Origin of the sequence: Bosea vestrisii, assembly GCF_030144325.1 — a bacterium.
GTDB classification, from domain to species: domain Bacteria; phylum Pseudomonadota; class Alphaproteobacteria; order Rhizobiales; family Beijerinckiaceae; genus Allobosea; species Allobosea vestrisii_A.
In genome coordinates this window covers 3,705,599-3,761,878 of the sequence record NZ_CP126307.1, presented here as the reverse complement: position 1 = coordinate 3,761,878, position 56,280 = coordinate 3,705,599, and the positions used below count along the sequence as shown (strand labels likewise).

At 68.8% G+C, this 56,280-nt stretch carries 52 protein-coding genes and 1 riboswitch (2 of these 53 only partly in view); of the genes, 33 read left to right on the top strand and 19 right to left on the bottom strand.

The features are described 5' to 3' along the window. The 3 genes from QO058_RS18590 to QO058_RS18580 form a co-directional block, all read right to left on the bottom strand. On the bottom strand, positions 1-245 hold the start of the coding sequence (locus tag QO058_RS18590; RefSeq protein ID WP_284167753.1) for an amino acid ABC transporter ATP-binding protein. Its footprint begins 487 nt before the window's first position; the window shows 245 of its 732 coding nt (coding positions 1-245); its start codon is at positions 243-245; its stop codon lies beyond the left edge, outside the window. Continuing rightward, positions 242-892, bottom strand: coding sequence for an amino acid ABC transporter permease (locus QO058_RS18585; protein WP_284167752.1), 651 nt, complete (start codon positions 890-892; stop codon positions 242-244). The genes QO058_RS18590 and QO058_RS18585 overlap by 4 nt, the downstream gene beginning before the upstream one ends. Positions 893-1,009: 117 nt before the next feature. Next, positions 1,010-1,765, bottom strand: a complete 756-nt coding sequence (locus tag QO058_RS18580; protein WP_284167751.1) for an ABC transporter substrate-binding protein — start codon at positions 1,763-1,765, stop codon at positions 1,010-1,012. Positions 1,766-1,901: 136 nt separating this feature from the next. Here QO058_RS18580 and QO058_RS18575 point away from each other — a divergent pair, with 136 nt between their 5' ends. The 4 genes from QO058_RS18575 to QO058_RS18560 all read left to right on the top strand — a co-directional run bounded on the left by QO058_RS18575 (position 1,902) and on the right by QO058_RS18560 (position 4,813). After that, a complete protein-coding gene (locus QO058_RS18575; RefSeq protein WP_284167750.1) occupies positions 1,902-2,489 on the top strand; it encodes a helix-turn-helix domain-containing protein in 588 nt (195 codons plus the stop codon). A gap of 319 nt (positions 2,490-2,808) precedes the next feature. Further along, positions 2,809-3,750 (top strand): alpha/beta fold hydrolase, encoded by a 942-nt coding sequence (locus QO058_RS18570; protein WP_284167749.1) that lies wholly within the window; start codon positions 2,809-2,811, stop codon positions 3,748-3,750. Between the two features lie 14 nt (positions 3,751-3,764). Beyond that, a complete protein-coding gene (locus tag QO058_RS18565) occupies positions 3,765-4,154 on the top strand; it encodes a c-type cytochrome (protein ID WP_284167748.1) in 390 nt (129 codons plus the stop codon). A gap of 194 nt (positions 4,155-4,348) precedes the next feature. After that, positions 4,349-4,813, top strand: a complete 465-nt coding sequence (locus QO058_RS18560) for an NUDIX hydrolase (RefSeq protein ID WP_284167747.1) — start codon at positions 4,349-4,351, stop codon at positions 4,811-4,813. 9 nt (positions 4,814-4,822) lie between these two features. Here the strand turns inward: QO058_RS18560 and QO058_RS18555 are convergent, their stop codons facing one another. Next, positions 4,823-5,560 carry a 2OG-Fe(II) oxygenase gene (locus QO058_RS18555; RefSeq protein ID WP_284167746.1) on the bottom strand — a complete coding sequence of 246 codons (738 nt, stop codon included), beginning with the start codon at positions 5,558-5,560 and terminating at the stop codon, positions 4,823-4,825. A 181-nt stretch (positions 5,561-5,741) separates the two neighbouring features. On the opposite strand from QO058_RS18555, the gene QO058_RS18550 reads away from it, so the two are divergent. After that, the gene (locus tag QO058_RS18550; RefSeq protein WP_284167745.1) at positions 5,742-6,026 is read left to right on the top strand and encodes a heavy-metal-associated domain-containing protein; all 285 of its coding nucleotides are present in this window, start codon (positions 5,742-5,744) and stop codon (positions 6,024-6,026) included. Position 6,027: 1 nt separating this feature from the next. Beyond that, positions 6,028-6,420: a Cu(I)-responsive transcriptional regulator gene (cueR, locus tag QO058_RS18545; protein ID WP_284167744.1), complete on the top strand. Its 393-nt coding sequence runs from the start codon at positions 6,028-6,030 to the stop codon at positions 6,418-6,420. A 105-nt stretch (positions 6,421-6,525) separates the two neighbouring features. Here cueR and QO058_RS18540 read toward each other — a convergent pair whose 3' ends face one another. Then, positions 6,526-6,807: a hypothetical protein gene (locus tag QO058_RS18540; protein ID WP_091834565.1), complete on the bottom strand. Its 282-nt coding sequence runs from the start codon at positions 6,805-6,807 to the stop codon at positions 6,526-6,528. 231 nt (positions 6,808-7,038) lie between these two features. On the opposite strand from QO058_RS18540, the gene QO058_RS18535 reads away from it, so the two are divergent. The 4 genes from QO058_RS18535 (at position 7,039) to QO058_RS18520 (ending at position 11,159) form a co-directional block, all read left to right on the top strand. After that, a complete protein-coding gene (locus QO058_RS18535; RefSeq protein ID WP_284167743.1) occupies positions 7,039-8,445 on the top strand; it encodes a cytochrome P450 in 1,407 nt (468 codons plus the stop codon). An 87-nt stretch (positions 8,446-8,532) separates the two neighbouring features. Beyond that, positions 8,533-8,811: a hypothetical protein gene (locus QO058_RS18530; protein ID WP_284167742.1), complete on the top strand. Its 279-nt coding sequence runs from the start codon at positions 8,533-8,535 to the stop codon at positions 8,809-8,811. Next, a complete protein-coding gene (locus tag QO058_RS18525; RefSeq protein ID WP_284167741.1) occupies positions 8,811-9,266 on the top strand; it encodes a glycine zipper domain-containing protein in 456 nt (151 codons plus the stop codon). The genes QO058_RS18530 and QO058_RS18525 overlap by 1 nt, the downstream gene beginning before the upstream one ends. A gap of 159 nt (positions 9,267-9,425) precedes the next feature. Continuing rightward, positions 9,426-11,159, top strand: a complete 1,734-nt coding sequence (locus QO058_RS18520) for a hypothetical protein (protein ID WP_284167740.1) — start codon at positions 9,426-9,428, stop codon at positions 11,157-11,159. Positions 11,160-11,167: 8 nt separating this feature from the next. Here the strand turns inward: QO058_RS18520 and QO058_RS18515 are convergent, their stop codons facing one another. Next, positions 11,168-11,752 carry a hypothetical protein gene (locus QO058_RS18515; RefSeq protein WP_284167739.1) on the bottom strand — a complete coding sequence of 195 codons (585 nt, stop codon included), beginning with the start codon at positions 11,750-11,752 and terminating at the stop codon, positions 11,168-11,170. 203 nt (positions 11,753-11,955) lie between these two features. Between QO058_RS18515 and QO058_RS18510 the strand changes: the two genes are divergently transcribed. The 5 genes from QO058_RS18510 (at position 11,956) to QO058_RS18490 (ending at position 25,364) form a co-directional block, all read left to right on the top strand. Further along, positions 11,956-14,328 (top strand): hypothetical protein, encoded by a 2,373-nt coding sequence (locus QO058_RS18510; RefSeq protein ID WP_284167738.1) that lies wholly within the window; start codon positions 11,956-11,958, stop codon positions 14,326-14,328. Next, positions 14,325-17,810, top strand: a complete 3,486-nt coding sequence (locus tag QO058_RS18505) for an acetate and sugar kinases/Hsc70/actin family protein (protein WP_284167737.1) — start codon at positions 14,325-14,327, stop codon at positions 17,808-17,810. Before QO058_RS18510 ends, QO058_RS18505 begins: the two co-directional genes overlap by 4 nt. 176 nt (positions 17,811-17,986) lie before the next feature. Further along, entirely contained in the window at positions 17,987-19,474 is a 1,488-nt protein-coding gene (locus QO058_RS18500) for a hypothetical protein (RefSeq protein ID WP_284167736.1), read from the top strand. Then, positions 19,471-22,128 carry a penicillin-binding transpeptidase domain-containing protein gene (locus QO058_RS18495; RefSeq protein WP_284167734.1) on the top strand — a complete coding sequence of 886 codons (2,658 nt, stop codon included), beginning with the start codon at positions 19,471-19,473 and terminating at the stop codon, positions 22,126-22,128. The genes QO058_RS18500 and QO058_RS18495 overlap by 4 nt, the downstream gene beginning before the upstream one ends. Positions 22,129-22,328: 200 nt before the next feature. Continuing rightward, the gene (locus QO058_RS18490) at positions 22,329-25,364 is read left to right on the top strand and encodes a hypothetical protein (RefSeq protein ID WP_284167733.1); all 3,036 of its coding nucleotides are present in this window, start codon (positions 22,329-22,331) and stop codon (positions 25,362-25,364) included. Between the two features lie 130 nt (positions 25,365-25,494). On the opposite strand, the gene QO058_RS18485 is transcribed toward QO058_RS18490, so the two are convergent. The 5 genes from QO058_RS18485 to QO058_RS18465 all read right to left on the bottom strand — a co-directional run bounded on the left by QO058_RS18485 (position 25,495) and on the right by QO058_RS18465 (position 30,996). After that, a complete protein-coding gene (locus QO058_RS18485; protein WP_284167732.1) occupies positions 25,495-26,991 on the bottom strand; it encodes a hypothetical protein in 1,497 nt (498 codons plus the stop codon). Positions 26,992-27,060: 69 nt separating this feature from the next. Beyond that, complete coding sequence (locus tag QO058_RS18480; protein WP_284167731.1) at positions 27,061-27,618, bottom strand: hypothetical protein; 558 nt, start codon at positions 27,616-27,618, stop codon at positions 27,061-27,063. Next, on the bottom strand, positions 27,615-29,177 hold the full coding sequence (locus QO058_RS18475; RefSeq protein ID WP_284167730.1) for a hypothetical protein: 1,563 nt from the start codon (positions 29,175-29,177) through the stop codon (positions 27,615-27,617). Before QO058_RS18475 ends, QO058_RS18480 begins: the two co-directional genes overlap by 4 nt. Before the next feature lie 184 nt (positions 29,178-29,361). Continuing rightward, positions 29,362-30,312, bottom strand: a complete 951-nt coding sequence (locus tag QO058_RS18470) for a hypothetical protein (RefSeq protein WP_284167729.1) — start codon at positions 30,310-30,312, stop codon at positions 29,362-29,364. A 48-nt stretch (positions 30,313-30,360) separates the two neighbouring features. Further along, positions 30,361-30,996 (bottom strand): OmpA family protein, encoded by a 636-nt coding sequence (locus QO058_RS18465; protein ID WP_284167728.1) that lies wholly within the window; start codon positions 30,994-30,996, stop codon positions 30,361-30,363. Positions 30,997-31,291: 295 nt separating this feature from the next. Here QO058_RS18465 and QO058_RS18460 point away from each other — a divergent pair, with 295 nt between their 5' ends. Beyond that, complete coding sequence (locus QO058_RS18460; RefSeq protein ID WP_284167727.1) at positions 31,292-32,278, top strand: hypothetical protein; 987 nt, start codon at positions 31,292-31,294, stop codon at positions 32,276-32,278. Between the two features lie 32 nt (positions 32,279-32,310). Here the strand turns inward: QO058_RS18460 and QO058_RS18455 are convergent, their stop codons facing one another. Beyond that, entirely contained in the window at positions 32,311-33,225 is a 915-nt protein-coding gene (locus tag QO058_RS18455; protein WP_284167726.1) for a LysR family transcriptional regulator, read from the bottom strand. Positions 33,226-33,348: 123 nt separating this feature from the next. On the opposite strand from QO058_RS18455, the gene QO058_RS18450 reads away from it, so the two are divergent. Next, a complete protein-coding gene (locus QO058_RS18450; RefSeq protein ID WP_284167725.1) occupies positions 33,349-34,314 on the top strand; it encodes an alpha/beta fold hydrolase in 966 nt (321 codons plus the stop codon). A gap of 7 nt (positions 34,315-34,321) precedes the next feature. Here QO058_RS18450 and QO058_RS18445 read toward each other — a convergent pair whose 3' ends face one another. Together QO058_RS18445 and cobD are read right to left on the bottom strand one after the other, a co-directional pair. Further along, a complete protein-coding gene (locus tag QO058_RS18445; RefSeq protein WP_284167724.1) occupies positions 34,322-35,293 on the bottom strand; it encodes a D-2-hydroxyacid dehydrogenase in 972 nt (323 codons plus the stop codon). Between the two features lie 105 nt (positions 35,294-35,398). Continuing rightward, positions 35,399-36,403: a threonine-phosphate decarboxylase CobD gene (cobD, locus tag QO058_RS18440; RefSeq protein WP_284167723.1), complete on the bottom strand. Its 1,005-nt coding sequence runs from the start codon at positions 36,401-36,403 to the stop codon at positions 35,399-35,401. Here cobD and cbiB point away from each other — a divergent pair. Next, positions 36,402-37,382 carry an adenosylcobinamide-phosphate synthase CbiB gene (cbiB, locus tag QO058_RS18435; protein ID WP_284167722.1) on the top strand — a complete coding sequence of 327 codons (981 nt, stop codon included), beginning with the start codon at positions 36,402-36,404 and terminating at the stop codon, positions 37,380-37,382. The two genes, cobD and cbiB, sit on opposite strands and share 2 nt — an antisense overlap. Here the strand turns inward: cbiB and cobO are convergent. Both cobO and cobU read right to left on the bottom strand, forming a co-directional pair. Continuing rightward, positions 37,379-37,990 carry a cob(I)yrinic acid a,c-diamide adenosyltransferase gene (gene cobO / locus QO058_RS18430; RefSeq protein ID WP_284167721.1) on the bottom strand — a complete coding sequence of 204 codons (612 nt, stop codon included), beginning with the start codon at positions 37,988-37,990 and terminating at the stop codon, positions 37,379-37,381. The genes cbiB and cobO overlap by 4 nt on opposite strands. A 12-nt stretch (positions 37,991-38,002) precedes the next feature. Beyond that, entirely contained in the window at positions 38,003-38,515 is a 513-nt protein-coding gene (gene cobU / locus QO058_RS18425) for a bifunctional adenosylcobinamide kinase/adenosylcobinamide-phosphate guanylyltransferase (RefSeq protein ID WP_284167720.1), read from the bottom strand. Positions 38,516-38,601: 86 nt separating this feature from the next. Further along, positions 38,602-38,783, top strand: a riboswitch (cobalamin riboswitch). A gap of 35 nt (positions 38,784-38,818) precedes the next feature. Between cobU and QO058_RS18420 the strand changes: the two genes are divergently transcribed. The 9 genes from QO058_RS18420 (at position 38,819) to cobJ (ending at position 48,397) form a co-directional block, all read left to right on the top strand. Then, positions 38,819-38,992, top strand: coding sequence for a CbtB domain-containing protein (locus tag QO058_RS18420; RefSeq protein WP_284167719.1), 174 nt, complete (start codon positions 38,819-38,821; stop codon positions 38,990-38,992). A 10-nt stretch (positions 38,993-39,002) separates the two neighbouring features. Further along, entirely contained in the window at positions 39,003-39,758 is a 756-nt protein-coding gene (locus QO058_RS18415) for a CbtA family protein (protein ID WP_284167718.1), read from the top strand. Between the two features lie 49 nt (positions 39,759-39,807). Then, entirely contained in the window at positions 39,808-40,233 is a 426-nt protein-coding gene (locus tag QO058_RS18410) for a DUF1636 domain-containing protein (RefSeq protein WP_284167717.1), read from the top strand. Further along, positions 40,230-41,279, top strand: coding sequence for a cobalamin biosynthesis protein CobW (gene cobW / locus QO058_RS18405; RefSeq protein WP_284167716.1), 1,050 nt, complete (start codon positions 40,230-40,232; stop codon positions 41,277-41,279). The genes QO058_RS18410 and cobW overlap by 4 nt, the downstream gene beginning before the upstream one ends. Before the next feature lie 363 nt (positions 41,280-41,642). Continuing rightward, a complete protein-coding gene (gene cobN, locus QO058_RS18400) occupies positions 41,643-44,930 on the top strand; it encodes a cobaltochelatase subunit CobN (RefSeq protein WP_432211952.1) in 3,288 nt (1,095 codons plus the stop codon). Next, positions 44,927-46,210 carry a precorrin-3B synthase gene (gene cobG / locus QO058_RS18395; protein WP_284167714.1) on the top strand — a complete coding sequence of 428 codons (1,284 nt, stop codon included), beginning with the start codon at positions 44,927-44,929 and terminating at the stop codon, positions 46,208-46,210. The genes cobN and cobG overlap by 4 nt, the downstream gene beginning before the upstream one ends. 17 nt (positions 46,211-46,227) lie before the next feature. Next, the gene (locus tag QO058_RS18390) at positions 46,228-46,860 is read left to right on the top strand and encodes a precorrin-8X methylmutase (protein WP_284167713.1); all 633 of its coding nucleotides are present in this window, start codon (positions 46,228-46,230) and stop codon (positions 46,858-46,860) included. Positions 46,861-46,865: 5 nt separating this feature from the next. After that, positions 46,866-47,609, top strand: a complete 744-nt coding sequence (locus tag QO058_RS18385) for a precorrin-2 C(20)-methyltransferase (protein ID WP_284167712.1) — start codon at positions 46,866-46,868, stop codon at positions 47,607-47,609. Further along, on the top strand, positions 47,606-48,397 hold the full coding sequence (gene cobJ, locus QO058_RS18380; protein WP_284167711.1) for a precorrin-3B C(17)-methyltransferase: 792 nt from the start codon (positions 47,606-47,608) through the stop codon (positions 48,395-48,397). Before QO058_RS18385 ends, cobJ begins: the two co-directional genes overlap by 4 nt. On the opposite strand, the gene QO058_RS18375 is transcribed toward cobJ, so the two are convergent. After that, positions 48,340-49,101 carry a cobalt-precorrin-6A reductase gene (locus tag QO058_RS18375; protein ID WP_284167710.1) on the bottom strand — a complete coding sequence of 254 codons (762 nt, stop codon included), beginning with the start codon at positions 49,099-49,101 and terminating at the stop codon, positions 48,340-48,342. The two genes, cobJ and QO058_RS18375, sit on opposite strands and share 58 nt — an antisense overlap. Between QO058_RS18375 and cbiE the strand changes: the two genes are divergently transcribed. From cbiE to bluB, 5 genes are read left to right on the top strand one after another with little or no spacing between them, the layout of a single operon-like run. Continuing rightward, complete coding sequence (cbiE, locus tag QO058_RS18370; RefSeq protein WP_284167709.1) at positions 49,100-50,350, top strand: precorrin-6y C5,15-methyltransferase (decarboxylating) subunit CbiE; 1,251 nt, start codon at positions 49,100-49,102, stop codon at positions 50,348-50,350. The genes QO058_RS18375 and cbiE overlap by 2 nt on opposite strands. Then, a complete protein-coding gene (locus QO058_RS18365) occupies positions 50,347-50,733 on the top strand; it encodes a cobalamin biosynthesis protein (protein ID WP_284167708.1) in 387 nt (128 codons plus the stop codon). The genes cbiE and QO058_RS18365 overlap by 4 nt, the downstream gene beginning before the upstream one ends. Further along, a complete protein-coding gene (cobM, locus tag QO058_RS18360; protein WP_284167707.1) occupies positions 50,730-51,497 on the top strand; it encodes a precorrin-4 C(11)-methyltransferase in 768 nt (255 codons plus the stop codon). The genes QO058_RS18365 and cobM overlap by 4 nt, the downstream gene beginning before the upstream one ends. After that, positions 51,494-52,819 carry a cobyrinate a,c-diamide synthase gene (locus QO058_RS18355; protein ID WP_284167706.1) on the top strand — a complete coding sequence of 442 codons (1,326 nt, stop codon included), beginning with the start codon at positions 51,494-51,496 and terminating at the stop codon, positions 52,817-52,819. The genes cobM and QO058_RS18355 overlap by 4 nt, the downstream gene beginning before the upstream one ends. Further along, entirely contained in the window at positions 52,816-53,448 is a 633-nt protein-coding gene (bluB, locus tag QO058_RS18350; protein WP_284167705.1) for a 5,6-dimethylbenzimidazole synthase, read from the top strand. Before QO058_RS18355 ends, bluB begins: the two co-directional genes overlap by 4 nt. Here bluB and QO058_RS18345 read toward each other — a convergent pair. Continuing rightward, on the bottom strand, positions 53,445-54,641 hold the full coding sequence (locus QO058_RS18345; protein WP_284167704.1) for an MFS transporter: 1,197 nt from the start codon (positions 54,639-54,641) through the stop codon (positions 53,445-53,447). The two genes, bluB and QO058_RS18345, sit on opposite strands and share 4 nt — an antisense overlap. Before the next feature lie 145 nt (positions 54,642-54,786). Between QO058_RS18345 and QO058_RS18340 the strand changes: the two genes are divergently transcribed. After that, positions 54,787-55,713, top strand: a complete 927-nt coding sequence (locus QO058_RS18340; protein WP_284167703.1) for a LysR family transcriptional regulator — start codon at positions 54,787-54,789, stop codon at positions 55,711-55,713. Here the strand turns inward: QO058_RS18340 and QO058_RS18335 are convergent. Continuing rightward, on the bottom strand, positions 55,697-56,280 hold the 3' portion of the coding sequence (locus QO058_RS18335) for a 3-oxoacid CoA-transferase subunit B (RefSeq protein WP_284167702.1). It continues 70 nt past the right edge of the window; the window shows 584 of its 654 coding nt (coding positions 71-654); its start codon lies beyond the right edge, outside the window — the gene reads right to left on this strand; the stop codon is at positions 55,697-55,699. The two genes, QO058_RS18340 and QO058_RS18335, sit on opposite strands and share 17 nt — an antisense overlap.

The following is a 56,280-nucleotide window of genomic DNA, read 5'->3' as shown; positions in this document are numbered from 1 at the left end:
ACCATCGCCATCGCCGTGCGAATGCCGACGATCGAGCGATCGGCACGGTCGACCCTCGCCCCGTCGATCAGGATCGAGCCGCCATCATAGGCTTCGAGCCCGTTGATGCAGCGCAGGATGGTCGACTTGCCGGAGCCGGAGGGGCCGATCAGGCAGACGACCTCGCCGCGCTGGACACTTCCGGTGATGCCCTTCAGCACCTGATGGGCGCCGAAGCTCTTGGTGACTCCGGAGAGCTCGATCATCGCTTGGCTCCCTTGCCGAAGCGGCGTTCGAGCCAGCCGACGAAGGCGATGAGCGGCAGGCTCATCGAGAGATAGAGCAGCGCCACCAGCGTGTAGACCGTCATGTTCTTGAAGGTCGACGAGGCGAGCAACGAACCCTGCAAGGTCAATTCGGCCACGGTGATGGTCGAGGCCTGCGAAGAATCCTTCAGCATCATGATCATGATGTTGCCGTAGGGCGGCAGCACGATCTTGACCGCCTGGGGCAGGATCACCCGGCGCATCATCATGCCCCAGCCCATGCCGATAGACTGGGCCGCCTCGATCTGGCCATGGTCGACCGCCTCGATGCCGGCGCGGAAATTCTCGGACTGATAGGCCGAATAGGCAATGCCGAGGCCGATGATCGAGGCCTGCAACGCCGAGAGCGCCACCCCGAATTCGGGAAAGACGAAGTAGATGTAGAAGAGCTGCACCAGGATCGGGATGCCGCGCAGTGTATTGACGACCGCCTTTGCGAGGAAGACGAGCCAGCTGATGCCCGAGACGCGCATCAGCGCCCAGACCAGGCCGAGCGCAGTCGACAACGCCAGCGAGCCGAGCGTCACCAGGATCGTGAATTTCAGCCCCTGAAGCAGCAGGGGCAGGAACTGGGCGGCATCACGCAAAAAGCTTGCATCGGAGCTCGGCGTCACGGGAAGGTCGCGGCGATGGATCGGCCTTGGCCCATCAGCCGGATCACGCTGGACCCGGCCGGGGCATAGGCCTACAGCTCTCGAGCTCGCTTATTCCAGGCCCCATTTGGCGAGGATCTTGTCGAGCGTGCCGTCGGACTTGACCTTGGCGAGGCCGGCATTGACCTTCTTCAGCAGCTCGCCGTCGCTCTTGCGCACGCCGATGCCGACCGAGCCGGTGATGATGGGCTTGTAGGACTTGACCAGCCGGACGTTCGGGAACTGCCCCTGCTTCAGCGTGTAGGCCATGATCGGCGCATCGGCAAAGGCGGCCTGGACGCGGCCGGCATTGACGTCGGCGAGGATGTCCGGCGAGGTCTTGTAGAGCTTCACCTCGGGGAACAGGCCGGTCTTCTGCAGCGCCTCGACATAGGCGGTGCCGATCTGGGCGCCGACCGTGTAGCCTTTCATGTCGGCGAGCTCGACGTAATCCTTCTTGTCCGAGGCCGGGACCAGCAGCCCCTCGCCATAGGTGTAGATCGGGTCGGAGAAGTCGATCACCTCCTTGCGGGCCGGGGTGATGTACATCGCCGCCGAGATCAGATCGATCTTGCTCGCGGTGAGCGAGGCGACCAGCGTCGAGAACTGCATGCCCTCGACCTCGACCTTCAGATCCGAAGCCGCGGCGATCGCCTTAACCAGGTCGACCATGACGCCTTCGATCGTGTTGGTCTTGGTGTCGAGGAAGGTGAACGGCATGCCGGTCGGCGTCGAGCCGACCTTGAGGACGGACTGTGCGGCGGCCGGCGATACGGAAGCGGCAACAGCGCCTCCAGCCAGCAGGGTCAGGAAGGTCCGGCGTTCCATGGCAATGTCCCCTCATTTGTCCGTACGCCCGGTCAGGCGTCGGCTCGTATTTTCATGAGCATGAAGATACGAGCATAGGACGATCTTGCCGGCAAGCGATTTTCATGCACATGAAATAGGCCATGAAGGAATCGCGATGAGCCTGCCTGCCGCCGATCTGCCGCATCTGCATGTCGACCGCGAGATCGGAGCGCGGCTGCGCCAACTGCGGCGTGCGCGCCAATTATCGCTGGAGGAGCTTGCGAGCCGGACCGGGCTGTCGATCGGCTTCCTCAGCCAGATCGAGCGCGGCCTGTCCTCGCCGACGCTGCGGGTGCTCGCAGGAGTCGCCGATGCGCTCGGCGTCGCGATCTCCGACTTGTTTCCTCCGGACGCGCGGCGCGCCGACCCGACCGCGACCATCGTCCGCCAATCGGATCGCGGCGAATTGCAGCTCTGGCGCTCCGGCATCCGCAAGCAATTGCTCACGCCGCAAGCCGAGGGCTCGAAACTCAATCTGTTCATCGTCGAGATGGAGCCCGGCGCCAGCACCGGCGACGAGCATTACATCCACAATGGCGAAGAAGCCGGCCTCGTGCTCAGCGGCACCATGCTGCTCAGCGTCGAGAGCGAAAGCTGGGTCATGCGCGAGGGAGACAGCTTCCGCTTCCTCTCCTCGCGGCCGCACCGCTTCGCCAATGGCGACGCCGGCGTCACCCGCGTACTCTGGGTCAACTGCCTGTAGCTGACATCGCCCTGCGCCCGACGCATAACGACGCCCTTTTCAGACCCTCCGTTCTGCGTCTAAGCCAATGCCGCCATGAACAAAGGCGGCTGGACAATGCCGCCCCCCCGGCACGATCATTCGTGCGGGGAAACGCGAGGGAGGTTGGCATGGCCGGGGCATCCGCCAGCAAGACCGCCGTATTCGGTTCCGCGGGCAGACCGCCGGGGGCCATCGGCCGAGTGATCCAGATCAAGGCGCCGACCCCGCGCGATCTGAACGATCCCACCCGCCCTCCTGGACAGAAGGCCGGCCTCACCGCGCCAGAGGAAACACAGCCATGACACAAGCGCGACCGCACCAGCACGATACTTCGAATGGGACGGCGCCCGTCCCGATCGACAGGGTCGAAGTCGACGGCGAGTTCCGGGTTCCCTTGCGGGACGGCGCCATGCTGCGCGCGCTGGCGCAAGGGCAAGGCCGGCCGCTGCTGCTGGTGAGCGGGCTGGCGGGCAGCGCGGCCTTCTGGGACGACAATGCCGCAACGCTCGCCCGCTCCTTTCGAGTGCTGCGCTTCGACCAGCGCGGCATCGGCGCCAGCGATCGGGGCAATGCGCCCTGCACGATCGACCAGCTGGCCCAGGACTGCCTCGCCGTTCTCGACGCGGCCGGTGTCGAACGCGCCACTGTCCTCGGCCATTCGACCGGCGGCTGCATCGGCCTCTCGCTGGCCCGCCAGGCGCCGGAGCGGCTCGATGGGCTGATCCTGAGTGGCAGCTGGCTGAAGCAGAACCGCTACATGACCGCGCTGTTCGAGACCCGCCTCGCCATCCTCGACCAGCACCCGCGCGCCTATGCCGCGACCGCGGCGCTGATGGCGTATCCACCCACCTGGCTCGAAGCGCATTGGAGCGTCTACGAGGCAGCCGTCGCCGCCGCGCCCGCCACGTCCGAGGCGAAGCAGGTGGTGCGCGAACGCATCAATGCACTGCACGCCTTCGATGGCGCGGGCTGGGCTGGGGAGATCGCTCTGCCGACACTGATCCTCGGCGCCCGCGACGATTTGATCGTGCCGGCCTTCCTGCAGGAAGAGCTCGCCGCCGCCATGCCGGGGGCGCGCAAGACGCTGCTCGATTCGGGGGCACTTCTTCCCGATCTCCCGCCCGGATGCGTTCACTGCCAACGTGGCCGAGTGGATCGGTGGCCTGTAGCTACCCACCGCGACGAACTGCCCCGTATCCAAAGAAGCAGGCTGCGCTATCTCGGAAGGAGTCTAAGCTGAAGAGAGACGACCCGATGAGACTGATCGCCAGCGCCACCGTGCTCACCCTGGCCGCGTTGGCCGCGTCCCCGGCCTCGGCGCAGGACGTCGCCGCCGGCGAGCGCTCCTGGAACAAGTGCCGCGCTTGCCACCAGATCGGCGAAGGCGCGAAGAACCTGGTCGGCCCGCAGCTCAACGGCCTGTTCGGGCGTCATACCGGCGAGGTCGAGGGCTACAGCTATTCGACTGCCAACAAGGGCGCGGGCATCACCTGGGACGAGGCGGTCTTCGCCGAGTACATCAAGGATCCGAAGGCCAAGATCCCCGGCACCAAGATGATCTTCGCCGGCATCAAGAACGAAAAAGAGATCGCCGACCTCACCGCCTACCTCAAGCAGTTCGGCAAGGACGGCAAGAAGCTCTGAAAGCGGCCGGTCGGCCGAACAGGGCCGGCAGTCCGCGGCTTCCAGCTCACCGTTACCCACGGACGGGAAACACCCGCCTGTGCAACGATTGCGAGCCTGCCGGGAGCCGGCATGTCGCGCGAAAAAGCATTGCCGGCTACAAAATCAACTGGCGAGCCGCCCCCGAATCACCATATGCTGCCGCCGGAGGGCGCATGGGGAAGTCGGCAAGGACAGCAAAGGCGGCGAGCGGCAAGCGGGCGGCAGGGCCGAAGGTTCAGATCGGCGCGATACCGTATCGGCACCGGCCGGACGGCGCCGTTGAGATCATGCTCGTGACGACGCGCGAGACACAGCGCTGGATCGTGCCGAAAGGCTGGCCGATCCGCGGGCTGAAGGGCTATGAGGCCGCGGCGCGCGAAGCCATGGAGGAAGCCGGCCTCCTCGGCGAGATCGGCAAGAAGCCCGTCGGCCGCTACACCTACTGGAAGCGACGCACGCGCGATTTCGTCCTGTGCAAGGTCAGGCTCTATCTGCTCGCGGTGAAGGACCAGCTCCCGACCTGGCCCGAGCAGGAACAGCGGCGCTGCCAATGGTTCACGCAAGCGGATGCGGCGGACCTCGTCGACGAGCCGGCCCTGGGCGCGATCCTGCGCGGCCTGAAGTTCAAGTCGCCCTGACGGTCCCGCTTACCGCGCATCGTGGAAGATCAGCCCGGTCGTATAGCGCGCGCCCGAGCGCACCCGGCTGACGCCATGACGCAGATTGACGCGATAAGTCCCGCGCGTTCCCTGCACCGGCCGGTGCTGCACGGCGAAGATCGCAGCCTCGCCCTGTCGCAGCGGTACGACCTCGGGCCGTGACTGCATGCGTGGGCGCTGCTCGACCAAAGTGAACTCTCCGCCGGTGAAATCCCGATCCGGCTCGGAGAGCAGGATCACCATCTGGAATGGGAAGAACAGGTCGCCATAGAGATCCTGGTGCAGGCAATTGTAGTCGCCGGCGCCGTATTTCAGCAGCAGCGGCGTCGGCCGCTCCTGACCCTGCGCATGGCACAGCGTCAGAAAGTCGCCCAGCGCCTCCGGATAGCGCTGGTCGATCCCGAGCGCGGCATTCCAGCGATTGGCGATCGGCGCGAGCCGGGCGTAGATCAGCGGGCGTAGCGCCGCGATCACGTCAGGCAGGGGATGGGCGAAGTACTGGTATTCGCCGCGGCCGAAGCCGTGACGCGCCATGACGATGCGGCTGCGGAAATGCCCCGGTTCAACATAAAGCGCGCGCAGCGCGGCGCAGATATCGGCATCGAGCAACGGCCCGGTCAGGCCGACGCCATGCTCGTCCAGCTCCGTCTCGATCCGCCGCCAGTCGAGGGCCGTCACGACCTCATCCGTCGTCTGTCCATCTGTACGAAGCGCCACCGCCACCATGTTCTACGTCCTTCACCCGTTCTATCCGCAGCGATGAAACGCATCGGCAGTGGCTCGCGACACCCGGTTTCTGCCTGGGAAGCCGATCGCACCGCCGCGGCAGTCCAAAAGGCAGCGCTTGACCTTCCCAGGATGGCAAGGTGTAGCCATCTTCCAAGCGAGAGAAGGAAGGTGATGCGTCATGACGATGCATGCGAAGCATGAAGTGCCTGCAAGCAGGCCCAGCGTGACCGATATTCCCGCCAACGGAATGACCTCCGCGGCCGGTGTCGGATCGGTCGAAAAGGCGCTGCGCTCCGTGCCGGGCGTGCTGAGCGCCGACTACCCGCTCTGGGGCGTCTTGATGTCGCCGGGCTTCGCCAGCTCGGCCATGGCTTTTCCCGTGTCAGCGTGCTCAGGCTGCGCCGCTTTGCGTTGCGGCAGGACCTTACTTTGGCAGCGCCGGCCACGGCTTTTGGGAGGGTAGGATGAACATCGGACAAGCCGCGGAGGCTTCAGGCGTCAGCGCCAAGATGATCCGCTATTACGAGCAGATCGGGCTGATCGAACCGCCGGCGCGCTCGCAATCGGGCTACCGGGTCTATGCCGCGCCGAACGTCCATACGCTGCGCTTCGTGCGCCGTGCCCGCAGCCTCGGTTTCTCGGTCGACGAGACCGGGTCTCTGCTGGCCCTCTGGCGCGACCGCTCGCGGGCCAGTGCCGACGTCAAGCAGCTCGCCTTGAAGCACGTCGCGGAGCTGGAGGAGAAGGCTGCGGCACTGCAGGCGATGGCGGCGACGCTGCGCCATCTCGCCAGCCATTGCCATGGCGACAAGCGGCCGGACTGCCCGATCCTCGACGAGATCGGGGCTCGGAACTGAACCGACCGCGTAGACGTCACGGTAAAACACAAAGCAAAACGCCGGAGCCCTTCCAGGTCTCCGGCGCTCGCCGATATCGGGAGATGGCGGCGCGAAGCGCGCAGGTCAGCGACGCATCGCCTCGGCGAGGCGCGGCGAGAAGGTCCGGGTCGGCCGACGGACCACGACGACGGAGCGGTTCGGGGTCATCACGGTGGTGCGATGCGCGGCCTTGCGGATCAGCGGCACGACCTCGGCGACGGTAACGCCCATCAGCTGGGCGGCGAGCTCGGCCTGCTGTTCCGGCGAATCGCTCATGCACTGCGCCGCCGTCACCGCCTCTTCGAGGGTCGGCAGCTCTTTGCGCGGGCGCAGAATGCGCGGGGGAGGATTCTTGTACTCGGGCATCACGGTGGCTCCTTGGACACCTAAAATAGCATCTATTGTGCACTGCACAAGATTGCGCGGATTATTCTCTGCAATGCAACAATCGCAGATCGAGTGGCACGCGGCTTGCGCCTTCGGAATGCCTGAAACCGGCAGGAGACTGTCGCCGCCGGGACCGGTTCCAATCGGGTCGGCCTGAGCCGACAGGTTTCAGCTCGAAGGAGAGATCTGATGATTGCAGCGGATGCAGCCATGCCGACCGCTCATTCCCGCCGGCGTCGCCCTCCGGCCCCGGTTCCGGAAGAACGCGAGTTCGGCCGGCTCGAACTGCTGCTGCGCCTACGCCGCAACCCGTTGACGATCTGGCGCACGCGGCACTTCCGCGAGCCGATCGTCGCCGGCGAGGGCCTGTTCGGCTACGGCGTCGTCATCTCCGACCCCGACGCGGTCCGCCATGTGCTCGTCGAGAACGCGGCCAACTACCGAAAGGACGATCTCCAGCGCACGATCCTGGCGCCCGGGCTCGGCGAAGGCTTGCTGACGGCCGAGGGCGAAGCCTGGAAACGGGCGCGGCGGACGCTGGCCCCGCTGTTCACGCCGCGCTCCGTCGCAGCGCTGGCCGAGCGCATGGTCGCGCCGGCCGAGCGGACGGTTGCCCGCATGCTGCGCCGGCGCAGCGGCCGCATCGTCGATATCTCGACCGACATGACCCGCATGACCTACGACATCCTCGCCGAGACGATGTTTTCGAACGCGATCGCCGGTGGCGCCGACGCTTTCGGCAAGGCCCTGACGCGCTATTTCGAGACACAAGGCCGGATCGATCCGCTCGACGTGCTCGGCGCGCCGACCTGGCTGCCGCGCATCGGTCGCTGGATGGCACGGCCGGCGATCTCTTTCTTCGAAGCGCAGGTCAAGGCGATCATCGCCGAGCGGCAGGCGCTCCATGCCGACGCAGGCTGGCAGCCAGAAAAACCCGACCTGCTCGACGCGCTTCTCGCCGCGCGCGACCCCGAGACAGGCACAGGGCTCAGCGAGGCCGAGGTCGGCGCCAACATCGTCACCTTCATCGGCGCTGGCCACGAGACGACCGCGAACGCCCTGACCTGGTCGCTCTACCTGGTATCGCTCGCACCGGATGTGCGCGACGCGCTCGAGGCCGAGATCGATGCAGCCGGCGAGGATATCGCCGCCGCAGCCCTGTCCGGCGAACGCCTTTCCCTCACCCGCGCGGTGATCGAGGAAGCGATGCGACTCTATCCTCCCGTCCCATCCCTGTCGCGGACGGCACTGGCCGACGATGTCGCGGCCGGACATTGCGTCATCCCGAAGGGCGCACTTGTCGTGATCTCGCCCTATCTTCTGCATCGGCACGAGACGTTGTGGGAGGCACCCGATCGTTTCCGGCCCGAGCGCTTCCTGCCCGGAGCCCGTGAGATCATCCCGCGCTATGCCTATCTGCCGTTCGGTGCCGGCCCTCGAATCTGCATCGGCCTGCAATTCGCCATGGTGGAGGCGGTGATCGTGCTCGCCATGCTGCTCCGGCGCCTGCGCTTCGACTATGCGAACGAGGAGGCCCCGATGCCGACCCAGCGCATCACGCTGCGCCCACGTGACGGGATGCCGATGCGCGTGACGGAACGTCACTCATCGCGGTAGGGACACAGCGCACCGCGGCGAATTAACCACAGCTGCCGGAAAAGCATTAAAGATGAACCCCGCGTTTTTAAAGATATCGCACCGCCGATGGTCGATGCGGCGGAGCAGCGGCTGTGCGGCAGCCCTTCAGTCCCGGTTTTTCTTGGCTTTCACGGCGGGTTATGGCGTGCGAACATTTTAAAGATTGTCGAAATTGTCACAAACTGCGCTGGCCCTTGCCCAGAAATGGCCAATATGGAAGAGATGCCGGGTGTGGCGCCGTATGGTCTTGCCCGGGTTTTGCGAAACTCGCTCTGCCGGATGCAAGAGCTGACAGATTGCAGGCGCCATGGATTTTGGAAACAACCTTTTACTGGGGTGACGTGATGCATGCCAAGACCATGAAGGCCGGAACCATCCTCGTCGCGGGCGCGCTCCTGCTCGGCGGCTGCACCGGGTCGCAGGAACGTGTCGCTGCGGGCGGCGCAATGGGCGCCGGTGCCGGCGCTCTGCTCGGCGGCGCAGTCGGCGGCGGCCGCGGTGCCCTGATCGGCGCCTTGATCGGCGGCGTTGCCGGCCTGGTGATCGCCGACGCGATCGAGAAGGAGCGCGCTCGCGAGGCGGCCTACATCGCCGCACGCTCGGGCGGCTCGAACGTCCAGCGCTTCCGCAATTCGAGCGGCCAGGCCGTCACCGTCCGCGCCCGCACCGTCCGCACCTACAACAACAGCCAGGGCCAGCGCATCCGCGTCGTCGAGCGCAGCGTGACCCGCGAAGGCAAGGCCGCCGGCACCGACCAGGTCGAGGTCAATCTGGCGACGAACGAAGCGTCTGGCATCTGAGCCGAGACGGAATGAGAACCGGTCCTCCCTCGCATGCGAGGGGGACCCCATGAGTATCGAACCGAGATGACTGCGCGAGCGCTGACGAGACGGATCCTTTGCCTGACGGTTGCCTGCCTCACGGCGGCATCGCCGGTGGGGGTTACGGCGCAGACGCAGATGATGGCCGGGTTCGACCCGTACAACCCGTTCGGCTCCGCCGCCCAGCTCCTCTGGCAGCGCATCCAGCAGCAATGCCCGCAGCTCAAGCTGCCGGTCGCCATCGGCATAGCCTCGCGCCCTGCGACCCGCGACGCCTTCACGACCGACCAGGGCAACAATATCATGCAGCAGATTCGGGCTGCGTTCTCGAACATTCCCGGGGTCTCGATGGCGCCCTGGCTCGACATCGACCCGATCAAGGGCATCGTCGACACCGGGGTCCTCGACAACCCGATGGCGGGCGACAACAAGGAACAGCTCAGCAAGATCCAGATCGAAGTCCGCGCATCGGGCCAGAAGGTCGGCGCGGCGGCGCGCTTCAATCTGTCGGCGCATGGCTGGAACGGCTATGAGAGCTGCTCGCCGAGCCTCGACCCCTTCACCGTCTCGCAGGATTTCATCGGCGAGGAGTACAGCTCTACCGACGAGCTTTTCAACCGTGTCGCCGCCGGCGTCTGGCAAGCCTCGGTCGACACCTCCAATCCCGTCACGCTCTCCGTCAGGATGCTGAGCGGGTTGCCCGTCAGCCCCGGCTGGCAGGAGTTCTTCTCCGACAAGCTGCGGCGCGCACTCAGCAAGCAGAATGCCGAGGAGCGGGAGACCAAGATCCGGGCCGCGCGCCATGTCACGCTCGTGATCGCGCACGACCCCGCCAGCGCCGAGGACAAGCGCTGGGACGGCATGGTCACCGTCGATCCACGCCCGCTGGGCTACCGGATTTCGGTCAGCGTCAACCGCAGGGACACGACGCCCGTCTCCGAGGACGGGCTGGTCACGCTCGACGAGCTGCCGACGATGCAGCAATGGGCTGCGCTCGGCCCGGAGGCTCAGACGCCGCGGCTCGACCAGACGCCGATGCGGATCAATGCGCGCATCGAAGGCGGCCGGGCGCTGCAGCAATATCCCTTCCTGGTCGCGCAGGAATCCTATGTCGAGGTCGATATTCCGACCGGCAGCGTCCGTGGTCCGCACCCGACCGTGCCCGTGGACGTGCTCGGCCGCAACAACACCCCGATGAAGACCATCCACATCGCCAATCCGAGCCGCCCGAACCTGCGGCGCTACAAGCTCGGCGCCGGCGAATACACGATCCGGGTCGGCAGCGCCGGCCCCGTCGCGCAGGACTTCCAGCTGCGGGCTCGCGCGGTCGACACCAAGGACATGCTGGTGCCCGAAGCGCCCGGCAGGCTGCTGCGCCGGTTCCAGGACTGGTACGCCAGCGTCTCCGAGGACCCGCGCACCGGCCAGCGCACCTGCTTCGCCTATACCGCTGCGCAGCAGGCATCACCGCGCTATTGGCGCGAACAGGCGCCCTTCATCCTGCTGCAGGCCAGCAGCGGCGGGACCAACGATCTCCAGCACCTGATCGAGGACAAGCGCTATTACAAGCCCGGCGCGCCGTTCGAGGCCGTGATCAACGAGGGCGGCGCGACGCGCCGGCTCAATGCCGCCCCGACCGCTTCCGGCAACTTCATCCGCCCGATGAAACAAGGTTCGAACGGCCAGCCGATCCTCGATATGGACGCGGTCGCCGGCTACAATCGAGGCACGACGCTGGAGATCAGCGGCACCACGCCCGAGGGGCGCCCGGCCCATGTGGTCTATTCGATGCAGGGCTACCGCGCCGCCGTCAACGCCATGTCGCTGGAATGCGGCCGGCGCGACCTCGCCAACGCGTTGGTCTGGAAGTAGCCGCCCGCCTATGCGTTCAGGCCAGCGCGAGCGCCGCCTGCGCCGGCCCTGCTCCTTCGCCCGCAGGCTCGAACCTGATCAGGCCGCGGCGAACGTCCTTGGCCGCTTCGAGCACGGAGGTGAGGGAGCGAGCGGAGCGTTCCAGCACGCCGAGCAGCGCCGGGACGAGGCGTGGATCGCTCCAGACATCCTGTGCACGACGCCCGAAGGGGAGCCAGGAAGGGTTCGAGCCCGCTCCAGGCGAAAGCGATCTCGCGCGGACGCGCCGCAGCGCTATCGAGGCCGAGCAGGATGCGCTCGATGATCGGGGCCCAGACACCATCGTCATAGCGGCCGGCCGGCAGCAGGACGATCAGCCGCCCGGCGCCCGTCAATGCCGCCTGCGCCTCCGAGGCGGCCTGAGCCGACTCACGGAACAGGCGCGGCAGCACGCGCGGCGCGAGGAAGCTTGCCGCAATCGTGCGCGGCGATCCATCCGAGGAATCCGACAGTGCCAGCGTGCGGGTCGCGACGCCCTCGCCGGCAGCCGCCTGGAAGAGCGTGACCGGCAAGGCGGCCGGCAAGGCGGCAAAGCAAACCGATTCCGCCGTCATCGCATCCCGCTCCGTGTCAACATACGCGCCGCCCTCTCCAGCAAGCCGGCTTGGCAGGTCTCGGAAGTCGCAGCCAGCCGGCCGCAAGATCAGGCCCGTACAACGAATGTCGGCCCCAGAGCATCTCTTGCAAGACGCCGGACCATCGCGCAAGGTCGCCCTGCGTCATCCCGCCTCATTCGTCTTTCCCGGAGCCTGTTTTCGTGACTTCCTCCGTGGCGCCTGTCGCTATCATCTGGGACGGCTCGCGCCATGTCGCCGCGATCTGGCGACAAAGCGCTCCGATCCGTTTCCTTGCGGCCGAGGAGGCCGGGGGGCGTATCAGCCTGATCGCCGCCGCCGACGCAGGAACCGCGCCGCTGCACGGCAAGCTGCCGGCGGGAAGCCGAGCCCTCCATGCCGTGACGTTGAACGCGGATGGCCGGCTAACTGCGATTCCCGCCCAGCTCGACGAAAGGCTTTCGCTCACTGACGCGGACCGGCGCACCCCGGGCCTATCGCTGATGCGGGTTCATCGTGACGCCGACGGGGCGCTCGCGCTGCAAAGCGAGCCGGCCGGCGTACAATCCGACGCAGAGAATGCGGTGCTGGCCTCGGGCTTCAACCAGGCCAGCGGCTCGGAGGCCGAAGGCTTTCGTCTGCTGGTCGGCCCCTTCCTCAATCCCGAGGATGAGCGAGCTGCCCTGACCCAGATGGTCGCGATCCGTAGCGGCTCGGCGGAAGGGCTGACGCTCTCCTTCAGCGGCGACGATGCCGAGGCTGCGTCCGAGGGGCTTCTGGTGGCGCATCTGCCGGCAGCGATGCGCGAGGCCAGGCAGGCGCTGGGCCAGATCGATCAGGAACTTCGGCTCGCCATCGAGACCGAGCTCGACCTGCTCGCCGCCTCGCTCACCGACCAGCGCGACGTCGATGCGACCGGCCTTGGCCGTCTTGCCGCGCTGCGCCGCGGCTTTCGCATGCTCCGTCCGCAGGCTAAGGCCGACGGCAGCGCTGGCATCGCTCTGCCTGATTGGGTGGAGGGTGACGAGATCATCGTCTTCGCCGCGCCGCGCCGCCAGCTGACGTGGGCTGGCGAAGGCGAGGCGATCAGCGGTGCGCCGATGACACTGCGCTGGCAGGGTGGGGCCTTCGCCGTGACCTCGCACCGCCAGGGCTATGCCGCCTCGACCGCGACCGAATTGACGCTCGGCGCAAGCGGCGGCAACGCCCTGGTCGTCGCAGAGGCCGGAAACAGCGCTCCGCTGCATGATGATCTCGCGCTCGCCGCAGGACGACTGGCCGATGGGCTGTGGCGCGCCACGAGCGCTCTCCAGCCGGCGCGACTTGCTACCATGCTGGACGAGATATCCGGACGCGCGACGCACGCGCCCGTCGGGCCGTTCGCGCGGCTCGACGGGCGCGCCAAGGACGCCGCACCGGCAAGTCTGCTCGACGCGCTGGCGGCGACCGCCGGTATCGATCCGGCGCGGACGGACGAGCTCGGCGAACGCACGCTCGACGAGCAGATCGCCATGCTGCTGCGGGCGATCGCACAGCCACAGCTGGCGAGACGCGCCTGCGCCGTGCGCCTCGCTTTGCCTCTACCCGGAACCGCCCGCGAAGAGGCGACGCTGGAGCGGCTGCTCGCCTGGTACGAGGACCCCAATCTCCCGCAAGTGCTCGCCCGCGAAGCGATGGCACTCGCTGGCCATGACCGACGGGCGATGCGCCTGCTGCACGACGTTGCCGCGAGTGCCCATCAGGGCTGGCTCAACGCCAGCCTTGCCACCGAAGTCGAACAGGCGGTGGCGGACGCCGCCGCGCGTAGCGGCCAGCGCCGGCTGTCGCCGCTGGACACCCTTCTGCTCGACTTGCGACGCCAGCCGCAACGGCAGCCGGCACCGGGCCTCGAAGCGGTCGCTCGCATGCGCAGCGAGCTTGGCGAAGCCGCGCAGCAAGCGAGCCAGCCGGCGGCGATCACCGATGAGCTGGCCCGGCGGCTCGGCGAAGTGACGCCGGGCGAGATCATCCTGCTGCACGGCCATTTCGCCGGCTTGCGACGCGAGGTCGAGCAGGCGCTCGCAGCCGCTGATCTCATTCGGGCCTGGGAACAGGTGGCGGGGTATCCGGACCTTGCCGCACGCGCCCATCGCGGCGGCGATCCCGTGCGCGGCGCGCAGCGCCTCACGGCGACGAGCCGCCATTTCGCCGGCTCTCTGATGCATGTCGAGAGCCTCGCTCCGGCTCTGGCCGGCCTCACGGCACAGATCGATGCATTGCTCGGTCCCGCAAGTGACGCGAAGGGGCGCAGCAAAACGCTCCGCGCGACACTCGAAAATTATAGCCGCCTGCTGTTGGCGCAGATGGTGCTGCGCGAAGCCGACGCCGCCTTCGCCGAGATACCCTTCGCCGCCCGCGCGCTCGCCGATCCCCGGGATACCGGCTTCGGCGCCGCCTATCGTCGGCTCAGGGCCGGTGCCGGCGACATGCTGCCACGCTACCTCGCCGCGGCCGCCGCCTTGACCGGCCTCGATCATCACTGGGGCGTTGCGCTTGCAGCCGGTGCCGCAGCCACCGCTTCGAGGCAGGACGCATGACCAGCTTGCCCTGCTACAATCTCGAGACCCGGCTGGGGAGCTTTGCCGCGACCATCGCGCTCGACCGCAGCGGCGATCTGATCGACCTCCTCGCCTTCGAGGCGCCGGAAGACATGGTCAAGGCCGTGACGGTGTCGCTGGTCTCGCATGCGCCCAGCCTCGCCAGCGGCATCGATATCGGCTGGCTGCAAGGCAACAGCCTGCTCGACAAGGCCGCGATCCGGGCCGGAGAGCGCCTGGTGCTCGGTTTGCGACGCGAGGCGGTGATGCGGGCAGTGGCGAACCACCGGGCCCAGGCCGATGCCGATAGCGACGCCAGCCTCGAAATCGCCTTTTCGACCATCGTCGAGACGGCGAGCGGCACCCGCGCCTCGCCGCGGCGCCTCCTGAAGATCGCGGCGCTCGCCGGCGCCTCGCAGCCGGAATGGCGCATCGAGCCGGTCGAGATCGACCTGGATTCCCTGCAAGCCGGCAAATTGCTCGCCATCGGCCAGATCGCGATCGATATCCCGAAAGACATCGTGCTCGAAGGCCGGCGCGGGCTGACCCTTGAGGCGAGCTGCTTCGGCCTCAGGGCTCAGCATCTCTCGTTAGGCGTCGCCGCGCCGATGGATCATTCGGTCTCGCTCAGGCGCTTTCCGGACAGCGGTACCGCGACCAGCCGGCACCTGATCTGGCTCGCCGACGCGCCGGCGCTGGCCGGCCAGGAGGTGCGCCTCGACGTGACGCTGACGCGCGACGCCGTGCTCGATTTCGTCGACGAGACGATCCAGGCCAATCCGAAGGCGCCGTTGCAAGTCCGGCTCACAGCGAAGCTCGGCGGCTGGGTCGGCCAGGACGGCGCCGGCCATGATCCCGACGGCCCGGCCAAACCCTGGTCGAGCGCGCTCGAATCCCGCTCGGTGCCGATCCGCAGCCAGAACCGCGGCGAGGTCGCGCTGACGATCGCAGGGCAGCATTTCACCTGCCCACTCGGCGGCAGCGCGCAGTTCGAGATCACGAGCGGCCTCAATGCCGAGGTCGACCCGGACGACGAGACCTCGATCGTGCGCTGCGACGGGCTGGTGATCGATCTGCGCCGCTGGCCGCTGACCCGGACCGCGCCGCTGACGGTCGAGGTCACGAGCCGCATGGGCGAGAGCGAGATCGCCGAGCCGCCGACGCCCTTCCCGCTCGAGATCGTGCGCGAGGGCGATTTCGGCCGGCGCGGCCGCGCTGTCGTGCCGATGCAGAACCTGACCTCGACCCTGTCGCGCGCCGTGCGCACCAGCGGCGCCAATGTGCTGCGCGGCGAGATCACCATCTCGCTCGCGATCAAGGCCGGCGACGAGGGTGGTAAGGCCTTCGCGCAGGCGAGCCTGCCGCTGCGCTACAGCCGCCGCGTCCACCGCCTGCCGATCTGCATCGATCTCGGAGCCTCCGCCACCTCGATCTGGTCCGGAGCGCCACGTGCCGCCGGCCGGGCGACCGAGATCAGGCCGCTCGCGCTCGGAACCTGGCTCGCCGCCCATGTCGACCCGCGCCATGGCGAGGCGGCCCTGCAGGACGCCGGCGCCGCGCCGCTGATCCCAAGCCATGTCGGGCTCGACTCCGGCAACAATCTGCGCGCCGACCACGCGCCGCACAGCCTGCCGGACCTCGCGTTGGTCGGCTCCGATCGCGTCAGCGTGGCGCGCCGGCTCAAGGCTTTCGCACGGCGTTACGATGTCTCCGCCCCTGCCCCGCCGCCGCAGCCCGGACTACCCGAGGGCGGCAAGCGGATCGACTCGTTGAAGCACGCGCTGACCTCCGGTGCAGTCTCGCTGACGCTGAACGAGCAAGTGCACCGCTACGACGCCGCAGCCGACCGGGTCGTCGCCACCAACACCGTCGAGATTGCGCCTTTGGTCGCCGACGTGCTCGACGAGCTGGTCGATCTCTATGTGCTGCGTCTTGGCGAGGACCGCCTGCGGGTCGAGGACCATGCGCCGCCGCCGGTGGTGCCGCGCATCCTGGTCTCCTGCCCGAGCGGCATCGGCGACGAGATCGCCTCGCGCTACCGCGCCGCGCTCGAACTCTTCTCGCAGCGATTGGAACGCCTCTACCCCGGCACGACCAGCTTCCCCGACGCCGCCGTCACCGTACCCGAAGCCGTTGCGGCGGCGCGCTATGTCGCCAGCCTGCCGGAGGTGCGCGCCGCCGTGCCGGACCAAAGCGAGGCGCTGCTGGTCACGCTCGACATCGGCGGCGGCACCAGCGACGTCGCGCTCGCCTCCCTGCGCCGCGACGGCGACCGATTGAGCCATGCGACGCTCGCCACCTTCGGCCTGCCCGTCGGCGGCGACCTGATCGACGAGGCGCTGACCGGCATCGCCGCGACCCTGATCGACCGGGCGATGGACGGGCAGGACGCGCATTGGCAGCCGGCCTTCGCCGAAGCCTCACTCGCCCGCGCCATCCAGCGCGAGGACGCTGCCGCGCTGGCGGCGCGCAGCTGGCTGCGCAATGCGGTGAAGCAGGCCAAGGCACGCCTCGCCAATCATCTCAGCGAGAAAGCGCAGGCCTCCGGGACGCGCTACCGTTGGGATGTGGATGCAACCGACGAGACCTTCGACATCGTCCTTGCCGAGGTGAAGCCGGACGGCGACCCGACGGGCCTCTATGTCGCCCAGAACGAACCGGCACTGGCTGATGTCACGCAGCGGCCGGGCCTGCAACTCGCGATCGACGGGCCCGACAAGGCCGGGACGCGCCGGCTGATGCTGAAGCTCGCGCGCGCAGCCCTGGAGAAGGGCGCTGGCGAAGCCTCGCAGCGCCTCGCCGAGATCGGCGCCGTGCTCGGCGGCCTGCTGCCGCGCCTCGCCCGCGCCGCCGGGCCCAATCCGGTCAAGCGCCCGACCGTGATCATGGTGCCGACCGGGCGCGCCGCGCTCTGGCCGCCGATCTTCGAGGCGATCGCGGCCGAAGCCGACTCCAGCCGAGCCGCCTTCCCGTTCGAACGGCCGTTCTCGCCGGCGGCGATGAAGAAGGCGGTGATCGCGGGCGCCGCCATCCTCGGCATCGAGGGCGACATGGCCGGCAGCACCGTGCAGCACAAGAACCCGCTCGGCATCGCCGCCATGGCGGTGCAGATGCGCGATCTCGGCGCCACCGGCCTGCGCACCGAATTCGCTGCCGAGCGCATCCACTATCTCGGCTACGACATCGCCTCGGGCGCGCGTGTCCATGCCGAGCACGACGAGGCGGCCCCAAGCCTTGGCGGGCGCGCCAATCTCGGCCGCCGCTTCCAGTTCGTGCGCACGATTCCGGGCCTCGATCCGCAGGGGAAGGCGCTGGCGCGCCTGCGCCCATTGCTCGACGGACAGGATCCGATGGTGCTGCTCGAAGGTGATTCCATCGTCGAGGCGCACCGCGAAGGGCTAGAACGGCTTCGGCGTCTGCGAGATCATCAGCGAGGTGCTGTCGCCGACGAGCCGCAAGGTCACGGTCATCGCCGCCAATGAGGGCTGGGAAGCCTGCTGGCGGATCGAGCACGACCGCGTCTCGCGCATCTACTAGGATCGCAGGATCGTCATGGCCCGCACGCGAAAACGGCTCTGGCGTTCACAAAGGCGGGCTCGGCCCGCCTCGTCGCGACCGCATTCTCTTCCCGCCTTTTCCGCCCGAGTGAGCTGACGCCATGGCCCTGCCCGATCTCATGGACCTGGTGATGCACGACCCGCGGCGGCTGACCAGTCTGCGCGCCGTCGCCGGCGAGCCGGGCGAGGCCATGCCGGGCATCGAGAACCTCTGGCGCAAACCTGTCTTCAGCCTGACCGCCGGCGGGCAGCCGACCAAGGACGGCAAGGCCTCGCTTGAGGACCTGATCGATCGGCATCGCAGCATCGCACTGACCGATGGCGGCAGCGGCCCGCAGCCGATCGACGTGCCCTTCACCTCGCTGGTGGTGCTGACCGCCGAGGCGCTGCCGGGCGCGCAGGAGTTAGGGCGCTTCCTCGCCGACCGGATCGAGCAGCGCTTCCGCGACGTGATCGACCCCGATATCGGCGTCACCGTCCATGTCGAGCAGAGCCTGCATGCGACTGCGCCGGTCGCGGTCTATCTTGGCCATGGCGTCTACGCACCGCCCACCGACAACCGGCTGCCGCATGGCGAGGTGGTGATCCGGCAGGACGCGCAGATCGCGATCGGCCAGCCGATCATCGGCGTCAACACGGCGGGCGGGCTCTATGCCGGCCAGGCCCGCTTCGCCTTCTCGCGCAGCGAGATGTTGACGCCGGCAGTCCATCCCGACCTGCCGGGCGGCACGATCTTCTTCCTTGGCCGCTATCCGGTCGACGCCTCCGCCCGCGATGCCGGCGGCCTGCCATTGCTCACCGCGCTGCCGCAGACACCCGAGGCGCGCGCCCAGGCCATCCAGGTCGAGACGCTGGCGCTGCCCGGCGGCAATGTCGATGCCCGCTTCGAGATCCTCGGCGTACGCCCGCAGGTCGGCCGCGTCTCGCTCGGCCTCGTCGACGTCACGCTCGATCGCAGGCCCAGCCGCCTGCAGGCGCAGCCGCCGAAAGGTCCGCATCTCGCCGTCACCGGCCTCGCCATCCCCGAGAACTTCGGCGGCCGGCGCATGGCGCGCTACTGGGTCGAGCGCAGCCATGGCGGACGATTGATGTCGTCGGCCATGCTGGCGCAGCGCGACAGCCTCGTGGTGCAGGGCCGCGACGCCCGCCGCTATGACCGGCGCGAATTGCGCTACAGCCGCGCCGGTGGCGAGGTCCGGGCCGAAAGCATGAGCTTCGACGGGCGGCGGCGCTCGCTGCTGATGCTGGAGGACGGCGAGTTCGGCTATATCGGCCTGCCGCGCGAGCAGACCGCGATCGCCTTCGGGCCCGATCAGTCCTCGCGCGGCTACGGCACCTTCGACTGGCTCGGCGAAGCGGTGCGCGTCCAGTTCGGCTCGGGCGTGGTCGAGCGGCTCGACGATCTCTATGATCACAACCCGGTCGGCTTCATCGCGGCGGCGCCTGATGGCGTCGCCGTGCAATCGGCCGGCGACATCTGGCTCCTTGGTGGGCGCAAACCGCAGGCAGCCGGGACCTGCATCATCCCGCCGAACGGCCCCTTCGTGCTCGGGCCGCTGGTGGTCGAGCTCCGGGAGGCGACGCCATGAGCCATCCGCTCTTCCGTGGCCTGAAGCGCAGCGTCACCGCCGTCGCGGTCGGCACCGTCACCATCGTCGGCTTCCTCTGGCTCTCGGGTGGGCTGATCGGCGAGCTCGCCGCAAGCCGCGCCTGGATCAAGCAGCCGGATTTCACCGAGACCAGCCGCTCGAACGAAGACCTGTTCGCGCAAGGCGTCGCGACCGGGCTGATCTGGCTCGATCCGACCGGGCCGAACATCCGCTCGCAGCCCTGCGAGGCGCTCTACGACGCCTCGCTGACCATGCCGACACCGCAGGGCACCAAGGAATTCTCGCGCACGCTGCTCGACCGGCTCTGCAACCTGCCAGCCGGCGCGCAGATCCGCTCGGAGATGCTGGCCTGGAACAACTCCTTCCTGATCGCAGCCGCTCGCGACGACCGCGCGCCGGACCGGCGCTGCGCCGACGGCACGCCGCTGACGCTGCCGGTGGTGCCGGCCGGCTGCCGCCCCTCTGGCTGGACCGCTCGCGTCGCCCAGACCACCGACCTCGCCGCGCCGCTCAATGTGATGCCGAACGCGGTGCCGCCGCCGCGCGATTTCGCCGACTTCGCCAAGCGCCGCGCCAACCAGCTCTCCGACTGGGCCCTGTTCGGTCCCTTACGCGCGCCGGACGACCGGCTCGTGCTGTCGACACGGCTGCCGCCCGGCAATCGCCGCGTCACCGTCGACATGATCCTCGAGCCGGCGCGCATCGTCGTCGGCAATGAACGGGTCAATCTCGATCCCAAGCGCGACGAGCAGACCGTGCGCATCGCGGGGCTTGCCATCGCGGCCGAGCGCATCTGCTCCGATAGTGACGAGTTCGCGACCTGCGCCGAGGAGGCCCAGCAGGGCCTGCCCCATGGCTGGCGCTTTTCCATCACCGGCGCGCGCCGCCGCGACGTCGAGATCGGCTTCGAGGGACAGCCGGTCCGGGCCGTGCCGCCGCGCGCCCGCGAAATCCTCGGCGGATCGGGCGTCCAGAGCGAGGACGGCAAGGTCAAGCTCTGGCGCTCCTCGCATATCGAGGCCGATTGCGAGCGGGCCAAGACCAAGCTGGTCTGCGAGCTCGGCTGGCGCGGCGCGGTCACGCAGCGGCGCACCGGTGCTGCCCGCGCCCTCTTCTTTGCCGACGGCACGCCGGCGCTCGACAATAACGGAATTCCGCTGCCGATCGTCGACGAGCTCGGCCTGACAGCGATGATCGGCTACGGCGCCGGCGATGTCGGCTCGCTTTCGGCCGCGCTCGGCCGGGCCCGCACCCGCGAGAACCTGACGCTGACGATCGAGCCCCGCCTGCAGAAGCTGGTGCAGGAGGCGGTCTACGAGCATATGGGCGAGCGCCTCGGCCGCGGGAAACGCCCGCGCAAGCCGGGCCCGCTGCCGGTCAACCTCGCCCCCGAGCAGGAACCGCCGGACCAGGGCGACGGCCGCGCCGTCGTGCTCCTGATGGATGCCGGCGACCAGCCGGGCTCGCTGCTTGGCCTGGCGAGCTGGCCCGATTTCGTGCCGGGCATGCACAGCTGGGACATCCAGGCGCTCTCGACCGGACGCGACAGCGACTCGCCGCTCGCCGGCCATGGCTGGCGCGCCGGCGACGTCCACACCATGCCGGGCTCGACCTTCAAGCTGGTCACCGGCCTCGCCAGCATCCTGGCCGTGCGCGAGCAGCCTCGCTTCGCCGACATGATCATGGGTCGCACGCCGCCGGCCCAGCAGGCGCAGATTTTCGGCATAGCGGGCGGCGGCGGTCTCAATGTCGACGGCGTGCCGATCACCAACTATGGCGGCGCCGGCTTCAATTACGGCATCCTGTCGGCGTCACAGAGCGGCTGCCCCGATGCGGGCCGCGGCGCGCAGATCGGCTTCTGTGAGGCGCTGATCAAATCGTCCAACCTGTGGTTCGCCGGCATGGCGCTGACCATGGACGGGCGCAAGGTCGGCGGCCGTGCCACCACCATACCCGGCCGCACCGGCACGATCCTGGCCGAGATGACCGAGCATCTCTATCCGATCACCCAACCGGGCAGCCTTGCCCAGCCCGGCATCGACCTGACGCGCGGCATCGTGCCCGGTGCGCAGCGGCTGACCGGCGAGGCGCTCGATCTCGCGGTCGAGGACAAGCGCAATGCCAGGCGCATCGACCTCGCCACCAACTCCTACGGCCAGGGCGTGCGCGCGACGCCGATCGCCATGGCCTCGATCTACGGCTCGGTCGGCGCCCGCAAGGTCATCCTGCCGCGCGTGCTGAAGCCGGTCTCGGACGTCGCCGAGACGCCGCTGCCGAACGAGGGCAAGCCGGTGATCCCCGGCATGGACCCACGCCAGGCCGAGCCCTTCCTCGACGACGCCCAGCGCGGCCTCTACGGCGTGGTCAACTCGCCGGGTGGCACCGCCGCCGGCGTGATGGCCTCGCTGCCGCCGGATGTGCGCAAGCGTATCTTCGGCAAGACCGGCACGGCGGACACCATCGAGGGCATGAACTCGGCCTGGTTCGCCGGCTGGATGGACAATGTCGCGGGCCACAAGCGCGTCGCCTTCACCTGCCTGGTCTCGCATACGCGGGAGACCGGCGGGCGCGCCTGCGGCCGGCTGATGGCCGGCCTGCTCGCCAAAATGGCCGCGCTCGGAGACAAGAAGTGATGTCGGCCGGGAACCGCGACCCGTCCTCTCCCCCCTTGTGGGGGAGAGCTAGAGAGGGGGGTATGCCACCCTCGACTGATGTCGCGCTTGGCGTGGACAGGGCTGCGGGTGCGATATCCCCCCCCCCAACCCTCCCCCCACAAGGGGGAGGGCTTGCGCACCGTTCACCCATACTGCGCTCCAGCGACACGAGCGTGGGCATGAGCGAGACCACCGCGCTGCGCCAGCTGATGGGCCGCTGGCTGACCTTGCGGCCCTTCCGCCTGCCGCGCATCCGCATCGGTGGGGCCGGCGGCGCGCTGACCGGCCTCGTGCTGCTGGCGCTCTGCCTCGCCGTACTCGGCTTCTGGTGGCACAACACCACCCATCTGATCGAAAGCGCCCGGCCGGTGGTCAGCCTTGAGCGGCTCGACCTCGCCCTCGCACGCGGCGAGACGGTGACGATCGGCCGGCGCGAACTGCTGCAGCCTCAGCGCTTCGACGCGGCGGAGGCGCGCCACGTCGCCCTCACCCGTCAGCAGGACGGGCGCGTCACCATCCGCAATGTCGCCAATACGCGACGGCTCTGGCTCGACTATCTCAACGGTGCCGGCAGCTTCTCGGCGCGCTGGCGTTTCCAGCCCGGCGACCGCATCGCCGCCGGCGCGCTGGCGATCGCGGTCGACGAGGCCCGGCCGGGCCGACTCGCTTTGACCCTGACCGAGGCCGGACGTCCCGGCGCCCGCAAGCTCACCGTCGACAGCACAGGCCCGCTCTCGACGCTGAAGCTCGACGGCAACACGCTCCCCGTCTGCCAGCCGCGCAGCGGCGCCGACCGCATCCGCGAAATCGTAACCGGGCTGATCGCGACCGATGAGCGCGGCGAGGACCGCATCGTCTCGCTCGGCGGCCGGCTGACCTGCTCGGTCCGCGAGGAGACACATGTCGGGGCCAGCGCCCTGCCCTTCAAGGCACTGACCATCGTCGCGCGCGGCGGCAGCTACTTCCTGGCGCCGGGCGATGCCGTCGACGCGCCGCGCCCGCCCGTGCTGTTCGCGCGCGGCAACCAGCGCATCACCGATTTCACCGACATCGCCTGGGAGCTCGATCCTGACGGCCCGGCACGGCTGAGCCACATGATCATCGGCCGCACGCGCTATGCCGTCGAGATCGGCCAGGAATCGAACGGGCGCCTGCCGCTGCGGTTGACGCCGCTCAGCAAGACCCACCGCTTCGGGCCCGATGATGCCGAAATCCTGCGAGCGGCGGCGACCACTGACAGCGTCCGGCCGGTGGTGACGCCGCCGCGCCAGCCGATGTCGGGCGCCGAGATCGGCAACCCGCTCGCCTCGCTCAACGGCGTCGAGCGTATGGTGCGCCTGCTGCTGACGCTCGGCGTCGCCGTGTTCGGCGTGCTCTCGGCCATGCACCACGCCACCCTGTTCCGGCGCAGCGCCATTCTGGTGCGGCTGGTCGGCGCGCTCGGCGCGACCGCTTTCATCGGCGCGACGACCATGCTCGCGCTGGCGCCCGAGCTGTCGCGGCTGGGCGGGGCGTCGATCTCCTATGAGGCGGCGCTGCACGCCACGATCCTCGCCTATGGCCTCGCCTGCATCGCGATCATGGTCGGGCCGCGCTTCACCACGCCGCTGCGCGTGACCTGGCTCGGCCTCGTCATGCTCTGCTGCCTGGGCAGCCTGACCCTGCTGGCGCTCGGCATCGACGCCGAGAAGACCGACTTCACCATCCATGCCGAGAAGAACAAGCTGCTGTTCTTCGACCTGATCCCGGTCGTCGCGGTGGTGATCGCCTTCCAGCCGCAGCGCTCGATCGCGGCGCTGCCGCGCTCCTTCTTCATGGGCGTCGGCTTCAAGGACCAGTTGCTGCGCGCCGTGCCAGCGATCCTGATCCTCGCGGCCTTCGTCGCCTGGGGCGTGCTCGGCACCGAGACCGGCGTCGCCGGCTTCCAGCCGGTCGAGCTCGGCAAGATCGCGCTCGTCCTGGTGCTGGCGCATATCTTCCTCGGCTTCTCGCGGATCGACTTCTTCTACAATCAGCGCCACTACGTCTCCTGGCTGACCGTCAGCCTCGCGACGGTGCTGGTCTTCATCCTGTTCCTGACCGCGGTGCCGTTCCTGAAGAGCGATTATTCGCCGGCGCTGATCATCATCGTCACCACGGTGGTGCTCGCCTTCGCCTTCCTTTTACCGAGCACGCTGAAGCGCCTGGTCGAGATCATGCGCGTCTTCCTGCGCCGCGCCGATGCGCCCCAGCGCAAGGCCCGCCGTCTCGGCTGGCCGCGTGGCGGCGTGCTGGCGCTGGTGCTCGTCATCCTGCTCGGCATCAATGCGGCGCTGATCTACGCCTTCCCCGGCCTCGTCACCTATGCGATCTCGGGCCAGTGGAGCCTGCCCAAGGAACGCCTCGCCGCCATCGACACGCTCGAAAAGGCGCGCGGCGGCCTCTTCCGCGTCCCGGCCGAGCGGTTGTTGACCTGGTACGACCTCGACCACACGACCAAGCGCACGCAGAGCGCGGCTCAGGACCGCAGCCCGGACGTGATCCATCGCGATCTCGGCTTCCAGCTGCTGCAGTCCAAGGTCGCGCTTGCCGAGATGCCCTGCACGCTGGCGAGACTCGATCTCGGCCTCGACAAGACGCCGGTCGAGGTCCGCCGCGCGCTCGACGAATTGCCGCCATCGCCGGTCTCGCTCTGCGCCATGCTGCCGGGCGCCCGCGTCACGCCGATCGCCGAACGCAAGGGAGAGGAGCAGGACGAGACGGTGAGCCGCTTCACCGTCAGCGACCTCGTCCGGCTGCCGGTGGTGCAGAACGACTTCATCGCCACCTTCCTGATGGTGCGCTTCGGCCTGCCGGCGGGGCTGGCGCTGCTGGCGGCGCAGGTGATCACCGTCTTCGGCCTACTCTCGCTGGCGGTCAGCCTGATGCGCGAGCGTGCCATGGGCTCGGCCCAGGAAGGCGCCAACAAGGGCACGGCGATCATCCTGGTCGGCATCGCCACGATCTTCGCGCTGCACTGGAGCATTTCCTGGGGCAACGCGCTCGGCCTCCTGCCTGTGATGGGCCAACCGATGACCTTCATCGCGGCGGCGACCTCGCATCACATGCTGATGGCGCTGCCTTCGATCGCGATCGCGTTGATAGCGGGGAGACTCGCCGCGATCCGTCAGCTCTCGCCGACCAGCGACCCGCCGCCCTGGGGCCTCTGGCGCGGGCTGACGCGGGCAGGGCTGTGAAGCTTTCGCGCCGTCATTCTCGGCCGAAGCGTAGCGTAAAGCCGAGTATCTCGTAACGATAAGGCGCTGGTCAGCGCCTCATCCGACCTGAGATGCCCAAGTCAGGCCCGAGCATGACGGCTGAGTTGGCTCAGCGCCGCTGGATCTGGATCGCAAGCGCCTTGGGCTCCTCGACCTGGATTGCCGGGAAGGCCGTGATGCCGCCCCGGATCGCCGTCGGGTTGAAGACCACGCGGGTCGCGTTCGATTTTGACGCGACCACGGCCGGACCGGTGCCGCTCTGGAACTTCAGCTTGGCCGGCGCGACCGGATCGAGCGCCAGCCCGCAAATATCCTGGCCGTCGATCAGAACGCTTCCCGCCTCGCCGACATCGACCGAGGCCTCGCTGTAGCGCGGACGCAATTCGTAGATCTGGGCCTCGCAGCTGCTGCCGGCCGGCGCCGACAGGGTCACCAGCTTGGCTAGAGCGGCGCCGGCAAAGACCGTCGGGCCACCCTGAGAAGCAGGGTTGCCGAGGGAGGGCGCGCTCGCACCCTGTTGACGGTTACCCTGTTGACCGGCAGCGGGCTGCGTCGTCTCGCTGGTCCCCGGCTGGGTCAGCGTCGGCGGAGTCTGGTAGGGATCCTCGGTCGCAGTGCCGCGCGTCAGATACCAGCCCGCTCCGGCGGCGCCGGCAAGCAGCACCAGCGCCGAAGCCGCGATCATCGGCAAACGGGACGAGGAGGAGGAGGTCGATGCCGGCTTGTCGCCGAGCACCGAGCGGCGCGAGCGAGGCGCCTGCGGGCTCTTCAGCACATCGGCGATCGAAGGCTCATCTTCGGTAGGCCGCGGCTGCACCACGGTCTGCCCCTGCTGCAGTGCGGGCTGCGACTCAGCGGGTTGCTCGGCGGTCTTGGGCTCGAACGGTCTCAGGGCCATCGAAGACGATCCCGACATAGCCGGCCGTTCCGGCGCCGACGCCACGGCCTGCGGTTCGAAAGACCCGCTGCGCAGGAAGATGTCGATCGGCGCGGCGATGTCGGCGAGGGACGAGACAACCACGATATGGTGCGGCTGGCCACCGAGAATCTTGCCGAGGATCGCGACGGCGCGCTCGGCCTCGTCGCCACGCGGCACCAGCGCCAGCACCGGCGTCGCGCCATGCTCGGCATCGGCGAAGAGATGGCGGCAACGGTCGATCTTGGTGGTGAGATGGTATTCCTGCTGGGTGACGCGCGCCTCGGCGGCCGTATCGGCGACGGAAAGGTCGATCGCGCCGGTGCCCCAGATCACGAGCTTGGCTTCGGCAGCCTTGTGTGTCACCGCCTCGCCATGGGCGAGCGCGCAATGGGCCGCGAGCGTCGGCACCATCCAGCTCTTGCCCTGGTCGATCGCGCCGGAGGCAGCAAGGCGATAGCTGCCACCGTCGGGCAGACCGAGAATCTGGCGCAGGGGCTCACCCGGGCGCAAAAGGTTGCTGTACTGCGTGCTCCAGGGCTCGCAGACCTCGGAGCTCTCGGTCGCCAGCACAACCCGCGAGACCGGCACGCGTGCCGACCAGGCAAGTTTCTTCAGGATGATCGGCTGGTCGGTCGTCGGCACGACGACGAAGACACCGGCGCGCCTGACGTTCTGATCTCCCGCCATCATCTCTCCCGCAGGCCCTGCCGTCCCCAGCGCCAGGCAAAAGCGCCGTTTGTGGCAGCGTTCCCGACGTTACAGCAGATAAACGCCTGCGAGTGGGTTGGCGAGCATCAATCGCAGCAGGTCGCGCTCGGCGTCCTGGCGCGGCAGGTCGATGACAATGTGCTTGTCGACCGGCGCCGGCAGCGGCAGGCGGACCACGCCCTCGATCGAGACGACCTCGATCATGGTCGGGGCCGGGGCGGTCTCCGACAGACACTGGATGACCAGGGCCGGCGGCGCATCGTCCTCCTCGATCACGTCGAGCTCGAAGGAACCGATCCGACGATGGGTCGCGCTGCTGTCATAGGCCGCGGCGGCGAGTTCGCTACGCGCCACGGCCTGGAAGGAGAGCAAGCGGCGATAAAGCCGTGCTGCCTCCGGATCGGTGCGGATGGCGCGTTCGGCGGCAAAGTTGACGGGCTCGCCACGAACGCGGCGGGCATGCGCCCAGAGATCGGCGCGGCTGATGCTCGCGGCAACCGCCTCCTCCGGCTCGGCGCTCGCAAGCGCCGCCAGAACCAGGCGGGCCGTGGCGCGGCCGACGCGGGGGTCGTCTTCGAGCGGACCCTGGTTTTGGAAGTCTGTCATGGCCGTTTCGATCGCCCTTGATAGCGCTGCGAGAAGACGTCGGTGAACCGCGCCTCGTCGCTGGCAGCCTGGGCGACCAGGTCCGCCGTTTCACCGAAGCGCTTCTGTTGCCTGTTGATCCGGTGCAGGGCTGCTGCGACCGTTCTCAGTGCTCCCCCATGCCTTGCGAAGATCAGCGACAGTTTCGCATCGTCGATCCGGAAGCTGGCGCGATCATGGCGCCAGCGCCGCAGCAGCTTCTGGCCCTCGGCCGTCGCCGCATCGCTCTGCGGCCCCTCAATCGCCTCGAGCGCGTTGGCGATCAGCAGCAATTCGTCGAGCCGCTTGCCCAGCGCCGCGAGCCCCGCCGCGATACCGGCATAGTCGAACGCTTCCGGGCTCTGGTCGACTTGGCCACGATTGGAGCCGGCGATGCGGCGGCTCGCCTCGACGAGCCGGTTTTCCCAAGGCGCGACGGCGCGCGAGCGGACTAGCGTCAACGGCTGCTCATGCGCGAGGGGCAAGATGGCGAGTGCTCGGCCGATCGATTCGCGCTCCTCCTTGTTGAGGAATTTCGGCTCGACCGGCAGACGCATCAGCGCGGCGTAGACGCGCTCGCGCACGACGCCGTCCTCATCCTCCTCGTCCTCCGGCTCGTCATCCTCTTCGGGCTCGTCCAGCTCGAGCTCGCCGATCAGCGCCTGCTGATCGAGCCAGGCGATCAATGCCTCCTCGGGGTTTTCCGAAGGCTGGCGTGCCATCAGCGAGTCGATCGAGGCGGGCGCCATGAAATCGCGGCGGCCGACGCTCGAGCGCTCCTCGCGGATGAGCGCGCTGAAACGCTCAGCGAAGCGGGCAAAGCTCCAGGTCTCGCCGTGCAGCAGCGCGAAGCTCCACAGCGAGACGAGATCCTCCGGATCGAACTCGCGCTGTCGCTCGCGCCGCCCGGAGGCGTTGAGGAAGGCCTCGCGCTGGCGGATCAGATCGGCGAAGGCCAGCAAGGGCAGATGCCGCCGGCGCCAGGCCCGCATGAAACGCGCCGGCTCCTGGACCGCGCGCTTCAGCCCGTCCTCGTCGAAGGCCGCCAGGGCGAAGACGGCATCGAGCGCCGTGCGCAACGCCGCGAGGCCGCCCTCCGAACGCTCGTCCGCCTCGGCGGCGAAGAGGAAATCGGCAAGGCCGAGCGCACGCCTGACCCGGCTCCAGGAGAAGGAGCGCGTCTTCGCATCGCCCTTGTCCGCTCCATAACAGAGTACGATCTCGGTCGCCGAGGCTTCGATGGTGGCACCGGCGAAGCTGATGGACACCGGCCCGTCCTGGCGCAGCGGTCGCAAAAGGATGCCGCTCTCGTCGAGCATGCAGCCGATGGCGGCGTCGCGCGCCGGCATGCGCGGATTTGCCGTCAGTGCGCCGAGCGAGAACAGCACCTGGAGCATGTCCCAGAGCGGCAGGTCGGCATTCTCCGAGCCGCTGCCGGTGATCGCCAGAACGAACTTCTCGGTATCCCGCGCGGAAAACCGGCGCGAAGACGCGATCGTGCTGATCTCCGCGACCCGTGCCGGGTCTATCCCCCAATCCATGTTTCAAATATCCGCATCGAACACCGGTTCAGCTGCAGCGAACGGAACCCCACCCATTCCGCTCGCCTCAGGCCGGCACATATTGCTGCCATAATTAAAGTAACAAGCCGCCCGGTCGATGTCGACCGGGCGGCTTTCTTACAGGAACAGGCCGGGGTTTATGGTTACCCACCGGCCCTTTTTATTAGCGGGTGGCGACCTTGCTGACTACCAGACGGTTACCGGAGAAGGTGACCTGACCGTTCAGACCAACCAGTTCCAGCATCAGGCGGAAATTGCGGGTCAGCCGAGCCGAGTCGGCGGAGGTCGAGTAGAAGAAGTCGGCCGAGGTCGAGGTCATCTGCGTGGCGCGGTGGGCGCGGTAGCAACCCCAGCGGACGAACTCGCTCTCGACCCGGTCGACTTCCGTGGCGGTGAAGTCGCGCAGCTGGATCACGAAGTCGGTCGGCAGGTTGTTGCAGCCGTCGCCACCAGCGGCGACCGGAGCCGCACCGGCACCAGCGCCACCGCCGAGAACGATGCCGTCCTTGCCGACAGCAGCCGCACCACCGCTCGGGCGGGCAAAGCCTTCGAGCTTCTGGGCGATCGCGGCGCCGAGATCGGCAGCGAGGACACGCGACTGGGTGCCGACGGTCTCGAGCAGGCACTCGGCGCTGCAAGGATTGGGCAGAGCCGGGAGCTGGAAGCCGCCGACCTCAAAGGCCGCGATGAACTGGCCGGAGCGGACATTGAGCACGCGGCCGGCAATGCGGATCTCGGGAAAACGAATGTCGGCGGCGACGGCGCGGCGCGCCGAAGCGTAGATCTGGTAGACGACCATGGCATCGACCGGGGTCGAGACGGCGCGGGCGATCTCGATCAGCTCGGCGTCGCGGCGGCGGACCCGGGCGGTCTGGGTGATGCCGAGCGCCAGGCTGGTCTCGTCATAGACCTGGAAGCCGCGGGTGTTCAGGTACTCCGAGAGCTGGAGCTGAACCCGGTTGAAGATGCGGTTGTTGCGCGGAACCGTGTCCGGATCGGCATCGTCCGACATCACCAGAAGGTTGATGCGAGAATTCGGCGATTGAGCGTGGGCAACGACTGCGAAGGACATCAGCAGCGCGAAGCCGAGCATGAGACGCTTGAACAAAGCCATGACAGTGCCCCCTGAGGCAAATGGTTGTTTCGGGAAGACGGTAGAAACTCAGCCGGTGATGGCGATGACCTCAACGCGGCGATTGACAGGCGAATACGGACTGCGCGGATTGCGCAGCATGTCAGGGCCGAAGCCGTGGGCGACGAGGCGGCTCGGCGCGATCTCGCCATAGGAGACCAGCCAGTCGCGGACCGCGGCAGCCCGCTCCTGCGACAGCTCGACATTGTAGTCGTAGCCGCCCTCGGCGCTAGTGTGGCCGGCGATCAGGAAGCGCTGGTCGAGCAGGATCGGATCGCGCAGCGCCAATGCAAGCCGCATCAGCGTGGCTTCCGCGCCGCGGCGCAGCGTCGCCGAGTCGTTGTCGAAGAAGACGGTGACCTCGACGCGGCGGGTCAGGTCGATCACGACATCCTGCCCGTAACCACGGGGATGGACCCGGCGCGGCACCGGCGCGACGCGGCGCACCACGACCCTGCCGCCACCACTTGGGCCACCACCCGAGCGGCCTGGCACCCGATCATGCGGTGCCAGCGAACGCAGGATGTTGGTCGCGCCCTGATCAGTCTGCGCCAATGCAGGAACGGCGCTGAGCAGCGGCAGCGAAAGCACGAATCCACCGAGCGCACGGCGGGACATCATCTGCGGAAGCTCGATGTTGTCCTTGCGCTCATCTGCGTTCTTCATAGCCAGACCCCCTGTTTACCCTCTCTTCGCATAGTCCAGTAGCCTCGACAATGCGACGTCCCGGTCGGGTGAAAGCGGGTCGCAGCAGTGGCGTTGCCCGAGCTTTGCCACTGTTTGCCGCATTTTCGCGTCGAGCCGCATTTTTTCCTGAACAGTGAATGAATGCGCGGCCTTCTACGCGCGTGTGTTCAACACAGACACACCGCCTTTGCGCGAGCATTCGCGAAACCGGCTCAAGGATCGCCAAGGGCCTGACAACGTGCCCAGCACACATCCGTTCATGAGGAGACCCACCATGGGCTTCCAGCTCGACCAGACCGTCCGCCTGCGCAGCAGCCGCCTGCGTTTCGCCGTCGCCGCCCTCGCGCTCATCGTCTCGTCCGGTGCGGCTTTCGCCCAGACCGACACCGCTCCCGCGCACCAGCTGGCGCAGGCCAGCGGGGGTAACCCGGATGCGCCGAAGGTCGCCGAGCGGCCGCAGTCGCTGAAGCTGGAATTCTCCTCGCGCACGGTTTCGTTCGGCGTCGCCCAGGCGGCCCGCGAGATCATGACGACGCGCCAGATCCCGTTCGCGCCCGGCAGCTGGGAGGTCACCTCCGATGCCCGCCGCGCCATCACCCAGCTGCGCGACGTCTTCCGCGGCAACGCTCCCAAGGGCGCGCCCTTCGCCATCCTGGTCTCGGGCGGCGACGAGGTGGTCAACTACCGCCGCGCCCGCGCTCTGCGCACCCAGCTGATCGAGATGCAGCTCGAGGACGCCGGCAAGGTGGTGATCGCCGCCCGCGCCGCCGGTGAAGGCCAGGCCAGCGACGACGGCAAGGCGCGCGTCGACTTCGTTCCGCTCGACCCGGCTCGCTGCGGTGGTTGCGGCGACGCTTCCTTCCGCACGCTGGCCCTCGACACCGGCGTCCAGAAGCTGGTGCGCGCCACCGCCGAGGATACGGTTGTCCCGGCCTCGCAGATCGCAGGCAAGGACAGCAAGGACACGGCTGATGTCGCCGCCGCGCCGGTGCGCCAGCAGGCCACCGAGAAGGCGCCGCAGCGCGCCCAGGCACCACGTGTCGTAGCCCAGAGGCCAACGTTCGATCGCCAGGCGGAGCCGCGCTATGACGGCCGCACCGTCTGGGCCGACACCGACGATTACGGCCAGCAGCGCCGCCGCATCAGCCGCAGCGTCACTCGCGGTGGCTGCCAGATGCCGGACATCGTCATCGACGACTACTATCCGGGTGGCCCGCTCGTCGGCTGCGACGGCAGCTACGGCCCGCGCCCGCGCTGGTAAGCAGCGAACTCGACTTCTTGAATTGAAGCGCGCTAGCCGACCCGTTCGGCGAAGCGCGCCTTCAGCTTTAGCAAAGCGAAATCGGCGAAGGCGCGGACCTTAGCGACGGAAAGCCTGCCCTCCGGCGCGACGAGATGAACCGGCAGCAATGCCGGCTCGCAATCCGTCAGCACCAGCTTGAGCCGGCCGCTGCGAACCTCGTCGGCGACCTGGTAGCAGAGCGGGCGCACCAGCCCATGCCCGTCGACCGCGGAAGCGATCGCGGCCTCGACCGAACTCGTCATCAGGCGCGGCTTCACCTTGACCTGACGCGGCCGGCCACCTTCTGAAATCGGTGGGAAGGTCCAGAGTTCGCCAGCCAGCGGATGGATCTGGGCGATGCAGCGATGGACGGCGAGATCGCCGGGCTCCTGCGGCACGCCGTGCCGGGCGAGATAGGACGGCGCGGCGCAGACGATCTGGCGCACGCTGCCGACGCGTAGCGCAATCAGGCTCGAATCCGGCAGATGGGCGATGCGCAAAGCGAGATCGACGCCCTCGTCGAGCAGGCTGACGACGCGGTCGAGCAGCAGCATCCTGACCTGCACCTGCGGCTGCTGGTCGAGGAAGGCGTCGACCAGCGGACGCAGGAGCCGCGTGCCGGCGACGACCGGGGCGGTCAAAGTGAGAAGGCCACGCGGTGCGGCACGCTCACCCGCCGCCTGCAGCTCGGCCTCCTCCAGATCGACGAGCACACGCCGGCAGGCAGCAGCATAGCGCTCCCCGGCTTCGGTGAGACGGATCATCCGCGTGGTGCGGTCGAGCAGCCTCGCCCCAATATGGCCCTCGAGTGCATTGATGGCGCGCGTCACGGCCGGGGCGGAACGCCCGAGCCTGCGTCCCGCGCCAGCCAGGCTGCCCTCGTCGAGCGCGCTGACGAAGACGCGCATCGCTTCCAACCGATCCATCGTCATTCCATTTTCTGGAAGAATAGCTTTCCTTGTATAGCCATTCTACCGAATTCCGTCAGTCCATATGTTGCCCCTACGAAATCGGCCGGCTCGCTGCTGGCCACCGTGAGGAACCTTCCGATGACCCAGGATTCATTCAGCCGCCGCGACGCCTTTGTCGCCCTGTCGGCGACAGCGACCGGCGGAGCCTTCGCCGCGCCGGCACAGGCGCAGCAGAAGGCCCGGCCGACGCATCACCGCACCATCACCATCGATGGCATCGATCTCTTCTACCGCGAGGCCGGGCCGGCCGATGCGCCGGTGCTGCTCTTGCTGCACGGCTTCCCGAGCTCCTCGCGCATGTTCCGCAATCTCATCCCGGCGCTGTCGGATCGTTACCGGGTGATCGCGCCGGATTATCCCGGCTTCGGCCACAGCGCCGTGCCGGACCGGGCGAGCTTCAAGTACGGCTTCGCCCGCTTCGCCGAACTGATCGACAAGTTCCTGACCGAGCTCAGGATCGACCGCTTTGCGCTCTATGTGATGGATTACGGCGCGCCCGTCGGCTTCCGCCTGGCGCTGAAGCGCCCCGGCCAGGTGACGGCGCTGATCGCCCAGAACGGCAACGCCTATGAGGAAGGCTTGCGCGACTTCTGGATCCCGGTGAAGGCCTATTGGGCCGACGACACGCAGGCCGGGCGCGACAAGATGCGCGGTGGGCTGACGCTGGAGGCGACACGCTCGCAATATCTCGACGGCGTTTCCGACAAGAGCCGGGTCGATCCCGACAGCTGGCTGATCGACCAGATGCTGATCGACCGGCCCGGCGTCAGCGAGATCCATCTCGATTTGTTCAAGGACTACCGGACCAATGTCGAGCTCTACCCGCAGTTCCACGCCTTCTTCCGCGAGCGCAAGCCGCCGACGCTGATCGCCTGGGGCAAGAACGACTTCATCTTCCCGCCGGAAGGGGCCCGCGCCTACCTGCGCGACCTGCCCGAAGCCGAGCTCAACCTGATCGACAGCGGCCATTTCGCGCTGGAGGACAAAGGTGAGGAGATCGCGGCGCTCATCCGCGACTTTTTGGGGCGCAAGCTGAAGGCGTGAGCTTGCGTCAAACGATCTGGTTCTGGAGCGCGGCCTCGCCGCGCTCCAGCCGGCCGAGATTGTCGAGCAGGATGTCGACGACATTGCCCTCATAGGCGCGGGTTTCGCCGGCACTGTGCGGCGTCAGCAGCACCTGCGGCATCGCCCAGAGCGGCGACGTAGCCGGCAACGGCTCCTCGTAGACGCAGTCGATGCCGGCGCCAGCGATGCGACCGGTTTCGAGCGCGGCGATCAGCGCGGGTTCGTCGACGACGCGGCCGCGCGCGACATTGATCAGGTTGGCGGACGGCTTCATCGCGGCGAGCGCGGCGGCATCGATCAGTCCTTCGGTCTCCGGCGTCAGCGGGCAGGTCAGCGCGACAAAATCGGCCTGCGCGAGCGCGCCATGCAATTCCGCCGGCGGCACGATCCGCTCGACATTCGGCTCGGAACCCGGCCGGCGGCGCACGCCGATCACGCGCATGCCGAAGGCCGAGACGATCGCCGCGAGCCGCAGGCCGATGCGGCCGAGCCCGACGATCACCAGCGTACGGCCGCCGAGCTCGTCCTCGCGGCGGGTGCGGTCGCCGATCATCGGCCGCCAGACGCGCCTGGCCTGGTTGTCGCGGGCGAGATGGAGCTGGCGCGCCAGCGCCAGGATCAGCGAGGTCGCATGCTCGGCGACCGCGCGTTCATTGCTGCCCTGGGCGCTGGCAAGCCGGATGCCGGCCTCGGCCAGCCTCGGCTTGTCGAACTGGTCGGTGCCGGCGCTGATCGACTGGATGAAGCGCAGCTTGCTCAAGCCCTCCAGCATCTCGTTGCGCCAGAGGCCGGAGACGACCAGCACATCGGCCTCATGGGCGCGGGCCTTGAGGTCCTCGACCGTGCGGACCTCGAAGCTCGTCGCCCCGCCGTTACGCGCCAGATATTCGTCGCGCAACTGATAAGCCGCATGGCCGAAGCCGATGGTCAGGGTGGACTGCTTCGGCCATGGCTGCATGTGTCTGGTCTCCGGATCGCTGGAATCACCTGACGATAGCGGTGGGGCGTCGCTTCGTCCCGCACTCGTCCGCACGTGCCGGCTGCGGCAGCCGCGCAGCGGGATTCAAGCCGATGCGAGCGCCTGCGCCAATCGCGCCCAGGCCGCCTCGTCCCCTGGCAAGCCGAAGCGCAGGCGCGAGGGATCGTGCTGGAAGCGGCGGACATAGCTTCCGGCCCGGCCGAGCGACTCGAACAAGAACGGCGCCTGCGGCGTCTCCAACAGACGATAGAGCACCGTGCCACCGACGACCCGGCCATGCGGGGCCAGGAGGGCGTCGAGCCGCCTGCTGTCGGCGGCGCGGGCGTCAGCCGCCGTCGAGAGCCAAGCCGCATCGCCGAGCGCAACAGCCCCGACATGCAGCGCCGGGCCGGCTACGGCCCAGGGGCCGAGCATCGCCTGGAGTGCATCGGTAAAGCGCGCTTCACCGACCGCGAAGCCGAGCCTCAGGCCCGCCAGCCCATAGGCCTTGCCGAAGGAGCGCAATACCAATGCGTTATCCGGCAGGGTCGGCAGCAGACTCATCTCAGGCGCGAAGTCGGCAAAGGCCTCGTCGACCACCAGCAGGCCGCCGCGCGCGGCAAGCACCCCGGCCAGCTCGACCAGCGTCTGTTGCGCGAAAATGCGCCCATCTGGATTGTTCGGATTGACCAGCACGACGACATTGGCGTCGCCGGTTTCGGCGAGATCGGCAATCTCGCGCACTTCGGCGCCCGCCTTGCGCCAGGCCGGGGCGTGCTCGCCATAGGTCGGCCCGAGCACGGCGACGCGCGCCGCCGGCACCAGACGTGGCAGCAATTCGATCAGGACCTGCGTGCCGGGCGCCGCGACAACACCGCTTTCCGCCCTAACGCGGTAGGCCTTGCGGGCTGCCGCGAGCAGCGCGGCCTCCTCAGCCTTGCCCGGCAGACGCTGCCACAGGCTTAACGGCAGCTCCGGAAGCGGGTAGGGGATCGGGTTGATACCGGTCGAGAGATCGATCCAGGGTTCGGGCGCCTGCGGAAACAGCGCCTTGGCCGTGGCGAGATCGCCGCCATGCCAGATCGCTTCCTTCATCGCCCCGGCCGCCATGTCGCTCTCCGAAAGCCTGCCGCTGCTCTTCGCCGCCCTCCTGATCGAGGCGGCGATCGGCTATCCGGCGCGCCTGTTCGCATGGATCGGCCATCCCGTCACCTGGATCGGCGCGCTGATCGCGTGGCTCGACCGGAGCTTGAACCGCGAGGCGGCGAGCTTCGCGATGCGGCGGCTGGCCGGCATCGCGGCGTTATCGATCCTGCTCGGCGTGACGCTGGCCGCCGCATTGGCCCTCGTTGCGCTCTGCGGCCTTGCCGGCGCATTCGCCCTCTTGCCGCTGGCGCTGCTGGCCTCGACGCTGCTGGCGCAGCGCAGCCTGCATGACCATGTCGCTGCTGTAGCCGCAGGGCTGGAGCAAGGCGGGCTCGCCGGTGGACGCAAGGCCGTCGCGATGATCGTCGGCCGCGACCCGGAGAGCCTTGACGAAGCCGGCGTCGCCCGCGCCGCAATCGAGAGCCTGGCCGAGAACTTTTCCGACGGGATCGTCGCCCCGGCCTTCTGGCTCGGCGCAGGCGGCCTGCCGGGCGGCGCGCTCTACAAGGCGATCAACACCGCCGATTCGATGATCGGCCATAGATCATCGCGGCATCTCGCCTTCGGCTGGGCGGCGGCGCGGCTCGACGATCTCGTCAACCTGCCGGCCTCGCGCCTGACTGCTTTGCTGGTGATCGCCGCCGCGACGTTCGACCGTGAGGCCAATGCCGGCGCCGCCTGGCGCGCCGTGCGCCGCGATGCCGGTCGCCACCGCTCGCCCAATGCCGGCTGGCCGGAGGCTGCGATGGCCGGTGCGCTCGGGCTTCGGCTCGCCGGCCCGCGCGTCTATGGCGCGGTCAGGGTCGAGGACGGCTGGATGAGCGATGGCAGAGCGGAGGCTACGGCGGCCGATATCCGGCGGGCACTGGGCCTCTACCGGCGCGCCTGCCTGCTGCTCTGGGGGCTGGCGGCAGCCGGAAGCCTGGCTGCGCTCGCCCTCTAGAACTCGATCCCCTGCTGCGCCTTCACGCCGGCGGCGAAATGGTGCTTCACCAGCGTCATCTCGGTAACGAGGTCGGCCGCCTCGATCAGTTCCGGCTTGGCGTTGCGGCCGGTGACGACGATGTGCAGATCAGGGCGGCGGGCCTGCAGCGCCGCCACGACCTCGGCGAGCGGCAGATAGTCGTAGCGCAGGGCGATGTTGAGCTCGTCGAGCACCACCAGCCGGATGCTGCCGTCCGCCATCAACTCCTTCGCCTTGTCGAAGGCGCGGGTCGCGGCGGCGATATCGCGGGCCTTGTCCTGCGTCTCCCAGGTGAAGCCCTCGCCCATCGAATGCCAGGAGATCTGGTCGCCGAAGGCCTCCAGCGCCTTGCGCTCGCCGGTCGACCAGGCCCCCTTGATGAACTGCACGACGCCGATGCGCCAGCCATGGCCGAGCGCGCGCAGGATCAGGCCGAAGGCGGCGGTCGACTTGCCCTTGCCAGGGCCGGTGTTGACGATCAGCAAGCCCTTTTCCAGCGTCTTGCCGGCGACCTCGGCGTCCTGCACCGCCTTGCGCTTTGCCATCTTCGCCTTGTGGCGGGCGGCGTCCTCGGTCTCATCCGTCATCACGTCGCTCTTTTATTTCACCTGCATCGGCAATCCGGCGACCATGAAGACCACGCGCCCCGCCTGCGCCGCAAGCCGCTGATGCAGCCGGCCGGCCTCGTCGCGGAAGCGGCGGGCGAGCGCATTGTCGGGCACGATGCCGAGGCCGACCTCGTTGGAGACCAGCACCACCGGCCCCTCCGCCTCGCGGCAGGCGGCAATGAGTTCGCCGGTCGCGATCGCGATGTCGCGCTCGGCGAGCAGGAGATTGGTCAGCCAGAGCGTCAGGCAGTCGACGAGGATGGGCGGCCCGGACCGAGCATTGCGGATCGCCTCGGGCAGCGCGACCGGCGCATCGACCGTCTGCCAGTCGCGGGAGCGGCGGGCGCGATGCTCGGCGATTCGGGCGCGCATCTCGTCATCATAGGCTTGGGCCGTGGCGATATAGGTCCAGGGGCCCGGCAGCGCCTCGATCAGCGCCTCGGCATGGCGGCTCTTGCCGGAACGGGCACCGCCGAGGACGAGGGTGAGCGGTGGAAGGGTCATGGTGCAGTCTCCGCGTCATGCGTCGGCTTGCGCCGCGCTCCGCCGGGAATGACGGGGATTGCATTGCACAGTGCCCGCCGGATGGCTAATGATCGTTGCTGACGGTGCCTCGGCAACGAGGTGAAAAGGGAACGCGGTGAAGGACCGCGGCTGCCCCCGCAACTGTAAGCGGCGAGTTCCGCGCCATCGGCCACTGGTTTTCAACCGGGAAGGCGGCGCAGGACATCAAGCCGTGAGCCAGGAGACCTGCCGTCATCCGATGTCGTCCAGCAGGCTGCCGGTGGGGTGGCCAGGAGTGAGCCAATGAACACCGCAACCGTCACCAGCCAGACAAGCGCTTCGGAACGGGCGAAAGCCGTCGCCGCCGCGCTGATCCTCGGCTTCGTGCTGATCTACACCGTCGGCTTCGCCGCCTCGTCCAATATCCACAACGCGGCGCACGACACCCGTCACGGCCTCGCCTTCCCCTGCCATTGAGGGAAAGCACATGGTCACGCGTGTTCTCACGGTCAGCATCCTGGCCGGGTTCTTGGCTGGACTGCTGATCTCGGCGCTCCAGCACGTCACCACCACCCCGCTGATCCTCAAGGCCGAGACCTATGAGGCGGCGCTGCGCTCGCAGGGCGCACCGATGCAGGCCGCCTTCACTGGCGACGCCCGCATCATTCTCGCCCATAACGACCCGAAAGCCGGCGCGGAACACACCGGCGAGCACGAATGGAAGCCGCAGGATGGCTTGCAGCGCACCGCCTTCACCAGCCTGGTGACGATCGCGACCGCGATCGGCTTTGCCGCGCTGCTGCTCGCCGGAATGATCGCCGCGAACGAGCCGATCGACCAGCGCCGGACGTTGGCCTGGGCCATCTGCGGCTTCCTTGCCTTCGGGCTCGCTCCGGCGATGGGACTAGCGCCTGAGCTGCCGGGCTCCGCCGCGGCGGAGCTCCACCAGCGCCAGCTCTGGTGGCTGCTGACGGCCGTGGTCACCGCCGGCGCGCTCTTCGTCTTCCTGCGCGTCGAGGCCTCCTGGGCCCGGGCGCTCGCCGTGCTGGCGCTGCTGCTGCCGCATCTGATCGGTGCGCCGCATCCGGCCGCACCGGAAAGCAAGGTGCCGGCCGAGATCGCCGCCCATTTCGCCGCGCTCTCGCTCGCCATCCAGGCCGCGCTCTGGCTCGCCACCGGTTTTGCCGTCGGCGTGCTCTGGCCCTGGCTTGCGCGCCGCAGCGCCGCGACAGCGGCGGCCTGACGCCTCGCACGGCTCTCTAGGAAGCCGCGTCCGCCAAGGAGGCGTTCTGATGCTCGAAGGCGATCTCGCCCTCGCGACGGAAGCCCGGCAAGAGCCGGGCTGCACGATCCATGTCTGCACCGTCTGCCGGCGCCAGCGCGAGGACCTGCCGGAAGGCTATGACCAGCCCGGCATCGCGCTCGCGGCGGCGCTCTCCGAACGCATGGCCGGCAGCGGCATCGCCGTCGTGCCGGTCGAGTGCCTGGCTGTCTGCAAGCGGCCCTGCACGATCGCGCTCGCGGCCGACGGCAAATGGACCTATCTGATCGGCGATCTCGACGCCGGTCTTCATCTCGACGAGATCGTCGGCGCGGCGGAAAGCTTTGCCGCCAGCGCCAACGGCATCGTTCCCTGGAAGGAAAGACCCGTCTCGTTCCGCAAGGGCGTGGTCGCGCGCGTGCCCCCTCTGCCGCGCCAGCAAGGATCAGATCAATGAACGCTCCGCAGAACCCCGCGCTCGGCAAGGTGCCGTGCACGATCATCACCGGCTTCCTCGGCGCCGGTAAGACCACGCTCGTTCGCCATCTGCTCGAGAACGCCGGCGGCAAGCGCCTCGCCGTGCTGGTCAACGAGTTCGGCGATCTCGGCTTCGACGGCTCGTTCATCGCCGGCTGCGGCATCGAAGGCTGCACGCAGGACGACATCGTCGAACTGCCGAATGGCTGCATCTGCTGCACCGTCGCCGATGATTTCGTGCCGGCGCTGGAGAAGCTTTTGAACCGGCCGAATCCGCCGCAGCACATCCTGATCGAGACCTCGGGCCTTGCGCTGCCGAAGCCGCTGGTCAAGGCCTTCAACTGGCCGGCGATCCGCAGCAGAGTCACCGTCGACGGCGTCATCGCCGTGGTCGACGGACCGGCGGTGGCCGAGGGCCAGTTCGCCGACGATCCCGAAGCGCTGAAGGCGCAGGCGGCGCAGGACCAGGCCGTCGACCACGACAATCCGCTGGAGGAGGTGTTCGAGGACCAGATCCTCTGTGCCGACCTGATCCTGCTCAACAAGAGCGATATCCTCGACGCGGCCGGGCGCGAGCGGGTCAAGGCCGAGATCGCCCAGCATCTGCCCAAGGCGATCAAGGTGGTCGAGACCATCAATGGCAAGGTCGAGCCAGCGCTGATCATCGGCCTTGGGGCCGCGGCCGAGGCCGATCTCGCAGGACGCCCCTCGCACCACGGCGAGGGCGAAGACCACGACCATGACGATTTCGACAGCGTCGCGCTGCCGCTGCCGCAGGCAGGCTCGCCGGAAGAGCTCGTCGCCCGCGTCGCCAAGGCGGCCGAAGCCGAGGGTGTGCTGCGCCTCAAGGGTTTTGCCGGCATCCCCGGCAAGCCGATGCGGCTCGTGGTGCAGGGCGTCGGCCGGCGTGTCGGCCATCACTACGACCGCGCCTGGGGCGCCGACGAGGCCCGCGACGGCCGGCTCGTGGTGATCGGCCTCAAGGGCTTCGACCGCGCCGCCGTGGAGGCTGCGCTGGCAGGCTGATGCGATGCACCTTCTCCCGACCAGCGAGGTGAGGCTCGACGACGGCGAAGACGCCGTCGACCTCGCTCTGCCGCCAGGAGACCTCGTCGTCCTTTCCTTCAGCGACAGCGACCTCTCGGCCCTGGCGGCGGCCTATTCGTCATGGTCGGGCCTGTCCCGACCATCCACGTCTTCGTCAGGCGAGCGGTTGCCGACGCAGGCGCCTCCCTTCCCCCTCGTGGGGAAGGGTATGGGGATGGGGGCGTTCAGCTTGGCGAGCGCTCGCCCGGTCGGTCGCCCCCTACCCCTACCCCTCCCCACGAGGGGGAGGGGTTCCCGCGCCACAAGGCCGGGCACGACGGTGAAGGCTTTGCGCTTCGCCTCGTGCCGCTCCGGCGCTTCAGGCACCCACTCTCGATCGACCTGCTGATCGAGAAGACGCTTGCCGGCTCGCGCTTCGTATTGCTGCGCTGCCTCGGCGGGCTCGACTATCTCCGCTACGGAGTCGAGCAGATCGCCAGCGCCTGCCGGCAGCACGGCGTGGCGCTGGTGGTACTGCCCGGCGACGACCGCGAGGATGAGCGGCTCGCCGGCTATGGTACGATGCCGCCCGCGTTCGCGGCTGACCTGCTCGGCTATTTCCATGCGGGTGGCGGTGCGCAGAACATGCGGCGGCTGCTCCGGCGGGTGGGCGGTTATCTTGCAGCGCTGCCCTCATCCGACCCGGCTTCGCCTGGCCACCTTCTCTCCCGAGGGGAGAAGGGTGAGCTAGCGAAAGGCGAAGCGGCCGCCTCCGTCTCCTTCTCCCCTCGGGGGAGAAGGTCCCGGCAGGGGGATGAGGGTCAGCGCGATCTCGTCCCTGTCCTACTCCCCACACTCTTCGCCCTCGGAACGAACGCTACACCTGTGCCCTGGCGCGAGGCGCTCGCCGCCCTGCCGGTAGACGCACCGCTCGTCCCGATCCTCGTCTACCGCTCCGGCGTCGCCGCCGGCGACACGGCGATGGTCGAGGCGATCGCGGCGGCCCTTGCCGGGCGTGGCCTCGCTCCCCTGCCGCTCGCGCTGACCAGTCTCAAGGACGAAAGCGTCGCCAGCGAGCTCGCCGCCCTGATTGCGACACGCAAGCCAGCGCTGATCGTCACCACCACCGCCTTCTCGGCTCGCGATGGCGACGGCTTCGTGCTCGATGCGGCCAACTGCCCGATCCTGCAGGCCGTGCCCGTCGGCAGCGCCCGCGAAGCCTGGGCGGAATCGCCGCGCGGGCTATCGGCCGCTGACCTTGCCATGCAAGCGGCTCTGCCGGAGTTCGACGGCCGACTCGGCGCGATCCCTGTCGCTTTCAAGGACGAGATCGCCGATCCGGCAACGGGCCTGGGGCTGCGGCGATTGACGCCCGATGTAGACGGTATCGCCGCGCTCGCCGATCTTGCCGCGAACTGGGTCGCGCTCGGCCGCAAGGCACGGGCCGAGCGCCGGCTTGCGCTGGTGATGTCGGACTATCCGGCCCGCGGCGGCCGCGCCGGCTTCGCCGTCGGCCTCGACACGCCGGCGAGCGCGCTGGCGATCCGGGAGTTGCTGGACGAGGCGGGCTATGATGTCGGTCCCGCTGCATCTGACAACGCCAAGCCAAGCGGCGCGGGCGTCATGCAGGCCCTCATCGACGGTCCCGCCAACTTCGCCGTCCCGGTCGCCAGCTACCGCGCCTGGCTCGCCGCCATCCCGGCTGACGCGCGCGAAACCCTGCTCGCGAGCCACGGCCAACCCGAAGCCGACCCCGCCTGCGACGGCGAGTTCTTCCACTTCCGGCTCGTGCGCTTCGGCAAGCTCGCCATCGCCCTGCAGCCGCCGCGCGACGCCTCGCCCGATCGCAAGGCGCGCTATCACGATCCCGACGCGCCGCCGGGCCATGCCTATCTCGCCTTCTATCTCGGCCTGCGCGAGGTGCTGCGCACCGATGCGCTGATCCATCTCGGCACGCATGGCACGACCGAATGGCTGCCCGGCAAGGCGGTGGCGCTCTCGGCTGCCTGCTGGCCGCGGCTCGCGATCGGCGCTCTGCCACTGATCTACCCCTATGTCGTCGACGACCCCGGCGAGGCCGCGCCGGCCAAGCGCCGGCTCTCGGCCCTGACGCTCGGCCATCTGCCGCCGCCGCTGGCGAGCCATGACGCCGCCGGCGAGGCGGCGCTGCTACGCGATCTCGTGGAGGAGTATTCGCAGGCGCAGGTGCTCGATCCGCGCCGGGCCGAACTGGTCGCACGCGAGATTCTCGAGCGGGCACAGGCGAGCGGCCTCGCCGCAGCCAGCGGCGTCACGCCCGATCAGGACATGTCGAGCGCGCTCGCCGCGCTCGACGCCCATCTCTGCGACCTCGCCGAGACCGCTTTTCGCGACGGGCTGCATGTCTTCGGCTCCTCCGAGGCCGACCCAGCCTCCGCCGAGAACGAGCGCCGCAACCTGCTGAAGGCGCTCGATGCCGGCTTCGTGCCGCCCGGCCCGGCCGGCGCGCCGCATCGCGGCCGGCCCGACGTGCTGCCGAGCGGGCGCAATCTCTCGACACTCGATCCGCGCGCCTTGCCGACCCGCTCGGCCGCCAAGCTCGGTGCCAGGGCGGCCGAGGCCGTCATCGCTAGGCATCTCCAGGACGAGGGCGACTATCCACGCCGGATTGTGATGGACCTCTGGGCCTCGCCGACGCTGCGCTCGGGCGGCGAGGACATCGCCCACGCCCTGCACCTGATGGGGGTCGAACCGCTTTGGGATCATGGCTCGACCCGCGTCACGGGCTTCTCGGTCATCCCGCAGGCCAAGCTCGCCGCGCCACGCGCCGACGTCACCATCCGCATCTCCGGCGCCTTCCGCGACACCTTTCCGGCGCAGATCGCACTGCTCGATTCAGCCGCGCGCGCCGTCGCCGCGCTCGACGAACCGGACGAGTGGAACGAGCCGGCGGCCGCCCACCGCCGCGGCGAGACAGGCGCCCGCATCTTCGGCGCCGCACCCGGGCGCTATGGCGCTGCCATGGCCGACCGAGCGCTCGATGGCGACTGGCAGGCGCGCGCCGAGCTCGGCGACGCCTATCTTGCCGCCACCAGCCATGCCTATGGCGGGCCGGACGGTGCTGCGTTGCCCGATGAAAGCTTCGCCGTCCGCGTCGCCGAGGCTCAGGCCTTCGTCCATGTCAGCGACACGGCCGGGCGCGACATCCTCGAAGCGACCAGCGCCGCCGATGTGATCGGCGGCTTCGTTGCGGCGGTGCAGGCTGAAGGCGGCAAGGCGGCGCTCTACAGCCTCGATACCTCCGACCCCGAAAAGCCGAGGGCTCGCACGCTGGCCGAGGACGTCTCGCGCATCGTCCATGGCCGGCTCTGCCATCCCCAATGGATCGCGAGCCATCTCGCCCATGGCTGGCGCGGCGCGGCTGAGCTGGCGGAGGCGATCGATGCGCTCTTCGTCTATGCGGCTGCTACAGATGCCGTCTCGGACGGCCTGTTCGACGCTGTCTTCCAGGCCTATTGCGGCGATCCAGCCATCTGGCAGGCGCTGGAAAAGGTGAATGCGCCGGCCGCCGCCTCGATCCGCTCCCGCCTCGCCGGGGCGCAGAAACGCGGGCTCTGGAAGAGCCGATCCAACTCGGCGGCGATGCTCTCCGGAAAGGAGGCTGCCGAATGAGCGCCCCGGCCCGCGAGACGATGCGGCGCGGCTGGTGCCCGGGCACCTTGCGACCGATGCTGACCGGCGACGGTTTGCTCGTGCGCCTGCATCCGCCGCGCAATGCGCTGACGCCTGACCAGCTCGTTCATATCGCCGAACTCGCCAGTCGCCACGGCAACGGCCAGATCGAGATATCCGGCCGCGGCAATCTGCAGCTGCGCGGCATCCGCGAGGAGGCGCATCCGGCGCTGGTCGATGATCTGCTGGCGGCAGGCCTCGTCGATGAGGCCGATGGCGACGGTCCGAACCGGCTCACGCTCGCCTCGCCGCTTGCCGGCCGGGCGGCGGACGAGCTGATCGACACCAACGCACTGGCTGCGGCTGTCGAGCATTCAGGGCGCAGAGTCGCCGGCCTGCCGGCAAAATTCTCGATCGCCGTGGATGGCGGCGGGGCTCTGGCGCTCGATGGCTTCGCTAGCGATCTCAGACTGCGCGCCGTCGCGGCAGAGATGGTCGCATTCGGGTTGCCAGGCGACCTCTGGTTCGGACCGGTTGCGCCGGATGGGGTGCCGGCGCTCACGGCGCGGTTGCTCGGCAGCTTTGTCGCTGCGAGCTGTCGAAGCTCCGACCGAATCCGCCGGATGAGCGATCTCGATCCGGATGAGTTGGCCACCCTGGCCGCTTCGTGCGGGCTGATGCCGACGACGGCGCCGATAGCTCGGCCAAAAGCCGTTCCCGTCGGCCGCATTGCCGAACGGGATAGCCGGTTCGCCGTGCTGGCCGGATTGCCCTTCGGCCGGACGGATGCGGACGGCTTGCACCGGCTTGGCGCACTCGGCCGCGATGCCGGCGTTCGCGAGATCAGATTGTCGCCCTGGCGCGGCCTCGCCTTCTGCGGCCTCCCGGCTGACACGGCGAACACTCTATACGACACGCTTCGAAGCGAGGGCCTCGTCGTCGAGCTGGACGACCCGCGCCTTTCGGTCTCGGCCTGCGCCGGTGCCCCGGCCTGCGCACGCGGCGAGGCGCCGGCGCAGGCCGATGCCGCTGTACTGGCGGGCACGCTTGCGCCGCTGTTGACGGGTGGGCTTTCGCTGCACGTTTCCGGCTGCACCAAGTCCTGCGCGCATTCCGGCAGTGCCGGTCTCACGCTGGTCGGCCGCGACGGGCGCTACGACGTGATCGTCGCGGGCGGCGCCCGTGATGCTGCCATCGCCCATCTTTCGCTGGGAGAACTTGTGCGCCGCCTCGAACCGGGTCAGGACATCCGCGCGCGCCTGGAAGTGGCGCGCCACTAGAAGCAGGTCTTTCGAGTTTGAACACGCGTCACGCCTATATCCGCGACGGAGCCGCGATCTATGAGCGCTCCTTCGCCATCATCCGGGCCGAATCCGACCTGTCGCGCTTCGAAGGCACAGCCGAGCGCGTGGTGGTCAGGATGATTCACGCCTGCGGCATGACCGACCTGCCCAGGGACGTGGTGATGTCGCCGGATTTCGCCGAGGCCGCCGCGGCGGCGCTGGCTGATGGCGCGCCGATCCTGTGCGATGCGCGCATGGTTGCCGACGGCATCACCCGCGCGCGCCTGCCGGCGAAGAACGAGGTGGTCTGCACGCTTCCCGATCCGTCCGTGCCGAAGCTCGCCGAAGGGATGGGTACTACGCGCTCGGCCGCGGCGATGGAGCTGTGGCGCCCGCACCTTGCCGGCTCCGTCGTCGTCATCGGCAACGCGCCAACCTCGCTGTTCCGCCTGCTCGACATGCTCGACGAGGGCGCGCCGAAGCCGGCCGCCGTGATCGGCATTCCCGTTGGCTTCGTCGGCGCGGCGGAATCGAAGGAAGCACTGGCGCAGGACGGCCGCGTGCCCTTCCTCGTCGTGCATGGACGGCGCGGCGGCTCAGCCATGGCGGCGGCGGCCGTCAATGCGCTGGCGCAGGTGAAGGAGTGAGCGGCGTGAGCAACGAAGCGCCCCGCACCCTGCTCTACGGCGTCGGCCTCGGCCCCGGCGATCCCGACTACATGACCGTGCGCGCTCGCGACATCATCCTGAAGACGGACCGGCTGGTTCACTTCTGCAAGCGCGGCCGGCGTGGCAATGCCCGTGTCACGGCCGATGCGATCATCGCGCCGGATCCGGCCCGCGAGATCGAGCTCGCCTTCCCGGTGACGATCGAGGTGCCAGTCGAAGACGAGGGCTATACTGGCCCGATCGCCGCCTTCTACGACGAAGCCGCCGAGCAGCTCGCCGGCGAGATGGCGGCCGGCCGCAGCGTCGCCGTGCTCTGCGACGGCGATCCGTTCTTCTACGGCTCCTTCATGCATCTGTGGCGCCGCCTCGCCCATCGCTTCCCGACCGAGGTGGTGCCGGGCGTTACCGGCATGGCCGGCGCCTGGGCCCGCGCCGAGGCCCCGATCAGCTGGGGCGACGATGTGATGACGGTGGTGCCGGGCACGCTCGCCGAGGGCGAATTGACGCGCCGCCTAGCGGATACCGACGCAGCCGTGATCATGAAGCTCGGCCGCAACCTGCCCAAGGTGCGCCGCGCGCTGCAGGCGGCAGGGCTGTTCAACCGCGCCATCTATGTCGAGCGCGCCACCATGGCCGGGCAGGTGGTGACCCGCCTTGCCGAGAAGCCCGATGACGAGGCGCCCTATTTCTCGATGATCCTCGTCCCCGGCGAAGGGCGTCGGTTGTGAGCGGCTCGCTCGCCATCATCGGCCTCGGACCCGGCGAGGCGCGTTATCTCACGCCCTCGGCGTTGGCCGCGCTCGAGGCCGCCAGCGATCTCGTCGGCTACGGTCCCTATCTCGATCGCGTGCCGGCGCGTGAGGGCCAGACCAAGCATGCCTCCGACAACCGCGTCGAGATCGAGCGCGCCCGGCATGCGCTGATGCTGGCGGCGGAAGGCAAGGCGGTTGCGGTCGTTTCCGGCGGAGATCCCGGCGTCTTCGCCATGGCCGCGGCGGTGTTCGAGGCGCTTGAAGCGGGTGCGCCTGCGTGGCGCAAGCTTCAGATCACCGTCGAGCCCGGTATCACCGCCATGCTGGCGGCCGCGGCCAAGGCGGGTGCGCCGCTCGGCGGCGATTTCTGCGCGATCTCGCTCTCGGACAATCTCAAGCCCTGGGAGGTCGTAACCGCCCGGCTTACCGCGGCGCTATCAGCCGATTTCGTGATCTCGCTCTACAACCCGATCTCGAAGGCGCGGCCTTGGCAGCTCGGCAAGACGCTGGAGCTGGCGGCGACGATCCGTACGGCCGAGACGCCCGTGATCTTCGCCCGCGCCATCGGGCGCCCCGACGAGAGCCTGCGCATCCTGACGCTGGCCGAGGCCATTGCGGCAGCTGAGAGCGCCGACATGGCGACTTTGGTGATGATTGGCGCCAGCGCGACACGATTGATCGCCCGCGAGGGCGAGAGCCCGATCGTCTATACGCCGCGCTCGGTGACGAAGAGCCCCTGCGTCACCAGCCAGGGCAGGACCTGATCGATATGCTCGACAGTCTCGACCTCCGGCTTGGGCGGCCGCTCGACCATCACCACCGGAAGCCCGAGCCGACGCGCCGCAACCAGCTTGCCGAGCGTCATCGGTCCGCCGGCGTTCTTGCTGACGAGGACCTCGGTGCCTTCCTCCCGCATCAGCTTCTCTTCGGCATCGGCCTCGAACGGCCCGCGCTGCTGCAGGACCTTGGCATGCGGCAAAGGCAGATCGCCGACCGGCTCGATCACGCGGATCAGATATTCGTGCTGCGGGGCGGCGAAAAAGTGAGGCAGTTCGAGCCGGCCGATGGTCAGGAAGACCCGGCGCCGTTCGTCGCCGAGCGCCTCGACGGCAGCGTCGATGTCGGGCACGCATTTCCAGCGATCGCCGTTCTGCGGCTTCCAGGATTCGCGCCTGATCGCCAGCAGCGGCACGCCTTCCGCCTTGCACGCCGCTTCGGCATGATAAGGCATGATCGCGGCGAAGGGGTGGGTCGCGTCGATGACGGCGACGACGCCCTCGTCGAGGAGATATTGCCTGAGACCGGCGATGCCGCCGAAACCGCCGGTGCGGGTCGGCAAGGACAGAGGGCGCGGGTCGGAGGTATGACCTGCGAGCGAGATCACGGCGCGAATCTCGGGTGCCTGTTCAGCCAGGAGCTGATCGAGTGCAGCCGCTTCGCTGGTGCCGCCGAGGATGAGGACCGTCATGGAACAGTTTTCGCCTGAAACGACCAAACTGTCGAGCACGCCACCCGGCCCCTGGCTGTCGCTGGTCGGGCTCGGCGAGGATGGCCGCTCCGGCCTCTGCGCCGAAGCAGTGGCCGCGCTGGAAGGCGCCGAGATCGTCTTCGGCGGTGAGCGCCATCTCAAGCTGATCGGTGATGTGCCCGGTGAAGCCAGGCCGTGGCCGCAGCCCTTCCGCAACGCGCTGCCGGCGATTCTGGCCGAGAAAGGCCGCAATGTCTGCGTGCTCGCGACCAGCGACCCGTTCCATTACGGCATCGGCGCCGGGCTGACCAAGGCGGTGCCGGCCGCGGAGATGCGGGTCATTCCGCAGCTCTCCTCCTTCTCGATGGCCTGCACGCGGATGCGCTGGCCGCAGGAGGAATGCGGTCTGGTCTCGCTGCATGGCCGCGCCCTTCAGAGGATCATCCCTTTTCTCCAGCCGGGCGCGCGGGTTCTGGCGCTGTCCTGGGATGATTCGACGCCGCTCGCCGTCGCCCAGTTGATGAGCGCGCGCGGCTTCGGCGAGTGTTCGATCACCGTGCTGGAAACGATCGGCGGCCCGAACGAGCGCATCCGCGAGGCCCGCGCCGACGCGTTCGCGCTCGACGGCATCGTGCCGCTCAACCTGCTGGCGATCGAGGTGGTCGCCAGCCGTGATGCCCGCATATTGCCGCTGGCGACCGGGCTCTCCGACGACTGGTTCGAGCATGACGGCCAGCTCACCAAGGCCGATATCCGGGCGATCACGCTGTCGGCGCTGGCGCCGCGCGCCGGCGAACTGCTCTGGGATGTCGGCGCCGGCTCGGGCTCGGTCGGCATCGAATGGAGCCTGCGCCATCGCCACAACCGGGCAATCGCCTTCGAGGAGCGGCCGGAGCGCGCCGCCCGCATCGCCCGCAACCGCCTCGCGCTCGGCGCGCCGCCGCTCGAGGTCGTCGAGGGCAAGGCACCCGAGAGCTTCGCCGGCAAGGCCTCGCCGGACGCGGTCTTCATCGGCGGCGGGCTGACCGATCCCGGCGTCTTCGAAGCCGCCTTCGCTGCGCTGAAGCCGCGCGGGCGACTGGTCGCCAATGCCGTGACGATCGAGGGTGAAGCCAGGCTCGCCGCGCTGTTCTCGGCCCATGGCGGAGCCTTACGCCGCATCGGCGTCGCGCATCTCGACCCAATCGGGACGATGCATGGCTGGCGCGCCGCGATGGCGGTGACGCAATGGCGCGTGGTGAAGCCGTGAGCGGCATCACCGCCGGCATCGGGCTGCGCCCGGGCACGTCGGAGGCTGATATCGAGGCCTGCCTGACACAGACCCTGGCCGTCGCCGGCCTGCCGGCGGATGCAATAGGCCGCCTCGCAACCCTGGCCTCGCGCCAGGACGAGCCGGGCTTGGCCGCAGTCGCGCAGGCGCATGATCTCACTCTCGTCGCTATCCCCGACGAAGCACTCGCCGGCTTCGAGGCCGCCTGCGCCACCCGCTCGACAAGAATTTCCGGCCTCTACGGCGTCGGCTCGGTGGCCGAGGCAGCGGCGCTGGCTGCTGCCGGGCCGGGCGCCATCCTGATCCAGCCGCGCATCGCCACCGCCCGCGTCACTTGCGCCCTTGCCCGGGGCGCCGCGTGACCGTTCATTTCATCGGTGCTGGCCCCGGCGCGGTCGATCTCATCACCCTGCGCGGCCGCGAGCTGATCGGCGCCTGCCCGGTCTGCCTCTATGCGGGCTCGCTGATCCCCAAGGCGATGCTCGGCTGGTGCCCGCCGAGCGCGCGCGTCGTCGACACCGCCCCGCTCGACCTCGACGCGATCATCGCCGAGATCGAGGCCGCTAATGCCGAGGGCAAGGACGTCGCCCGGCTGCATTCCGGCGACATCTCGATCTGGAGCGCGACCGGCGAGCAGATGCGCCGGCTCGACCAGCTCGGCATCCCCTATGAGATCACCCCGGGCGTGCCGGCCTTCGCCGCCGCGGCGGCGGCGCTCAAGCGCGAACTGACGCTGCCCGGCGTCGCGCAATCGCTGGTACTGACGCGCACCTCCGGCCGTGCCTCGGCAATGCCGGAGAAAGAGACGCTCGCGACTTTCGCAGCCTCCGGCGCGACTCTCGCAATCCATCTCTCTATCCATGTCATCGAGCAGGTCGCTAGCGAGCTGACGCCCTTCTACGGCGCGGACTGCCCGGTCGCGATCGTCTTCCGCGCCTCCTGGCCTGAGGAACGCATCCTGCGCGGGCGACTTGCCGACATCGCTGATCGGGTGCGGGCGGCAGAGCTGGAGCGAACGGCGCTGATTCTGGTCGGTCCGGCGCTGGCGAGTGCCGACTTCAGCGAAAGCGCGCTGTACTCCACCGGCTATGACCGGCGCTTCCGACCGCGCGGAGGCCAGGAATGACCGCCAGAGGCCTGCTCATCGCCGCACCGCGCTCCGGCTCGGGCAAGACCACGGTCACGCTCGGACTGCAGCGGGCGCTCTCCCAGCGCGGCCTCAAGGTGCGTGGGCTGAAATGCGGGCCTGATTATATCGACCCGGCCTTCCACGCCGCCGCGACCGGGGCGCCCAGCGCCAATCTCGACAGCTATGCGATGCCGGATGTGCTGCTCGGCCAGATCGCCAATGAGGCGGCCGGGGCGGCAGACATCATCATCGCCGAAGGCTCGATGGGGCTGTTCGACGGCGTGCCCGGTCCCGATGGCCATACCGGCACGGGCGCCGACATCGCAGCGCTGCTAGGCTGGCCGGTGGTGCTGGTCATCGACGTCTCCGGCCAGGCGCAATCGGCGGGAGCGGTCGCGCTCGGCTGCATGCTCTACGACAAGCGCATCCGCGTCGCCGGCGTGATCCTCAACAAGGTCGCGAGCGAGCGCCACCGCCGCCTCGCCGCTGCGGGCATGGAGAAGATCGGCCTGCCCGTGTTCGGCGCGTTGCCGCGCGAGGCGAGCCTGATCCTGCCCGAGCGCCATCTCGGCCTTGTCCAGGCCGGCGAGACCGAGGACCTGCACCAGCGCCTTGATGCACTGGCCGACGCCCTCGCGGCCGCGATCGACCTCGACGCCGTCATCGCAGCTGCCGGCGCGACCGCTTTGCCGATTTCCACATATCCGACGATCCCGCTGCCTGTGCCGGGCAGGCGCCTCGCCATCGCCCGCGACGCCGCCTTCAGCTTCGTCTACCCGCATGTCGAGGCGGGTTGGCGGGCACTGGGGACCGAACTCGTACCGTTCTCGCCGCTCGCCGACGAGCCGCCACCAGAGGCCTGCGATGCCTGCTGGCTGCCGGGCGGCTATCCCGAATTGCATGCCGGCCGACTCGCCGGCGCGTCGCGCTTTCTCGGCGGACTGCGCGACTTCGCCCGGACCCGCCCGGTCCATGGCGAGTGCGGTGGCTACATGGTGCTGGGCCAGAGCCTGATCGATGCCGAGGGTGTCAGCCATGCCATGGCCGGGCTGCTCTCGGTCGAGACCAGCTTCGCCAAGCGGAAGATGAATCTCGGCTACCGCAATGCGGTTCTGATCGCCGACGGGCCGCTCGGCCGTGCCGGTGAAGGCTTGAGCGGGCACGAATTCCACTACGCGACGGTGATCTCGCAGGGCGAGGATCCGCCCTTCGCTGTGGTCACGGACCCGCATGGCTCGGCCCCAGCTCCGGACGGCAGCCGCCGCGGCCTGACCTCCGGCTCCTTCTTCCACGCGATAGCGGTGCGGGAAGGAACGTGAGCTTGCCGCCGATCTTCGACGACGGCTTCCAGGACAAGCTCGGCGAGCTCCTCGCCTGGCGCCGCGATGTCCGGCGCTTCAGGCGCGAGCCGGTACCGGAAGAGCTGCTGGCGAAGCTGCTCGATCTGATGCAGCTTTCGCCATCCGTCGGCTATTCGCAGCCCTGGCGCTGGCTGAGAGTCGACGATCCCGGTCAGCGCGCCGCCGTGCAGGCAAGCTTTTCGCGCTGCAATGCGCAAGCGCTGGCCGACTATGAGGGCGAGCGCGCCGCGCTCTATGCCCGCCTCAAACTCGAAGGCCTGCGCGAGGCGCCCCTGCAGTTCGCGGTGTTCTGCGACCGTGGCACCGCCCAGGGCCACGGCCTCGGCCGGCAGACCATGCCGGAGATGCTGGATTATTCGGTCGTCGCCGCGATCACGCAGTTCTGGCTCGCCGCCCGCGCCCACGGGCTCGGCCTCGGCTGGGTCTCGATCCTCGACCCCGCCGAGATCGCCGACATCGTTGGCGCCCCGTCCGAGTGGAAGCTGATCGGCTATCTCTGCCTCGGCTATCCCGAGGAAGAGCATGAGGTGCCGGAGCTCGTCCGCGCCGGCTGGGAGAGCGATCCGCGGCTCGCCGGGCGCAGCTAGCCTGCCCGGCTAAGTGCGCCGCGCAAGCCGAATGCCGTCAGGATGGCGAGCACCGCAGCGCCGCCGACCAGCCCGGCCGCCGAAGGCCAGCCCAACGCCTCGATGACACCGCCGATGGCGACCGGCCCGACGACCTGGCCGAGATTGCTGCCCTGCATCAGCAGGCCGACGACGACAGGGGTCAGCGCCGCCGTCGGCGCCAGCACCGGCGCGGAAGATAGCAATGTCGCGGGGATGATCCCGCCGACCATCGAGAACAGCACGCACAGCAGGAAGGTCGCGGAATCCGGCAGGAGGCCGAGGAAGATGCCGAGCGCGGACAGCCCCATCACCAGGCTGGCAAAGACGATCAGGCCGATGCGCGAGACACCGCGCGCCAGCAGCATACCGGCGGCGAGGTTACCGATGATGTTGACGGCGCTGGCGAGGGCACCGAGCACGCCAGCGGTTGCGAGCGAGACCTGCATGCGCTGCATCAGCAGCACCGGGAGGAAGCTGAACAGGGCAAAGAACATCAGAGCGTAAAGCGCAAAGGTGAGTGCGAGCAGCAGCGGGCCGCGCGCGCTCAGCACCGCGCCGGCATCGCCTGCCAGTGCTGCAAGGGAGGTGCGTCCGCCGCCGCCGACCTGCGGCACGGCGAGCAAGGTGAGCGCGATGGCGGCGACGGCAAGAGCGCCGGTGACCTGCCAGATCATGCGCCAGTCGGTGAGCCAGAGCCCGGCGAGCATGGCGAGCGCGATACCGGTCGGCATGAAGCAGCTCCACAGTGCCATGGCGATGTCGCGCTGCGCAGGGCTGGCGACGCGCTGGAGAATGGCCGGTCCGGCGATGGTGATCAGCAGGAAGCCAAAGCCTTCGAGCACGCGCGACGCCAGCAGCATCGGAAAGCGCGGCGCCGCCGAGCCCAGGAAGGCGCCGACCGCAACCGCGAGCAGGCCGAAGAGGAGGACGCGCCGCGCGCCGAGGCCGATAGCGAGCGTGCCGACCGGGATGCCGCCGACCATGCCGAGCACGGCGAAGATCGAGGCGAGCCAGCCGAGCGTCGCAAGGTCGAGCCCGAACTCGGCCTGGACCAGCGGCATCGCGATCGCAGCCTTGCCGACCTGCAGCGCCGCGACAATGCCGCCGGCGACGACGACCGTCACGGCAAGCCAATCGGTCCTGCTGGCTGGTTCCGCCGTGATCGTCGTCATGAACGAGGTCTCGCGATGATGGTCGGGACTTTGCGGTCGGTCATGGCCACTCCTCGCCGACGTACTGGCGTCGGTTCGAGATGTCGCTTCTTGCCGATCTCAGAAAGTGAGATAATTCGCATCAACTCGATCAAGGCAATCGATCATGCTGGATGCTCTCACGCTCGACCAGATGCGCATCTTCGCCACCGTGGTCGAAGTCGGCAGCTTCCGTTCGGCGGCGGCGCGGCTGTCGCGGGCGCAATCGGCGGTAAGCCACGCCATCGCCAATCTCGAGGGCCAACTTGGCCTTTCTCTGTTCGACCGCTCCGGCCATCGCCCCGCTTTGACGGCAGAGGGGCGGGCGCTGCTCACCGACATCAGGGAAGTCCTGCTGCGTGTCGGTGCGCTGAAGGCCCGCGCGCATGGCCTCAGCAAGGGTGTCGAGATCGAGCTCTCTCTGACGATCGACGTGCTGTTCCCCTCTCCGCTGATCGGCGCGGCGCTCGCCGGCTTGCGAAGGCGCTATCCTTCGGTCTCGATCCGGCTCGCCATCGAGCCGCTCGGGGGGCCGATCGCGGCGCTATTGGAGCGCCGCAGCGCGCTGGCGATCACCGTCGGCGAGAATTTCCGCGACCCACGTATCGCGATCGAAGCCCTGACCAGCATCGAGGCTATCGCGGTCGTCGCGGCGACGCACCCGCTCGCCCGGGCCTGTGCAGGACGGTCGCTGACTCGCTCCGAACTCGCCGAGCATCTCCAGATCGTGCAGATCGACCCGACGCCAATCTCGGGCGCGCAGGATTTCGGCGTGCTCTCGCCGCAGACCTGCCGCGTCACCGGGCAAGACACCAAGCATGCGATGATCCTGGCCGGGCTCGGCTGGGGCCGGCTGCCGCACTGGCTGATCGAGCGCGATCTCGCCGAGGGACGGCTGGTCAGGGTCGCGACCAGGGCGCTCGGCCGGAACGCCCAGCTCCCGGCCGAAGCCTATCTCGCCCACCGCCTCGACGAGGCGATGGGCCCGGCCGCCCGCGCCTTCGCCGAGGCGCTGGCGCGGCTCTGTGCGGAAGAGGTCAGACCGCGACCTTGAACGGCGCCTCGGTCTTGGCCTTGATCTCGTCGAGCGTCACGCCCTCGGCAAGCTCGATCAGGGTCATGCCGCCGCCGTTCTCCTCGATCGAGAAGACGCCGAGATCGGTGATCACCATGTCGACGACGCCGGCGCCGGTCAGCGGCAGGTCGCAGGCCTTGAGCAGCTTCGGCGATTCCGAGCCGTCCTTGTTCTTGGCGACATGCTCCATCACCACGACGACCTTCTTGACGCCGGCGACGAGGTCCATGGCGCCGCCCATGCCCTTCACCACCTTGCCGGGGATCATCCAGTTGGCGAGGTCGCCATTCTCCGCAACCTGCATGGCGCCGAGGATGGAGAGGTCGATATGGCCGCCGCGGATCATGCCGAACGAGTCGGCCGAGGAGAAATAGCTCGTCGTCGGCAGTTCGGTGATGGTCTGCTTGCCGGCATTGATCAGGTCGGGATCCTCCTCGCCCTCATAGGGGAAGGGCCCCATGCCGAGCATGCCGTTCTCCGACTGGAGCTGCACGCTCATGCCGTCGGGGATGTAGTTCGAGACGAGCGTCGGGATGCCGATGCCGA

Bases quoted from the DNA above. Each gene is read 5' to 3' on its own strand.
- QO058_RS18580 (WP_284167751.1), bottom strand. From the start codon at position 1,765: ATGGAACGCCGGACCTTCCTGACCCTGCTGGCTGGAGGCGCTGTTGCC.
- QO058_RS18575 (WP_284167750.1), top strand. From the start codon at position 1,902: ATGAGCCTGCCTGCCGCCGATCTGCCGCATCTGCATGTCGACCGCGAG.
- QO058_RS18570 (WP_284167749.1), top strand. From the start codon at position 2,809: ATGACACAAGCGCGACCGCACCAGCACGATACTTCGAATGGGACGGCG.
- QO058_RS18565 (WP_284167748.1), top strand. From the start codon at position 3,765: ATGAGACTGATCGCCAGCGCCACCGTGCTCACCCTGGCCGCGTTGGCC.
- QO058_RS18560 (WP_284167747.1), top strand. From the start codon at position 4,349: ATGGGGAAGTCGGCAAGGACAGCAAAGGCGGCGAGCGGCAAGCGGGCG.
- QO058_RS18555 (WP_284167746.1), bottom strand. From the start codon at position 5,560: ATGGTGGCGGTGGCGCTTCGTACAGATGGACAGACGACGGATGAGGTC.
- QO058_RS18550 (WP_284167745.1), top strand. From the start codon at position 5,742: ATGACGATGCATGCGAAGCATGAAGTGCCTGCAAGCAGGCCCAGCGTG.
- cueR (WP_284167744.1), top strand. From the start codon at position 6,028: ATGAACATCGGACAAGCCGCGGAGGCTTCAGGCGTCAGCGCCAAGATG.
- QO058_RS18540 (WP_091834565.1), bottom strand. From the start codon at position 6,807: ATGCCCGAGTACAAGAATCCTCCCCCGCGCATTCTGCGCCCGCGCAAA.
- QO058_RS18535 (WP_284167743.1), top strand. From the start codon at position 7,039: ATGCCGACCGCTCATTCCCGCCGGCGTCGCCCTCCGGCCCCGGTTCCG.
- QO058_RS18530 (WP_284167742.1), top strand. From the start codon at position 8,533: ATGGTCGATGCGGCGGAGCAGCGGCTGTGCGGCAGCCCTTCAGTCCCG.
- QO058_RS18525 (WP_284167741.1), top strand. From the start codon at position 8,811: ATGCATGCCAAGACCATGAAGGCCGGAACCATCCTCGTCGCGGGCGCG.
- QO058_RS18520 (WP_284167740.1), top strand. From the start codon at position 9,426: ATGATGGCCGGGTTCGACCCGTACAACCCGTTCGGCTCCGCCGCCCAG.
- QO058_RS18515 (WP_284167739.1), bottom strand. From the start codon at position 11,752: ATGACGGCGGAATCGGTTTGCTTTGCCGCCTTGCCGGCCGCCTTGCCG.
- QO058_RS18505 (WP_284167737.1), top strand. From the start codon at position 14,325: ATGACCAGCTTGCCCTGCTACAATCTCGAGACCCGGCTGGGGAGCTTT.
- QO058_RS18500 (WP_284167736.1), top strand. From the start codon at position 17,987: ATGGCCCTGCCCGATCTCATGGACCTGGTGATGCACGACCCGCGGCGG.
- QO058_RS18495 (WP_284167734.1), top strand. From the start codon at position 19,471: ATGAGCCATCCGCTCTTCCGTGGCCTGAAGCGCAGCGTCACCGCCGTC.
- QO058_RS18490 (WP_284167733.1), top strand. From the start codon at position 22,329: ATGAGCGAGACCACCGCGCTGCGCCAGCTGATGGGCCGCTGGCTGACC.
- QO058_RS18485 (WP_284167732.1), bottom strand. From the start codon at position 26,991: ATGGCGGGAGATCAGAACGTCAGGCGCGCCGGTGTCTTCGTCGTCGTG.
- QO058_RS18480 (WP_284167731.1), bottom strand. From the start codon at position 27,618: ATGACAGACTTCCAAAACCAGGGTCCGCTCGAAGACGACCCCCGCGTC.
- QO058_RS18475 (WP_284167730.1), bottom strand. From the start codon at position 29,177: ATGGATTGGGGGATAGACCCGGCACGGGTCGCGGAGATCAGCACGATC.
- QO058_RS18470 (WP_284167729.1), bottom strand. From the start codon at position 30,312: ATGGCTTTGTTCAAGCGTCTCATGCTCGGCTTCGCGCTGCTGATGTCC.
- QO058_RS18465 (WP_284167728.1), bottom strand. From the start codon at position 30,996: ATGAAGAACGCAGATGAGCGCAAGGACAACATCGAGCTTCCGCAGATG.
- QO058_RS18460 (WP_284167727.1), top strand. From the start codon at position 31,292: ATGGGCTTCCAGCTCGACCAGACCGTCCGCCTGCGCAGCAGCCGCCTG.
- QO058_RS18455 (WP_284167726.1), bottom strand. From the start codon at position 33,225: ATGGATCGGTTGGAAGCGATGCGCGTCTTCGTCAGCGCGCTCGACGAG.
- QO058_RS18450 (WP_284167725.1), top strand. From the start codon at position 33,349: ATGACCCAGGATTCATTCAGCCGCCGCGACGCCTTTGTCGCCCTGTCG.
- QO058_RS18445 (WP_284167724.1), bottom strand. From the start codon at position 35,293: ATGCAGCCATGGCCGAAGCAGTCCACCCTGACCATCGGCTTCGGCCAT.
- cbiB (WP_284167722.1), top strand. From the start codon at position 36,402: ATGTCGCTCTCCGAAAGCCTGCCGCTGCTCTTCGCCGCCCTCCTGATC.
- cobD (WP_284167723.1), bottom strand. From the start codon at position 36,403: ATGGCGGCCGGGGCGATGAAGGAAGCGATCTGGCATGGCGGCGATCTC.
- cobO (WP_284167721.1), bottom strand. From the start codon at position 37,990: ATGACGGATGAGACCGAGGACGCCGCCCGCCACAAGGCGAAGATGGCA.
- cobU (WP_284167720.1), bottom strand. From the start codon at position 38,515: ATGACCCTTCCACCGCTCACCCTCGTCCTCGGCGGTGCCCGTTCCGGC.
- QO058_RS18420 (WP_284167719.1), top strand. From the start codon at position 38,819: ATGAACACCGCAACCGTCACCAGCCAGACAAGCGCTTCGGAACGGGCG.
- QO058_RS18415 (WP_284167718.1), top strand. From the start codon at position 39,003: ATGGTCACGCGTGTTCTCACGGTCAGCATCCTGGCCGGGTTCTTGGCT.
- QO058_RS18410 (WP_284167717.1), top strand. From the start codon at position 39,808: ATGCTCGAAGGCGATCTCGCCCTCGCGACGGAAGCCCGGCAAGAGCCG.
- cobW (WP_284167716.1), top strand. From the start codon at position 40,230: ATGAACGCTCCGCAGAACCCCGCGCTCGGCAAGGTGCCGTGCACGATC.
- cobG (WP_284167714.1), top strand. From the start codon at position 44,927: ATGAGCGCCCCGGCCCGCGAGACGATGCGGCGCGGCTGGTGCCCGGGC.
- cbiE (WP_284167709.1), top strand. From the start codon at position 49,100: ATGGAACAGTTTTCGCCTGAAACGACCAAACTGTCGAGCACGCCACCC.
- QO058_RS18375 (WP_284167710.1), bottom strand. From the start codon at position 49,101: ATGACGGTCCTCATCCTCGGCGGCACCAGCGAAGCGGCTGCACTCGAT.
- QO058_RS18355 (WP_284167706.1), top strand. From the start codon at position 51,494: ATGACCGCCAGAGGCCTGCTCATCGCCGCACCGCGCTCCGGCTCGGGC.
- QO058_RS18345 (WP_284167704.1), bottom strand. From the start codon at position 54,641: ATGACGACGATCACGGCGGAACCAGCCAGCAGGACCGATTGGCTTGCC.
- QO058_RS18340 (WP_284167703.1), top strand. From the start codon at position 54,787: ATGCTGGATGCTCTCACGCTCGACCAGATGCGCATCTTCGCCACCGTG.